53 protein-coding genes, 1 tRNA gene, 2 pseudogenes and 1 riboswitch (1 of these 57 cut by a window edge) are annotated in these 55,864 nt (G+C 69.8%); of the genes and pseudogenes, 23 read left to right on the top strand and 33 right to left on the bottom strand.

Annotated elements, in window-relative coordinates; translation table 11 throughout:
* Together ACWDR3_RS20335 and ACWDR3_RS20330 are read left to right on the top strand one after the other, a co-directional pair.
* On the top strand, positions 1–59 hold the final stretch of the coding sequence (locus tag ACWDR3_RS20335; protein ID WP_450353889.1) for an amidohydrolase family protein. The gene continues 1,237 nt to the left of window position 1, outside the view; 59 of the gene's 1,296 nt are visible here — the last part of the coding sequence; its start codon lies off the left edge, out of view; its stop codon occupies positions 57–59.
* Between the two features lie 120 nt (positions 60–179).
* The gene (locus tag ACWDR3_RS20330; protein WP_450353888.1) at positions 180–836 is read left to right on the top strand and encodes an NAD(P)H-binding protein; all 657 of its coding nucleotides are present in this window, start codon (positions 180–182) and stop codon (positions 834–836) included.
* Between the two features lie 25 nt (positions 837–861).
* On the opposite strand, the gene ACWDR3_RS20325 is transcribed toward ACWDR3_RS20330, so the two are convergent.
* The 3 genes from ACWDR3_RS20325 to ACWDR3_RS20315 all read right to left on the bottom strand — a co-directional run bounded on the left by ACWDR3_RS20325 (position 862) and on the right by ACWDR3_RS20315 (position 1,945).
* Entirely contained in the window at positions 862–1,074 is a 213-nt protein-coding gene (locus ACWDR3_RS20325; RefSeq protein ID WP_450353887.1) for a hypothetical protein, read from the bottom strand.
* A 111-nt stretch (positions 1,075–1,185) separates the two neighbouring features.
* The gene (locus ACWDR3_RS20320; protein ID WP_450353886.1) at positions 1,186–1,401 is read right to left on the bottom strand and encodes a hypothetical protein; all 216 of its coding nucleotides are present in this window, start codon (positions 1,399–1,401) and stop codon (positions 1,186–1,188) included.
* Positions 1,402–1,863: 462 nt separating this feature from the next.
* Positions 1,864–1,945, bottom strand: a tRNA-Tyr gene (locus ACWDR3_RS20315).
* Positions 1,946–2,169: 224 nt separating this feature from the next.
* Here ACWDR3_RS20315 and ACWDR3_RS20310 point away from each other — a divergent pair.
* Positions 2,170–2,658 (top strand): YajQ family cyclic di-GMP-binding protein, encoded by a 489-nt coding sequence (locus tag ACWDR3_RS20310; RefSeq protein WP_123998347.1) that lies wholly within the window; start codon positions 2,170–2,172, stop codon positions 2,656–2,658.
* Between the two features lie 100 nt (positions 2,659–2,758).
* Here the strand turns inward: ACWDR3_RS20310 and ACWDR3_RS20305 are convergent, their stop codons facing one another.
* Positions 2,759–3,025, bottom strand: coding sequence for a GlsB/YeaQ/YmgE family stress response membrane protein (locus tag ACWDR3_RS20305; RefSeq protein WP_450353885.1), 267 nt, complete (start codon positions 3,023–3,025; stop codon positions 2,759–2,761).
* Positions 3,026–3,175: 150 nt separating this feature from the next.
* On the opposite strand from ACWDR3_RS20305, the gene ACWDR3_RS20300 reads away from it, so the two are divergent.
* Positions 3,176–4,459 carry an APC family permease gene (locus ACWDR3_RS20300; RefSeq protein ID WP_450353884.1) on the top strand — a complete coding sequence of 428 codons (1,284 nt, stop codon included), beginning with the start codon at positions 3,176–3,178 and terminating at the stop codon, positions 4,457–4,459.
* Positions 4,460–4,530: 71 nt separating this feature from the next.
* Here the strand turns inward: ACWDR3_RS20300 and ACWDR3_RS20295 are convergent, their stop codons facing one another.
* The 13 genes from ACWDR3_RS20295 to ACWDR3_RS20235 all read right to left on the bottom strand — a co-directional run bounded on the left by ACWDR3_RS20295 (position 4,531) and on the right by ACWDR3_RS20235 (position 17,050).
* On the bottom strand, positions 4,531–5,097 hold the full coding sequence (locus tag ACWDR3_RS20295; RefSeq protein ID WP_450353883.1) for an SMI1/KNR4 family protein: 567 nt from the start codon (positions 5,095–5,097) through the stop codon (positions 4,531–4,533).
* A 133-nt stretch (positions 5,098–5,230) separates the two neighbouring features.
* Positions 5,231–5,623 (bottom strand): YccF domain-containing protein, encoded by a 393-nt coding sequence (locus ACWDR3_RS20290; protein ID WP_450353882.1) that lies wholly within the window; start codon positions 5,621–5,623, stop codon positions 5,231–5,233.
* Positions 5,620–6,483: a zinc metalloprotease HtpX gene (gene htpX, locus ACWDR3_RS20285; RefSeq protein WP_123998364.1), complete on the bottom strand. Its 864-nt coding sequence runs from the start codon at positions 6,481–6,483 to the stop codon at positions 5,620–5,622. The genes ACWDR3_RS20290 and htpX overlap by 4 nt, the downstream gene beginning before the upstream one ends.
* A gap of 228 nt (positions 6,484–6,711) precedes the next feature.
* The gene (locus tag ACWDR3_RS20280) at positions 6,712–8,235 is read right to left on the bottom strand and encodes an NADH-quinone oxidoreductase subunit N (RefSeq protein WP_450353881.1); all 1,524 of its coding nucleotides are present in this window, start codon (positions 8,233–8,235) and stop codon (positions 6,712–6,714) included.
* Positions 8,232–9,806, bottom strand: a complete 1,575-nt coding sequence (locus ACWDR3_RS20275) for a complex I subunit 4 family protein (RefSeq protein WP_450353880.1) — start codon at positions 9,804–9,806, stop codon at positions 8,232–8,234. The genes ACWDR3_RS20280 and ACWDR3_RS20275 overlap by 4 nt, the downstream gene beginning before the upstream one ends.
* Before the next feature lie 6 nt (positions 9,807–9,812).
* Positions 9,813–11,807 (bottom strand): NADH-quinone oxidoreductase subunit 5 family protein, encoded by a 1,995-nt coding sequence (locus ACWDR3_RS20270; protein ID WP_450353879.1) that lies wholly within the window; start codon positions 11,805–11,807, stop codon positions 9,813–9,815.
* A complete protein-coding gene (gene nuoK / locus ACWDR3_RS20265) occupies positions 11,804–12,262 on the bottom strand; it encodes an NADH-quinone oxidoreductase subunit NuoK (RefSeq protein WP_450353878.1) in 459 nt (152 codons plus the stop codon). The genes ACWDR3_RS20270 and nuoK overlap by 4 nt, the downstream gene beginning before the upstream one ends.
* Positions 12,262–13,020, bottom strand: coding sequence for an NADH-quinone oxidoreductase subunit J family protein (locus tag ACWDR3_RS20260; RefSeq protein WP_450353907.1), 759 nt, complete (start codon positions 13,018–13,020; stop codon positions 12,262–12,264). The genes nuoK and ACWDR3_RS20260 overlap by 1 nt, the downstream gene beginning before the upstream one ends.
* Before the next feature lie 41 nt (positions 13,021–13,061).
* Positions 13,062–13,772 (bottom strand): NuoI/complex I 23 kDa subunit family protein, encoded by a 711-nt coding sequence (locus ACWDR3_RS20255; RefSeq protein WP_450353877.1) that lies wholly within the window; start codon positions 13,770–13,772, stop codon positions 13,062–13,064.
* Between the two features lie 2 nt (positions 13,773–13,774).
* Entirely contained in the window at positions 13,775–14,743 is a 969-nt protein-coding gene (locus ACWDR3_RS20250) for a complex I subunit 1/NuoH family protein (RefSeq protein WP_402353428.1), read from the bottom strand.
* Positions 14,740–15,978, bottom strand: a complete 1,239-nt coding sequence (locus tag ACWDR3_RS20245; RefSeq protein WP_450353876.1) for an NADH-quinone oxidoreductase subunit C — start codon at positions 15,976–15,978, stop codon at positions 14,740–14,742. The genes ACWDR3_RS20250 and ACWDR3_RS20245 overlap by 4 nt, the downstream gene beginning before the upstream one ends.
* The gene (locus ACWDR3_RS20240; protein WP_450353875.1) at positions 15,975–16,652 is read right to left on the bottom strand and encodes an NADH-quinone oxidoreductase subunit B; all 678 of its coding nucleotides are present in this window, start codon (positions 16,650–16,652) and stop codon (positions 15,975–15,977) included. The genes ACWDR3_RS20245 and ACWDR3_RS20240 overlap by 4 nt, the downstream gene beginning before the upstream one ends.
* A complete protein-coding gene (locus tag ACWDR3_RS20235; protein ID WP_401714147.1) occupies positions 16,643–17,050 on the bottom strand; it encodes an NADH-quinone oxidoreductase subunit A in 408 nt (135 codons plus the stop codon). Before ACWDR3_RS20235 ends, ACWDR3_RS20240 begins: the two co-directional genes overlap by 10 nt.
* 251 nt (positions 17,051–17,301) lie before the next feature.
* Between ACWDR3_RS20235 and ACWDR3_RS20230 the strand changes: the two genes are divergently transcribed.
* From ACWDR3_RS20230 to ACWDR3_RS20205, 6 genes and pseudogenes are all read left to right on the top strand, one after another.
* The gene (locus ACWDR3_RS20230) at positions 17,302–18,507 is read left to right on the top strand and encodes a sensor histidine kinase (protein WP_450353874.1); all 1,206 of its coding nucleotides are present in this window, start codon (positions 17,302–17,304) and stop codon (positions 18,505–18,507) included.
* 146 nt (positions 18,508–18,653) lie between these two features.
* Entirely contained in the window at positions 18,654–20,015 is a 1,362-nt protein-coding gene (locus ACWDR3_RS20225) for a sensor histidine kinase (RefSeq protein WP_450353873.1), read from the top strand.
* Positions 19,976–20,165 (top strand): annotated as a pseudogene (locus ACWDR3_RS20220) (hypothetical protein); the annotation flags it as partial. The gene ACWDR3_RS20225 and the pseudogene ACWDR3_RS20220, both read left to right, overlap by 40 nt.
* 201 nt (positions 20,166–20,366) lie before the next feature.
* Positions 20,367–21,026, top strand: a complete 660-nt coding sequence (locus ACWDR3_RS20215) for a LuxR C-terminal-related transcriptional regulator (protein ID WP_402354124.1) — start codon at positions 20,367–20,369, stop codon at positions 21,024–21,026.
* 224 nt (positions 21,027–21,250) lie between these two features.
* A complete protein-coding gene (locus tag ACWDR3_RS20210) occupies positions 21,251–23,179 on the top strand; it encodes a 2-oxoacid:acceptor oxidoreductase subunit alpha (protein WP_450353872.1) in 1,929 nt (642 codons plus the stop codon).
* On the top strand, positions 23,172–24,251 hold the full coding sequence (locus tag ACWDR3_RS20205; protein WP_450353871.1) for a 2-oxoacid:ferredoxin oxidoreductase subunit beta: 1,080 nt from the start codon (positions 23,172–23,174) through the stop codon (positions 24,249–24,251). Before ACWDR3_RS20210 ends, ACWDR3_RS20205 begins: the two co-directional genes overlap by 8 nt.
* A 68-nt stretch (positions 24,252–24,319) precedes the next feature.
* On the opposite strand, the gene ACWDR3_RS20200 is transcribed toward ACWDR3_RS20205, so the two are convergent.
* The 3 genes from ACWDR3_RS20200 to ACWDR3_RS20190 form a co-directional block, all read right to left on the bottom strand.
* Entirely contained in the window at positions 24,320–24,577 is a 258-nt protein-coding gene (locus ACWDR3_RS20200) for a hypothetical protein (RefSeq protein ID WP_450353870.1), read from the bottom strand.
* Between the two features lie 225 nt (positions 24,578–24,802).
* Positions 24,803–25,297 (bottom strand): DUF6082 family protein, encoded by a 495-nt coding sequence (locus ACWDR3_RS20195; protein ID WP_450353869.1) that lies wholly within the window; start codon positions 25,295–25,297, stop codon positions 24,803–24,805.
* Positions 25,298–25,593: 296 nt separating this feature from the next.
* Positions 25,594–25,992, bottom strand: a complete 399-nt coding sequence (locus ACWDR3_RS20190) for a winged helix-turn-helix transcriptional regulator (RefSeq protein ID WP_450353868.1) — start codon at positions 25,990–25,992, stop codon at positions 25,594–25,596.
* Positions 25,993–26,081: 89 nt separating this feature from the next.
* Between ACWDR3_RS20190 and ACWDR3_RS20185 the strand changes: the two genes are divergently transcribed.
* From ACWDR3_RS20185 to ACWDR3_RS20170, 4 genes are all read left to right on the top strand, one after another.
* The gene (locus tag ACWDR3_RS20185) at positions 26,082–26,936 is read left to right on the top strand and encodes an SDR family oxidoreductase (RefSeq protein WP_450353867.1); all 855 of its coding nucleotides are present in this window, start codon (positions 26,082–26,084) and stop codon (positions 26,934–26,936) included.
* A 125-nt stretch (positions 26,937–27,061) separates the two neighbouring features.
* Positions 27,062–28,015 carry an EamA family transporter RarD gene (gene rarD, locus ACWDR3_RS20180; protein ID WP_450353866.1) on the top strand — a complete coding sequence of 318 codons (954 nt, stop codon included), beginning with the start codon at positions 27,062–27,064 and terminating at the stop codon, positions 28,013–28,015.
* A 70-nt stretch (positions 28,016–28,085) separates the two neighbouring features.
* Complete coding sequence (locus ACWDR3_RS20175) at positions 28,086–28,586, top strand: VOC family protein (RefSeq protein ID WP_450353865.1); 501 nt, start codon at positions 28,086–28,088, stop codon at positions 28,584–28,586.
* Positions 28,587–28,804: 218 nt separating this feature from the next.
* Positions 28,805–29,761: a M28 family metallopeptidase gene (locus tag ACWDR3_RS20170; protein ID WP_450353864.1), complete on the top strand. Its 957-nt coding sequence runs from the start codon at positions 28,805–28,807 to the stop codon at positions 29,759–29,761.
* 21 nt (positions 29,762–29,782) lie between these two features.
* Here the strand turns inward: ACWDR3_RS20170 and ACWDR3_RS20165 are convergent, their stop codons facing one another.
* A complete protein-coding gene (locus ACWDR3_RS20165) occupies positions 29,783–31,294 on the bottom strand; it encodes a tetratricopeptide repeat protein (protein WP_450353863.1) in 1,512 nt (503 codons plus the stop codon).
* 282 nt (positions 31,295–31,576) lie between these two features.
* Between ACWDR3_RS20165 and ACWDR3_RS20160 the strand changes: the two genes are divergently transcribed.
* A complete protein-coding gene (locus tag ACWDR3_RS20160; protein WP_450353862.1) occupies positions 31,577–32,062 on the top strand; it encodes a DUF6668 family protein in 486 nt (161 codons plus the stop codon).
* Here the strand turns inward: ACWDR3_RS20160 and ACWDR3_RS20155 are convergent.
* The 5 genes from ACWDR3_RS20155 to ACWDR3_RS20135 form a co-directional block, all read right to left on the bottom strand.
* Positions 32,052–32,951, bottom strand: coding sequence for an ABC transporter permease (locus tag ACWDR3_RS20155; RefSeq protein WP_450353861.1), 900 nt, complete (start codon positions 32,949–32,951; stop codon positions 32,052–32,054). The two genes, ACWDR3_RS20160 and ACWDR3_RS20155, sit on opposite strands and share 11 nt — an antisense overlap.
* Positions 32,938–33,912: an ABC transporter ATP-binding protein gene (locus tag ACWDR3_RS20150; RefSeq protein WP_450353860.1), complete on the bottom strand. Its 975-nt coding sequence runs from the start codon at positions 33,910–33,912 to the stop codon at positions 32,938–32,940. Before ACWDR3_RS20150 ends, ACWDR3_RS20155 begins: the two co-directional genes overlap by 14 nt.
* A gap of 37 nt (positions 33,913–33,949) precedes the next feature.
* Complete coding sequence (locus tag ACWDR3_RS20145; protein ID WP_450353859.1) at positions 33,950–35,182, bottom strand: LolA family protein; 1,233 nt, start codon at positions 35,180–35,182, stop codon at positions 33,950–33,952.
* A 258-nt stretch (positions 35,183–35,440) separates the two neighbouring features.
* Positions 35,441–36,478, bottom strand: a complete 1,038-nt coding sequence (locus ACWDR3_RS20140) for a CHRD domain-containing protein (RefSeq protein ID WP_450353858.1) — start codon at positions 36,476–36,478, stop codon at positions 35,441–35,443.
* Between the two features lie 174 nt (positions 36,479–36,652).
* A complete protein-coding gene (locus ACWDR3_RS20135; protein WP_401714180.1) occupies positions 36,653–37,663 on the bottom strand; it encodes a polyprenyl synthetase family protein in 1,011 nt (336 codons plus the stop codon).
* Positions 37,664–37,904: 241 nt separating this feature from the next.
* Between ACWDR3_RS20135 and ACWDR3_RS20130 the strand changes: the two genes are divergently transcribed.
* The 3 genes from ACWDR3_RS20130 to ACWDR3_RS20120 all read left to right on the top strand — a co-directional run bounded on the left by ACWDR3_RS20130 (position 37,905) and on the right by ACWDR3_RS20120 (position 42,381).
* Positions 37,905–39,407 (top strand): peptide MFS transporter, encoded by a 1,503-nt coding sequence (locus ACWDR3_RS20130; RefSeq protein WP_450353857.1) that lies wholly within the window; start codon positions 37,905–37,907, stop codon positions 39,405–39,407.
* Between the two features lie 58 nt (positions 39,408–39,465).
* Positions 39,466–41,460, top strand: coding sequence for a CocE/NonD family hydrolase (locus tag ACWDR3_RS20125; protein WP_450353856.1), 1,995 nt, complete (start codon positions 39,466–39,468; stop codon positions 41,458–41,460).
* A gap of 271 nt (positions 41,461–41,731) precedes the next feature.
* Positions 41,732–41,895: riboswitch (cyclic di-AMP (ydaO/yuaA leader) on the top strand.
* Positions 41,896–41,898: 3 nt separating this feature from the next.
* Positions 41,899–42,381, top strand: coding sequence for a transglycosylase SLT domain-containing protein (locus ACWDR3_RS20120; protein WP_450353855.1), 483 nt, complete (start codon positions 41,899–41,901; stop codon positions 42,379–42,381).
* Between the two features lie 111 nt (positions 42,382–42,492).
* On the opposite strand, the gene ACWDR3_RS20115 is transcribed toward ACWDR3_RS20120, so the two are convergent.
* The 5 genes from ACWDR3_RS20115 to ACWDR3_RS20095 all read right to left on the bottom strand — a co-directional run bounded on the left by ACWDR3_RS20115 (position 42,493) and on the right by ACWDR3_RS20095 (position 47,675).
* Positions 42,493–43,308, bottom strand: coding sequence for an HAD family hydrolase (locus ACWDR3_RS20115; protein ID WP_450353854.1), 816 nt, complete (start codon positions 43,306–43,308; stop codon positions 42,493–42,495).
* An 88-nt stretch (positions 43,309–43,396) separates the two neighbouring features.
* Complete coding sequence (locus ACWDR3_RS20110; RefSeq protein WP_450353853.1) at positions 43,397–44,425, bottom strand: LacI family DNA-binding transcriptional regulator; 1,029 nt, start codon at positions 44,423–44,425, stop codon at positions 43,397–43,399.
* 54 nt (positions 44,426–44,479) lie between these two features.
* Complete coding sequence (locus tag ACWDR3_RS20105) at positions 44,480–45,361, bottom strand: carbohydrate ABC transporter permease (protein WP_450353852.1); 882 nt, start codon at positions 45,359–45,361, stop codon at positions 44,480–44,482.
* A complete protein-coding gene (locus ACWDR3_RS20100; protein WP_450353851.1) occupies positions 45,358–46,344 on the bottom strand; it encodes a carbohydrate ABC transporter permease in 987 nt (328 codons plus the stop codon). The genes ACWDR3_RS20105 and ACWDR3_RS20100 overlap by 4 nt, the downstream gene beginning before the upstream one ends.
* The gene (locus ACWDR3_RS20095; protein ID WP_450353850.1) at positions 46,341–47,675 is read right to left on the bottom strand and encodes an ABC transporter substrate-binding protein; all 1,335 of its coding nucleotides are present in this window, start codon (positions 47,673–47,675) and stop codon (positions 46,341–46,343) included. Before ACWDR3_RS20095 ends, ACWDR3_RS20100 begins: the two co-directional genes overlap by 4 nt.
* Positions 47,676–47,894: 219 nt before the next feature.
* On the opposite strand from ACWDR3_RS20095, the gene ACWDR3_RS20090 reads away from it, so the two are divergent.
* Positions 47,895–49,913 carry a beta-galactosidase gene (locus ACWDR3_RS20090; protein ID WP_450353849.1) on the top strand — a complete coding sequence of 673 codons (2,019 nt, stop codon included), beginning with the start codon at positions 47,895–47,897 and terminating at the stop codon, positions 49,911–49,913.
* Between the two features lie 54 nt (positions 49,914–49,967).
* Complete coding sequence (locus ACWDR3_RS20085; protein ID WP_450353848.1) at positions 49,968–51,125, top strand: glycoside hydrolase family 53 protein; 1,158 nt, start codon at positions 49,968–49,970, stop codon at positions 51,123–51,125.
* Between the two features lie 60 nt (positions 51,126–51,185).
* Here ACWDR3_RS20085 and ACWDR3_RS20080 read toward each other — a convergent pair whose 3' ends face one another.
* Positions 51,186–52,388, bottom strand: a complete 1,203-nt coding sequence (locus ACWDR3_RS20080; protein WP_450353847.1) for an FAD-dependent oxidoreductase — start codon at positions 52,386–52,388, stop codon at positions 51,186–51,188.
* Positions 52,389–52,466: 78 nt separating this feature from the next.
* Complete coding sequence (locus tag ACWDR3_RS20075) at positions 52,467–53,714, bottom strand: carboxylate--amine ligase (RefSeq protein ID WP_450353906.1); 1,248 nt, start codon at positions 53,712–53,714, stop codon at positions 52,467–52,469.
* Between the two features lie 226 nt (positions 53,715–53,940).
* Here ACWDR3_RS20075 and fahA point away from each other — a divergent pair, with 226 nt between their 5' ends.
* The 3 genes and pseudogenes from fahA to ACWDR3_RS20060 form a co-directional block, all read left to right on the top strand.
* Positions 53,941–55,188: a fumarylacetoacetase gene (fahA, locus tag ACWDR3_RS20070; RefSeq protein WP_450353846.1), complete on the top strand. Its 1,248-nt coding sequence runs from the start codon at positions 53,941–53,943 to the stop codon at positions 55,186–55,188.
* 30 nt (positions 55,189–55,218) lie between these two features.
* Positions 55,219–55,416, top strand: coding sequence for a hypothetical protein (locus ACWDR3_RS20065; protein WP_450353845.1), 198 nt, complete (start codon positions 55,219–55,221; stop codon positions 55,414–55,416).
* An 8-nt stretch (positions 55,417–55,424) separates the two neighbouring features.
* Positions 55,425–55,790, top strand: a pseudogene (locus ACWDR3_RS20060) (M56 family peptidase); the annotation flags it as partial.
* Positions 55,791–55,864: the final 74 nt, after the last annotated feature.

Raw genomic sequence — 55,864 nt, 5'->3', positions numbered from 1 at the left:
ACTCGGCGGCGGCAGCGGAACTGGGGTTGCCTCGACAGGGGCGGGGCGAGGTGTCGTGACGGGGGCGGCCGGCGCACGCCTCCGGCGCGCGAGCCGCCCGTATCTGCTCCCGTGTGCGCCTCTGAGGCATGGCTGAAGTCGTGCGGCGGATGCGGTCGTCCGGGCGTACGGTCGAAGGCATGCGCATTGTCATCGCTGGTGGTCATGGTCAGATCGCGTTGCGGCTGGAGCGCCTGCTCACCGCGCGCGGAGATGAGGTCGCGGGGATCATCCGTCACCCCGAACAGGGCGACGACCTGCGGGAGGCCGGTGCCGAACCGGTGCTCCTGGACCTGGAGTCGGCCTCGGTGGAGGAGGTCGCGGAGAAACTGCGGGGCGCCGACGCGGCGGTCTTCGCGGCGGGCGCGGGCCCGGGCAGCGACGCGGCCCGCAAGGACACGGTGGACAAGGGCGCGGCGGTCCTGTTCGCGGACGCGGCGGTCAAGGCGGGCGTACGACGACACGTGGTCGTCTCGTCGATGGGCGCCGATCCCGCGCATCAAGGGGACGGCATCTTCGACGTGTACCTGCGCGCGAAGGGCGAGGCGGACGCGTACGTGCGGGGCCTGAACGCGCTGGACGCGACGATCCTGCGCCCCGGGGCACTCACGAACGACGCCGGCACGGGTCTCGTCCGCCTGGAGGCCCGGACGGGCCGCGGCTCGGTACCGCGCGACGACGTGGCCGCCGTACTGGCGGAGTTGGTCGACAGCGTCGCGACGGCCGGCCTGATTCTGGAGCTGGTCGGCGGTTCGACACCGGTGTCGGTTGCGGTCAAGTCGGTGGCGGGGAACTAAGACGGCTGGCGGCCCGTTGGAACGGTCAGAAGAGCGGGAGCTGCCCGGGAAAGTCAGGGACCGCGTAGCCGTCCAACGCCGGCTGCGCAGCACCGAGTTGCGCCTGCCGACGCGAACCGGGACACGACACCAACTCCCCCACCTCACGCGCACCGGGCGGATCATGCCGCGCGAACCGTCCGGCGACCACAGCGATCTCGCGCCGACATTCGGGACAGCGTCTACGGGGAGTGGACATGCTGTCAGTGTGCCCCGAGCGACTGGGCGTTGCGCGTGCGCACGGCCGAGGCGGGGTGGACGTCAGCCGGGCCGGGCGCAAACCGTCCGCGGGAGTCGACCCAGGTACTGATCAGCCGACCTTCTGCCACGTCTTGCATCCTGTGGTCGTGAACGCCTTGTCGGTGGACGCGATGGTCACGGTCGTCTGCCCCTCAGTGCTCCCGTTGGCGATGATGTCCTTGAATTCGCCGGAGGTGCTGCTGAGTCGAGCCCAATAGCAGCTGGTGATCAGACCGCCCTGCGGCCCGTCCGTGCGATAGGTACCGGGCTTGATCTCCTCGCTCACCACGTACGTGCCATCACCGGGAATCTCCCCGGAACGCGGACGCCTGGTGTTGCCGGGATCGTTGGCAGCCGAAGCCCGTGTCGCCGTGGAGGTTGCTGTCACGGTTACCGTCGCTTCCCCCGGACCACCTGCCGAGTCGCCCGCTCCCGCGTAGCCGGCTACGGCTCCAACTGCGAACGCCAGCACAGCGACCCCCGTATGCGTCAGGACCCCTCTGCCCAACCGCGACCGTCTCGGTGGAGGAGAGGTGTCGCCGGACCCGTCGCCCCTCCCCAGGGGGCCTTCCGGAGGCCCTGATGGCTCGCCGGCTTTCATGACTTCAGCGTGCGCCCAGCCGTCAGCGGCCGCATCTCGTCCACGTCCGCGAACCCATTCGGGACGAGGACGAGGAGTGTGGGTGGATCACGCAAAGACCCCCTCCGTCCTGCTCTTACGCAGGTCAGAGGGGGTCTTTTTCCCGTGTGGCGGCGCCAGGATTCGAACCTGGGAAGGCTGAGCCGGCAGATTTACAGTCTGCTCCCTTTGGCCGCTCGGGCACACCGCCGGGGGTTGCTGCCGTTCGAACCGCTTTTCGGCGGCGCTCGCTGGCAACGACGTAAACAATACCCGATACGGAGGGGTGCTTCGCCACCCGATTGATCTGCGCTCGGGGGACATGGGGTGGCTAGGCTTGTGCGGATGCGGCCCGGGTCGATGCCGGGCTCGGCAGCCTCCCCCGCGTCTGCCGATACGCACTGACACGCACCCCGATACAAGGAGCCACAGGACATGGCCGACTCCAGTTTCGACATCGTCTCGAAGGTCGAGCGGCAGGAGGTCGACAACGCCCTCAACCAGACCGCCAAGGAGATCTCGCAGCGCTACGACTTCAAGGGTGTGGGTGCCTCGATCTCGTGGTCCGGCGACAAGATCCTGATGGAGGCGAACTCCGAGGACCGGGTCAAGGCCATCCTCGACGTCTTCCAGTCCAAGCTGATCAAGCGTGGCATCTCGCTGAAGTCCCTGGACGCGGGTGAGCCCCAACTCTCGGGCAAGGAGTACAAGATCTTCGCGTCGATCGAGGAGGGCATCTCCCAGGACAACGCGAAGAAGGTGGCGAAGATCATTCGCGACGAGGGCCCCAAGGGCATCAAGGCCCAGGTGCAGGGCGACGAACTGCGCGTCAGCTCCAAGAGCCGTGACGACCTGCAGACCGTGATCGCCCTGCTGAAGGGCAAGGACTTCGACTTCGCCGTGCAGTTCGTGAACTACCGGTAGATGGCTGCCCGGCTGCTCGGCCGTTGTACGAGGAAGGGTGGGCACCGTCGGTGCCCACCCTTCTCGCCTGCTGGCCGCAGTCCAGGGGTGTGCGGTGTACTCAGTCGCGCGAGTTGCCGAACAGCAGACGGAAGGCGATCAGCAGGACCAGCGAGCCGCCGATCGCCGCGGTCCATGTCGCGCCGTCGTAGAAGTCCTTGGAGATCGGGTGGTCCAGCCAACGGGCCGATATCCAGCCACCGATGAACGCGCCCGCGATCCCGATCAGCGTCGTGCCGATGAAACCGCCCGGGTCGCGGCCCGGCAGCAGGAACTTGGCGATGGCTCCGGCCAACAGCCCCAGAATGATCCAGCTGATGATGGTCATGCCGTGAACCTGCCCTTCCGCGCTGTGCCCGCACTGTCCGGGCACTGTGATTTCGGGCGCGTTTGGTCGTACTTGGTGCTCATGCTCTGTTGATGGATGGGACGTCTTGACGGCGCTTCTCGGTTGCAACTGATCGGTATGGTTTCGGCCATGACACCGCCCGGTTCGGATCCGTCCGGTTCGAGTCCGCCCAGTTCTCATTCGCCCGAGCTGCGGCGCACCTTGGGGGTCGGGGACGCCGTGGTCATCGGCCTCGGTTCGATGGTCGGGGCCGGCATCTTCGCCGCCCTCGGGCCCGCGGCACGCGCCGCCGGTTCCGGGCTGTTGCCCGGCCTCGCGGTCGCCGCCGTCGTCGCGTACTGCAACGCCACGTCGTCGGCTCGGCTGGCCGCCCTGTATCCGGCATCGGGCGGCACGTACGTGTACGGACGCGAGCGGCTCGGGGCGTTCTGGGGCTATCTCGCGGGCTGGTCGTTCGTGGTCGGGAAGACGGCCTCCTGCGCGGCGATGGCGATCACGGTCGGGGCGTACGTCTGGCCGGGGCAGGCGCATGCCGTGGCGGTCGCGGCCGTGGTGGCGCTGACCGCGGTGAACTACGGCGGTGTCCAGAAGTCCGCCTGGCTGACCCGGGCAATCGTGGCGGTCGTCCTCGCTGTCCTCGCTTCCGTGGTGGTCGTGTGTCTGGGGTCCGGCGCGTCCGACACGGGGCGCCTGGACATCGGGGTCTCGGGTGGCGTGGGCGGGGTGTTGCAGGCGGGCGGGCTGCTGTTCTTCGCGTTCGCCGGGTACGCGCGCATCGCGACCCTCGGTGAGGAGGTGCGGGATCCGGCGCGCACCATCCCACGCGCGATCCCGCTGGCCCTGGGCATCGCGCTGGCGGTCTACGTGTGTGTCTCGGTGGCCGTCCTTTCCGTGCTGGGGGCTGACGATCTCGGTCTGGCGGCCGCTCCGCTGGCCGACGCGGTGCGGGCCGCCGGCATGCCGGGGCTGGTGCCCGTGGTGCGGGTGGGTGCCGCGGTGGCCGCACTGGGGTCGTTGCTCGCGCTGATTCTGGGCGTCTCACGGACGACACTGGCCATGGCCCGGGACCGGCATCTGCCGAGCGCGCTGGCGGCGGTGCACCCGCGCTTTCAGGTCCCGCACCGGGCCGAGCTGGCCGTGGGCGCGGTGGTCGCCGTCCTGGCCGCCACAGTGGACGTGCGAGGCGCGATCGGGTTCTCCTCCTTCGGTGTGCTGGCCTACTACGCCGTCGCCAACGCCTCGGCCTGGACGCTCGATTCGGCTCCGGCGGCCCGTGCGCTGCCGGCTCTGGGGCTTGTCGGGTGTGTGGTCCTGGCCTTCTCGCTGCCGGGGGTGTCGGTGGTCGTGGGCGCGGGTGTGCTGGTCGTGGGGGTGCTGGCGTACGGCGTGCGGCGGCGGTTGGCCTCGCAATAACGGTCGGAGGTGAGGGCCGGGAGCCTGCCGATCAGGGCGCCCGTGCAGTCGGCGGACGTTCGCGCTACCGGTCAGGACGCCCGCTCGGCCGTCGTACGTATGCGGAAGTCGGCCCAAGGAGCCATCTCCAGCTCCTCGTTCATCTCCTCGTACCAGCCGGTCCCGTCGACCCAGGCGCGCAGCCAGTCCGTGAGCTCGGGGGCGTCGATGAACCAGGCGTGGTCGGCCTCGGCGGCGTTCGGCTCGAAGAAGAGGACCGTGGCCTGTGGTGTGTGGCAGTCCACGCAGGCGTACATCGCGCAGCCCCAGTGGGATATCGGCAGGACGCCCTCGGGCCAGGGCCACTCCGGGTCCTTGCGGCCGTCCTTGCGGTTGGCGAGGTACTGCACGACGGCGGCGGGCTCGCCGGCGGGCGGGCTGTCGAGCAGGGGCAACAGGCCGTACTCCGGGCCGAATCCGCCGTCCCCTATCCGCAGGTAGAGGTCGGCGAGCAGCGGCGGCAGCGAGAAACCGAGCGTGGCCTCGGCGCGGGCCAGGGTGGCGGCGTCGACGGGCTCGGGGAGGGAAGTCCAGCCCCACGGATGGGTGTTGCGCGCCTTGGCGGCCACCCGTGCCAGCAACTGCTCGTTCTCGGTCATGGGTTCATGATGCAAGGCGGCACTGACAATCGAACCGGCCTGTGGACAACTGCCGGGTTGTGGAAAACGCCACGGCCTGGGCGAAGGGGCGACCGATCGTCACTCCCCTGCCCGGGCCGTGAGTTGTACGTGCTCAGCGGGCCGCGAACGGCTGGTCCGTCGGCACGATCTCGCGGCCGAGCGGCAGCAGCGAGACCGGGATGAGCTTGAAGTTGGCGATGCCGAACGGGATTCCGATGATCGTGATGCACAGGAGCACGCCGGTGAAGATGTGCGCGAGGGCCAGCCACCATCCGGCGAGGATCAGCCACAGCACGTTGCCGATGCAGGAGGGTGCCCCGGCGTCACGGCGCTCGACCGTCGTGTACCCGAAGGGCCAAAGAGCGTAGATGCCGATACGGAAAGCCGCGATGCCGAACGGGATGCCAATGATCGTGATGCAGAGGAGGAGGCCCGCGAGCAGGTATCCGAGGAAGAGCCAGAAGCCGCTCAGGACGAGCCAAATGACGTTCAGGATGGTTTTCACTGGGGTCGACCTGCCATCTTCTCGAGACGGGCGATGCGCTCCGCCATCGGCGGATGTGTCGAGAACATCTTGGAGAGTCCCTGGCCCGGGCGGAAGGGGTTCGCGATCATCATGTGGCTCGCCGTCTCGATCCGGGGCTCGGGCGGCAACGGCAGTTGCTTGGTGCCGGTTTCGAGCTTGCGCAGCGCGCTGGCCAGCGCGAGGGGGTCGCCGGTGAGCTGGGCCCCCGACGCGTCGGCCTCGTACTCTCTGGAACGGCTGATGGCGAGTTGGATGACGGTGGCCGCGAGCGGGCCCAGGATCATGATCATCAGCATGCCCAGGATGCCGGGACCGTCGTCGTCGTTCGAGCGGCCGATCGGGATCAGCCAGGCGAAGTTGACCAGGAACATGATCACGGAGGCGAGTGCGCCGGCGACCGACGAGATGAGGATGTCGCGGTTGTAGACGTGGCTCAGCTCGTGGCCGATGACTCCGCGCAGCTCGCGCTCGTCGAGAAGGCGCAAGATGCCGTCCGTGCAGCACACGGCGGCGTTGCGCGGATTGCGGCCGGTCGCGAAGGCGTTCGGTGCTTCCGTCGGCGAGATGTACAGGCGCGGCATGGGCTGGCGGGCCTGGGTGGAGAGCTCGCGGACCATGCGGTACAGGGCGGGGGCCTCGAACTCGCTGACCGGGCGGGCGCGCATCGCGCGTAGCGCCAGCTTGTCGCTGTTCCAGTACGCGTACGCGTTCGTGCCCAGTGCCACCACGACCGCTACGACGAGCCCCATGCGGCCGAAGAAGCTGCCGATGACGATGATGAGGGCGGACAGTCCCCCGAGGAGTACTGCGGTCCTTAGCCCGTTGTGCCGGCGGTGCACGGTACGCCCTCCAAATCGCGCAGCAGGGGAACCCTTTGCTTGCTGATCCTGTGTCTTGTCTCCGATGCCACCGGTGCCGTGGTGTCACGTCCAGTGGACCCTCCCTTACTGGTCAACGCCAGGCGGGGGCCTCTAGTTCCCTTGTGCGCGCGGCGCCGGGCATGGGCCGACCGGGTGACGGCGGCCTCTGCTGCCGCCTTCTGCCCGGAAGAGCGCGCCGCGTCGGTTCTAGAAGAGGGCCGTGTCGGCGAAGCGCAGCACCAGTTGTGGAGCGCCGGACAGGGCGACGGCGAGGGCGCCGGTGAGCGTGATGGCCGCCGTGAGCGGGGCGGGCAGGCGGTGCTTGACGGGCTCGCCCTCGGGGGCGCGGAAGAGCAGTGCCGTCCACTCGAGGTAGTAGAAGAGGGCGATCACCACGTTGACGGCCATGACCACGGCCAGCCAGCCCAGGCCCGCGTCCACGGCCGCCGCGAACACGGTGACCTTGGCGAAGAGTCCGATGATGCCCGGCGGCAGCCCGGCCAGGCAGAGCAGGAAGAAGGCCAGGAGCAGGGCGGCGAGGGGGTTCTTGGCGTACAGGCCGCGGTAGTCCGTGATGCGGTTGAGGGCACTTGTACGGCCCACCAGGGCGGCGACCGCGAAGGCTCCTAGGTTCACGGCGGCGTACATGAGGGCGTACGCGACCGTGGAGCCGATGGAGTGCTCGGCGTCGTCGGAGTAGGCGGCCGCGGCGATCGGTACGAGGAGGTAGCCGGCCTGCCCCACCGACGACCAGGCGAGCAGGCGTACCGCGCTGTACGCGCGCGTGGCCTGTTGGCGCAGGGCGCCGACGTTGCCGACGGTCATGGTGAGCGCGGCCAGGGCCGCCAGCGCGGGGCCCCAGACATCGGCGTACGAGGGGAAGGCGACGACGGTGACGAGGATCAGGCCGGAGAAGCCGACCGCCTTGCCGACGACAGACAGGTAGGCGGCGATCGGCAGGGGCGCTCCCACGTAGGTGTCGGGCACCCAGAAGTGGAAGGGGACGGCCGCGACCTTGAAGGCGAAGCCGACGAGGGTGAGGACGACGCCGGTCTGGGCGAGGGTGTGGAGCTGTCCGTCGACGTGCTGGATGCGGTCGGCGACCTGGGTGAGGTAGAGGGTGCCGGTGGAGGCGTACACGAAGCTGATGCCCATGAGGCTGACCGCGGTCGCGGTGACCGACGACAGGAAGAACTTGAGGGCGGCTTCGGAGGACTTCCGGTCGCCCTGCCGGAGGCCCACGAGGGCGAAGGCGGGCAGGGAGGCGACCTCCAGGGCGACGATCAGGGTCGCGAGGTCGCGGGAGGCGGGCAGGAGGGCGGCGCCTGCGGCGGAGGACAGCAGCAGGAACCAGTACTCCCCTTCGGGGAGTTGCTTGTCGTCGTCCTTGAGGGTGGTGACCGACAGCAGGGCGGCCAGGAGGGCGCCGCCGAGGACCAGGAACTGGATGACCAGGGTGAAGCGGTCCGCGGTGTAGCTGCAGACGTCGGCGTTGCCGTTCAGGCAGAAGGTGGAGCGGTCGCCGTCCAGGAGAGGCAGCAGGAGCAGTGCGGAGGCGGCGAGGCCTGCCACCGAGAACCAGCCGAGGAGCGCCTTCTTTTGTTCGCGGACGAACAGGTCGGCGACAAGGACGACGAGTGCGACGACCGCCGCGAGGGTGGGCGGTGCGATGGCGAGCCAGTCGACGGACTGGACGAGGTTCGCGGCCAGCGGCTGGACCGGGCTGCTCATCGGGTGCCTCCTGCGAGGAGCTGCTGCACGGCCGGGTCGGTGAGGCCGAGGAGGGCCTTGGGCCACAGCCCGGCGACGACGGTGAGGGCGACGAGCGGCGTCCAGGCCGCGAACTCGTAGGACTGCACGTCGGCGAGTTGCGGGGCTTCCTGCGGCACGGCGCCCATGCAGACGCGGCGGACCACGATGAGCATGTACGCGGCGGTGAGGAGCGTGCCGAAGGCCGCGATCGCCATGAAGGTGAGGAACGCCGGGCGGCTGAGGCCGGCGGCGGGCTTGAACGCGCCGAACAGTGCCAGCATCTCGCCCCAGAATCCGGCCAGTCCGGGCAGGCCGAGCGAGGCGACCGCGCCGAAGGCGAGCAGGCCGCCGAGGCGCGGGGCCTTGCCGTACAGCGCGGCGCCGGTCTCCTTGGCGAGGGTGTCGAGGTCGGTGCTGCCGGTCCGGTCCTTGAGCGCGCCGACCAGGAAGAACAGGAGCCCGGTGATGAGGCCGTGGGCGATGTTGGCGAACAGGGCGCCGTTCACGCCGGTCGGGGTCATGGTCGAGATGCCGAGCAGGACGAAGCCCATGTGGCCGACGGAGGAGTAGGCGATCAGGCGCTTGAGGTCGCCCTTGGCGCCCTGTCTGGCGAGGGCCAGGCAGGCCAGGGATCCGTAGATGATCCCGACGACGGCGAGGGCGGCGAGGTAGGGCGCGAAGGTGCGGAAGCCGTCGGGGGCGATCGGCAACAGAATCCGGACGAACCCGTACGTACCCATCTTCAGCATCACGCCGGCCAGCAGGACCGAGCCGACGGTCGGCGCCGCGGTGTGGGCGTCGGGCAGCCAGCTGTGCAGCGGCCACATCGGCGTCTTGACCGCGAGCCCGATCCCGATCGCCAAAACCGCGATGACCTGCACGGATGTACTCAGCGACCGGCCGTTGTCAGTGGCGAGTGCCACCATGTCGAATGTGCCCGCCTTGATCCCGATCAGGAGCAGGCCGAGCAGCATGACGACCGAACCGAGCAGTGTGTAGAGGATGAACCGCCAGGCGGCCCGGGTCCTGCCCTCGCCGCCCCAGCGGGCGATGAGGAAGTACATCGGGACGAGGACCATCTCGAACGCGAGGAAGAACAGCAGCAGATCGAGGACGGCGAAGCTCGCGAGGGTGCCGGACTCCAGGACGAGCAGCAGTGCGACGAATGCCTTCGGGGTCGGGCCCGCGGGCATCTTGAAGTACGAGTAGAGCGCGCAGAGGAAGGTCAGCAGCGCGGTCAGGACCAGAAGGGGGAGGGAGATGCCGTCGATGCCGAGGTGGATCCGCACGTCGAGTGCGGGGATCCAGCTGATGTCGGTCGTGGCCTGCATCTTCGACGGGTGGTCGTGGTCGAAGCCGAGCGCGAGGACGATCGCGGCGATGAGCACCGCGCCGGTCACGGTCACGCCGTGCCGCAGCACGGCCTGTTCGGGCGACTTCCCCTTCAGCCCGGGCGGGGCGGGCAGCAGAGCGGCGACGGCGCCGAGGAGCGGCACGACGACGATGAACGCCAGAACGAACTGCATCACGGACTCGCTGATATCGATCACGCCTGCTCACGCTCCCGTGGCGACGAGGAGGGCGGCGACCGCCAGGACGACGGTGCCGGCGAGCAGCGCGCTCACATAGGTCTGCGTGTTGCCGGTCTGGGCACGCCGTACGGCGGACCCGAGCAGGCGGGGCAGGGCGCCCGCACCGCGTACGTAGGTCTCGACGACCTCGCGGTCGAGGAACCGGACGAGACTCGCGCCGGCCAGAACCGGGCGGACGAAGAGGGCCGCGTACACGGCGTCGAGGTGGAAGCCGACGGCCGCGTGCCGGTGCAGCGGGCCGAGCAGCACTCGCCCGGGGTCCGCCGGGTCGGGCGCGGAGGCGACGTCTCCGTACGCGGGCGCGTGGCTGGCGATCGCCTCGGCCTCCACGAGTCCGGCGTCACCGTCCGGGTGGGCGGCGACGGCGCCCAGCGGGACACGGGCCGCGAGTGCGGTCGTGTGCCGCCAGGCGGCGTAGGTGACGATGCCGCCGACCAGGGCCACGCCCGTGCCGAGCACGGAGGTGGTGAGGGTCGGGGTGAGGTCTCGGCCGTCGAACCAGCCGGGCAGCGAGCGGTAGGCGAGGCCGCCGAGGGCGAGGGACGGCACGGCGAGCACCCACAGCACCACGGTCATGGTGCGGGGCTGACGCCCGTGGTCAGGGGCCTCGGCGCCGTGTCCGCGGAAGGCGAGCAGCCACAGGCGGGTGGCGTACGCCGCGGTGAGCAAGGCCGTGAGCAGGCCGGCGACGAGCACGGTCCAGCCCGCCGCGCCGGGGGCGTGCTCGGTGTGGCCGGTGGCGACGTGCTCGGCGGCGCCGAGGACGGACTCCTTGGAGAAGAAGCCGCTGAAGGGCGGGATCGCGGCGAGCGCGAGGAGCGCCACGGTCATCGTCCAGAAGGCGTCGGGGACGCGGTCGCGCAGGTTGCCCATACGGGACATGGCGGCCAGCGAGTTGGTGCCGGCGGCGTGGATGATCACGCCGGCCGCGAGGAACAGCAGCGCCTTGAAGGCGCCGTGGGACAGGAGGTGGAAGACGGCGGCACCGCGGTCGCCGACGGCCAGGGCGCCGGTCATGTAGCCGAGTTGGCCGATCGTCGAGTAGGCGAGGACGCGCTTGATGTCGTCCTGGGCGAGCGCGGCGAGACCCGAGCCGACCATCGTGACGGAGGCCATCGCGGCGAGGACGACCATCGCGGCCTGCGAGGCCTCGAACACCGGGAGGAGACGGGCGACGAAGTAGACACCGGCGGCGACCATCGTCGCGGCGTGGATCAGCGCGGAGACGGGGGTCGGGCCGGCCATGGCGTCGGGGAGCCAGGTGTGCAGCGGGAACTGTGCCGACTTGCCCGCGACGCCGGCCAGGAGCAGCAGGGCGATCAGGGTCGGGTGGTCGAGTCCGCCGCTCGCGACCGTGCCGAGGACCTTCGTGATCCGGAAGGAGCCGGCGTCGGTGGCGAGGGCGAACAGGCCGATGAGGAAGGGGACGTCACCGAGCTTGGTCACCAGGAAGGCCTTGATGGAGGCGGCGCGGGCCTCCGGGGTCTCCCAGTAGTGGCCGACCAGGAAGTACGAGCAGATGCCCATGATCTCCCAGCCGACCAGCAGCACGATCAGGTCGCCGGAGTAGACGACGAGCAGCATCGCGGAGGTGAAGAGGGAGACGAGGGCGGCGTAGGAGGGGTAGCGCGGATCGTCGCGCAGGTAGCCGGTCGAGTAGATCTGCACGCAGGTCGCGACGAAGGCGACCAGTACGGCGACGAGGGCGGCGAAGCCGTCGATGTGCAGGGCGAGTTCGATCGGGACCGAGCCGGTGGGCGTGAGCTCCGTGGCGGCGTCGACGGCCCGGTCGCCGCCCTGGCGCACGGCGACCAGTACGGCGAGCACGAGGGAGGCGAGGGGTGGCAGGACCGCGAGCGGGCGGACGAAGCCGGGGGCCGTGCGGCCCAGGAGCAGGCCCGCCGCCGCACCCAGGAACGGCAGGAGGGGGACGAGGACGGCGAGGGTGGTCGTGGTCACGCGGTGGCCTCAGCCTTCCCGGCCCGGCCGGCCGATCCGGCGGTGCGGGCGTCACTGTCGGGTTCGTCGGACGCCCAGCCGTCGGACCCGGAACCCTCGGACTCCGACCCATCGGACTCCGGCCCGTCGGACTCGTGGCCCTCGGCGGTGTCGCGGAGCCGGTCGATGTCCGAGGTGCCGCGGTTGCGGTAGACGGCGAGGACGATCGCCAGGCCGATGCCGATCTCCGCGGCGGCGATGGCGATGGTGAACAGGGTCAGGGCCTGTCCGGAGTGCAGGGTGTCCCGGGCGGTCCTGCTGAGCCAGACGTCGAAGGCGACGAGGTTCAGATTGACGGCGTTGAGCATCAGCTCGACCGACATCAGGACGAGGATCGCGTTGCGGCGGGCGAGTACGCCGTAGACGCCGGTGCAGAAGAGAAGAGCGGCGAGGACAGCTGGATAGGCGAGGTGCATCAGCGGCCGCCTTCCTGCTTGGCAGAGCTGGTGCCCTCAACCGAGCCGGTTTCCTCAACCGGGCTGGTTCCCCCAACCGGACTGGTTCCCGATTCCGGGCCATTTCCCTCGATCGGGTTATTCCGGGAATCCGGGACAGATGGGGAACTCTGCGTGATCGCCCGGGAGTTCACAGGGGGAGAACTCGACTCCGCCTTCGCCTTGCGGGACAGGACGATCGCGCCGACCAGGGCCGCGAGGAGAAGGACGGAGAGGGCCTCGAAGGGGAGCACCCAGTTCTGGAACAGGCTCGCTCCGGTGACGGCGGTGGTGCCGGCGGCCGGGCCGTCCAGATCGATCCAGGTCGAGCGGAAAGCGTCGACGACGACCCAGACCAGGGCGGCCGCGGCGGCGACGGCCACGGTGAGGGCGGCCCAGCGGTTGCCGGAATCGGCGTCCGGGGAGCGGCCGATGGGGGCCTTGGTGAGCATCAGACCGAACAGAAGGAGGACGACGACGGAACCGACATAGATGAGGACCTGCACCCAGGCGATGAACTCGGCGGTGAGCAGGAGGTATTCGACGGCGAGACCACCGAGGGTCACCACCAGCCACAGGGCGGCGTGCACCAGCTGCCTGGTGGTGACGGTGACGAGGGCGGCGCCGAAGGTGACCAGGCCGACGAGAAGAAACGCGACCTCGACGCCGGTCGGGGAGAGGAAGCCGTGGGTTTCGGCGGCGGTCGTGGTCACCGTGGAGTGCACGGAGGTGGCGGGCACAGCCAGGGCGTGCGCCGCGCTGACGGCGGCTGCGGCGAGGGTCACGATGCGCCTCCCTCGGCTTCGGGCGACTTGGGCGGCACGGGCGGGTCGGGCTGCGCGGACGGGTCGGGCTGCGCGGACGGGTCGGGCTGCGCAACCTCCGTGACCTGCCCGGCCTGAGCGACCTCTCCGGCCTGCGCAGCCCCTGCCGCCTGTGCTGCCTGTGCCGCCGCCAGTTTCTCGGCGGATTTGTGGGCCGCGGCGATTTCCTTCGGTTCCTCTGCGGCGGGGTCGAGGGCGGGTGGGGCCGGGACGGTCCACATCCACTCGCGGAGCTTGTCCCGCTCGTGGGTGAGGTCGCGGATGTCGGTCTCGGCGTACTCGAACTCAGGGGACCAGAACAGCGCGTCGAAAGGACACACCTCAATGCAGATACCGCAGTACATGCACAGGGAGAAGTCGATGGCGAAGCGGTCGAGGACGTTGCGGCTGCGCTCGCGGCCGCCGGGGGTCGCCGCCGGGACCGTCTCCTTGTGGGAGTCAATGTAGATGCACCAGTCGGGGCACTCACGGGCGCAGAGCATGCAGACCGTGCAGTTCTCCTCGAACAGGCCGATCACACCGCGGGTGCGGGGCGGGAGGTCGGGCTGAACGTCCGGGTACTGCTCGGTGACGGTCCTCTTCGTCATCGTGCGGAGGGTGACGGCCAGACCTTTGGCCAGGCCGGAGCCGGGAAAGCGGGGCCGGGTGGGCGGGAGGGGCTCGGCCATGGTTAGGAGATCACCACCTTGACGATGCCGGTGAGGGCGATCTGGGCGAGGGAGAGGGGGACCAGGAGGGTCCAGGAGAGTTTCTGCAGCTGGTCCTCGCGCAGGCGGGGGTAGGTGACGCGGAGCCAGATGACGACGAAGGCCAGGACCGCCGTCTTCAGCAGGGTCCAGACCCAGCCGAGGCCGTCGGCACCCCAGGGGCCGTGCCAACCGCCCAGGAAAAGGACGGTGGTCAGGCCGCACAGAACGATGATTCCGGCGTACTCGGCGAGGAGGAACAGGGCGAAGCGCAGACCGGTGTACTCGGTGTAGGCGCCGAAGATGATCTCCGAGTCGGCGACGGGCATGTCGAAGGGCGGGCGCTGGAGTTCGGCGAGACCGGCGACGAAGAAGACGATCGCGCCGACGATCTGCCAGGGCAGCCACCACCACTCGAAGGCGTCGAGGATGCCGGGAAGGGAGACGGTGCCGGCCGCCATGGCCACCGAGGCGGCGGTGAGCAGCATCGGGAGTTCGTAGGCGAGGAGTTGGGCGGCGGTGCGCAGGCCGCCCAGGAGGGAGAACTTGTTGGCGGAGGCCCAACCGGCCATGAGCGAGCCGAGGACGCCCACGCCCATCACCGCGAGCACGAAGAAGATGCCGGCGTCGAGGACCTGGCCGACCGCGCCCTCGCCGGGGCCGATCGGGATGGCCAGCAGGACGATCAGGTACGGGAGGAGGGCTACGGCGGGGGCGAGTTGGAAGATACGGCGGTCCGCGCCCGCCGGGACCACGTCTTCCTTCTGCGCGAACTTGACGCCGTCCGCGACGAGTTGGGCCCAGCCGTGGAAGCCGCCGGCGTACATCGGGCCGAGGCGGCCCTGCATGTGGGCCATGACCTTGTGCTCGGTCTGACCGACGATGAGGGGGAAGGTGAGGAAGACGACGAAGACGATCAGGAGTCGCAGGGCGACGTCGAGAGCGTCGTTCACTGCGGGCCTCCTGCGGGGTCTTCGGGGCTTGGGGCTTCCGGGGCTTCAGAGGTTTCGGGTGCCTTCGAGACCTCGTCGGCCTCGCCTGCTTCAGGAGCGTCGGACTCCGTGGATTCCGAGGTGGCTTTCGGACTGGATTCCGGGGCGTCGAAGGCCGGCCGGGCGTGGTGCCACGGGGCGTCCGGGCTGCGCGGGGCCGTGGGTGCCTTCGGCAGTGCGGCGGTCTCGCCCTCGCTCCGGTCGTCGGACGACGGTTCCGGTTCCAGTTGCGGCTCCGATTCCGGTTCCGATCCCGGAGTGGTCGCCGCCTGTTGGCTCGCGGAGCCCTGGGACGCGGTGCGGTTGCGCCGTGGCGACCGGGGCGGGGCAGCAGCCGAACCAGTCGCCGGCGTCTCCCCCGGCGTACCGACTGCCGGTGCCGCGCCCGACGAATCACCCTCAGACACCGGACCCGACGAACCCTCCGCCGGACCGGTCCCCGCCTGGCTGGCGGAGCCCTCCGCGGATGTGCGGGTGCGACGAGGCGGACGGTCGCCTGCGGCTCGTACCGGGCGGTCGGCAGTGGCTCGGGTCGGGCGGTCGGAGGTCGCTCCGGCGGGGCGTTCGGCCGCCGCGCGGCCCGGTGCTCGGCCGGCCGCTCGGGCGGGACGGGCCGGGGCGGGAGGGAGCTGGCCCTTCTGGGGGCCCCACTCGTTCGGGTCGGGGACGCCTGGGGGGAGGGTCTGGCGGCGTTTGGGGCCGCCGTGGTCGGACTCGCCCGGTTCCTTGGCGCCGGGCCAGGCCTTGGCGACGCGGGCCGCCAGGACGAAGTCCTTGCGCAGGGGGTGGCCTTCGAAGGTCTCCGGGAGGAGGAGGTGGTCCAGGGCGGGGTGGCCGTCGAAGACGACGCCGAACATCTCGTGGGTCTCGCGCTCGTGCCAAGCGGCGCCCGCGTAGATGTCCACGGCCGAGGCCAGGGTCGGCGACTCGTGCGGGACCGTGGTGCGCACCAGGAGGCGGCGGACCGGGGCCAGGGCCACGACGTGGGCGGAGACGCGGAAGCCGGTGCCCGGTTCGTCGACGGCGCTGAGCCAGTCGAAGTAGGTGCAGCCCAGTTCGTCGCGGGCCACCCGCAGTGCGGTGAGCCACGTGGTGGGCGGGACGTCGACCGTGAGGACCTCGTAGGACTCCTCGGCGGTGGCCTCCGTACCGAAGAGTTCTTCGGCGGGGGCGGGGAGCCAGCCGATCGCCGTCATCGGGCGTCCCCTTCGGGCGACCCGACAGAAGGAGCCGATCCGTTCGAGGGAGTCGCCGGGGGCTTCACCAAGTCGCTCTGTAGGGCTGCCGTCGACGGGCGGGCCGGGGTGGTGCCGTAGCGCTCGGCCAGGGACTCTCGGGCGATCTTCTCCTGGAGTTTGAGGATTCCCTGGAGGAGGGCCTCGGGGCGGGGCGGGCAACCGGGGACGTAGACGTCGACCGGGATGATCTGGTCGACGCCCTTGGTGACGGAGTAGGAGTCCCAGTAGGGGCCTCCGCAGTTGGAGCAGGCGCCGAAGGAGATGACGTATTTGGGTTCCGGCATCTGTTCGTAGAGGCGTTTCACGGCGGGGGCCATCTTGTCCGTGACCGTGCCGGAGACGACCATCAGGTCGGCCTGGCGCGGGCCGGGTGCGAAGGGGATCACGCCGAGGCGGATGAAGTCGTGGCGGGCCATGGACGCGGCGATGAACTCGATGGCGCAGCAGGCGAGGCCGAAGTTGAAGACCCAGAGGGAGTATCGGCGGCCCCAGTTGAGGACGACCTTCATCGGCTCGGGGGCGAGGCGGGCGAGGGCGCCGAGGCGTTTCGGCTCGGGCAGGTAGACCGGCTCCGCCTCCGGAATCGGCTGCGGCGAGGACGAAGGCGAGGTCACTTCTGGCGTCACGTCCATTCCAGGACGCCCTTCTTGTAGGCGTACAGCAGGCCGACGGCGAGGAAGCCGAGGAAGATGAACATCTCGACGAGGGTCGTCGCACCGTAGCCGGGGGCGGCGAAGACCGTGGCCCAGGGGAACAGGAAGATCGAGTCGACGGCGAAGATGACGTAGAGGAAGGCGTAGACGTAGTAGCGGACCTGGGTGTGGGCCCAGCCCTCGCCGACGGGGTCGACTCCGCACTCGTAGGTCAGGAGCTTCTCGGGGGTGGGGACCACCGGGCGCAGCAGGCGGCCGGCGCCGAACGCGACGGCGACGAAGAGCACGCCGACGACGGCGAGCAGTCCGACGACCGAGTACGACTCGAAGTAGTCCGCCGCGACGACGGTCGGATCGAGGACAGTCGGTTCCCGCACGTCCGCGTCCGTCCCTTCGCTGGCTGCTCGATGATCGCCGCCGTTCCGCAATCCGTGTTCAGCGATCTGCGATCTGTACGGACGGGAGTCTAGGCCCTGTTAAAGAGACGGTAAGCAGCCCGTCGGGCTTGAGATCTGGTCGATATGCGGGGGTCGCGGCGACGAGCGTGCCGGGGGGTGGGGTTTTCCCCAGGGGATCCTGGCGGTCCTCCTCATGGCGCGGGGGCGCGGGGCGCGGCACGCTAGCCCATATGACCGAACGCCTCTCGTTCCCGACGCCTGATCGGGAAGCCGCGCAGCCGGAAGACGACGACCGTCTGCCGCCCGCCCGTTTCGCCTACGACCGGCACACCTGGAAGGAGATCGCGCATCTGCTGGCGAACCTTCCGGTGGCGCTGGTCGGTTTCACCTACACCGTGGCGGTGCTGTTCTCCGGGGGCATGCTCGCCCTCACGGTGATCGGGTTCCCGCTGCTGACGCTCGGGCTGCTGGGCGCACGGCAGTTGGGCCGGTTCGAGCGGGCCCGGGCCAGGAAGCTGCTCGGGATGCGGATCGAGGAGCCGAGCCGGCTGCCCAAGCGCCGTAGGGGCTATCTGCCGTGGCTGTGGATGACCCTGAAGGACCCGGTGGGCTGGCGCACGATCCTGTACGACTTCATGCGGCTGCCCTGGGGCATCCTCACCTTCACCATCACGCTGACCTCGTTGTTCGTGCTGTGGCCGGTGCTGCCGTTCATCGCGCGGGGGCTGGCCAACGCCGACCGGGCGATGGTGCGCGGTCTGCTGTCGCCGTCCGACGAGCTGGAGCAGCGGATCGCCGAGCTGGAGTCGGACCGCGGGGTCGTGGTCGACACGGCCAACGCCGATCTGCGGCGCATCGAGCGCGATCTGCACGACGGGGCGCAGGCCCGCCTGGTCAATCTGGCGATGGGGCTCGGGCTCGCCAAGGAGAAGCTCCTGGAGGACCCGGACACGGCCGCGGAGATGGTCGCGGAGGCGCACGGCGAGGTGAAACTGGCGTTGCAGGAGCTCAGAGATCTGGCCCGGGGCATCCATCCGGCGGTGCTGACGGACCGCGGCCTGGACGCCGCGCTGTCGTCGGTGGCCTCGCGCTGCACGGTGCCGGTGAAGGTGACGGTGGATCTCGTCGCCCGGCCGGCCGCGGCGATCGAGGGCATCGCCTACTTCACCGTCTCCGAGCTGCTGCAGAACATCAGCAAGCACAGCGCCGCGCGGACGGCCTCGGTGGAGGTGTGGCGGTCGGCGGACCGGCTGCTGATCCAGGTCGAGGACGACGGCCGAGGGGGCGCGCGGCTGGACGGCGGTACGGGGATGCGGGGGCTCGCGGACCGGCTGGGCGCGGTCGACGGGCTGTTCGTCCTCGACTCGCCGGCGGGCGGCCCGACCACGGTCACGGCGGAACTGCCCTGGCGCGACCGCACACCGGGACAGGCCTAGCGGGCCGGGGTCGACAGGGCTCCCCCGGAGGTAGGGAAAACCCCCCGTCCAAGAGGCCGACGGACTCCATGGTTCGCGGAGCTGCGACGCAGGAGGGTGGAGGTACGGCGGGACAGCCGCAGGACGAGTAGAACGGGACGACGTCGATGGCCACGGAGTACGGACAGGGCTACGGGGACGGGCACGGTTACGACAGCGGTCTCTCTCTCGCCGGTGAGCGCCGGCACCGGCTGCCCGCCGGGCTGCGGGCGCCGTTCGAGGCCCGCACCTGGCGGGCCTTCGGCTACGTGCTGCTGAGCCTGCCGATCAGCATCTTCCTCTTCACGTACGCGGTCACGATGGTGTCACTCGGGGCGGGTCTGCTGGTGACCTTCCTCGGCGTTCCGGTGCTGGCGGCGGGGCTGGCCGGCTGCCGCGGGTTCGGGGCGATGGAGCGGGCGCGGGCGCGGAGCCTGCTGGGCGTGGAGGTGGCCGACCCCGAGCCGCTGCGGATGAAGAAGTCCGGCGTGCTGGCGTGGGTGGGTGCCGTGCTGAAGAGCGGCACGTCGTGGCGGTCGCTGCTGTACGCGGTGCTGCAGTTCCCGTGGTCGGTGTTCTCGTTCGTCGTCGCGCTGAACTTCTGGGCGTACGGGTGGGCGTTGCTGACGTATCCGCTGTGGTTCTGGGTTTTTCCGGTGTACGTCGGTCAGGGCGGGGTTCAGCTGTTCAGCGACGGGAACCACAGCGTCTACCTCGACAACCCGTTCGAGATCACCGTGACTGCGTTGGTGGGGCTGTTGTTCACGTTGGCCACGCCGTGGATCGTGCGGGCGCTGACGACGGTGGACCAGGTGATGGTGCAGGGGTTGCTCGGGCCGACGCGGTTGTCGGCGCGGGTGGTGGAGCTGGAGTCGGACCGGGGGGTCGTGGTCGACACGGCGGCGGCGGATCTGCGGCGGATCGAGCGGGATCTGCATGACGGGGCGCAGGCGCGGTTGGTGGCGCTGGCGATGGATCTGGGGCTGGCGAAGGAGAAGCTGACGGAGGATCCGGAGGCGGCGGCTCGGATGGTGGGTGAGGCGCACGGTGAGGTGAAGACGGCGCTTCAGGAACTGCGGGATCTGGCTCGGGGGATTCATCCGGCGGTGTTGACGGATCGGGGGCTGGATGCGGCGTTGTCTTCGGTGGCGTCGCGGTGCACTGTGCCGGTGCAGGTGGAGGTGGATCTGCCGGCGCGGCCGGCGCCGGCCATCGAGGGGATCGCGTACTTCACCGTGTCGGAGCTGCTGCAGAACATCAGTAAGCACTCGCGGGCGAACTGGGCTGCCGTGGATGTGTGGCGGGTGGAGAACCGGTTGATGGTGCAGGTTGTGGATGACGGGGTGGGTGGGGCGGATGCGTCTTCGGGGTCGGGGCTCGGGGGGTTGGCTGAGCGGTTGGACGCGGTGGATGGGATCTTGGTGGTGGATTCGCCGGTGGGCGGGCCCACGCGGGTGACGGCGGAACTGCCCTGGCGGGCGGTGGGCTGACTGGGCTTTTCTCGCCCCCGCCGCCCCTACCCGTCCCATCCCAGGGGCGCTGCCCCTTCGACCCCACCGGGGCTCCGCCCCGGACCCCGATCGGCCCTGAACGGGCCTCGTCCTCAAACGCCGGACGGGCTGAACGACGCTCGCCGGCGTTGAGGCATGTGTCTGGCCCCGGCCTGAAATGAACCCCCGAAACCCCTCCTACCATGCCCCTTTTCCCGTTGATTCGTGTTCGTCGGGCGCAGTGGGATGGGATTGCTGGAATGCTGGACCACCGGAGCTGCCGTGGGGGCCGACTTGGTCGGTGCGGCGGGCGGAAGCGGGCTCGGGGGGCCGGAGATCGTGGAGGACAGGGTGCGGGTCGTCATCGCCGAGGATTCAGTGCTGCTTCGGGAGGGCCTGACCCGGTTGTTGACCGACCGCGGGCACGAGGTCGTCGCCGGGGTCGGGGACGGGGACGCGTTGGTCAAGACCATTACGGAGCTGGACGGGCAGGGCGAGCTGCCGGACGTGGTGGTCGCCGATGTGCGGATGCCGCCGACACACACCGACGAGGGGGTCCGGGCCGCCGTACAGCTGCGGAAGGCCCATCCGGGACTCGGTGTGCTCGTGCTGTCACAGTATGTGGAGGAGCGGTACGCCACCGAACTTTTGGCCGGTTCCAGCCATGGGGTGGGCTATCTGCTGAAGGACCGGGTCGCCGAGGTACGCGAATTCGTGGATGCCGTGGTGCGGGTCGCCCAGGGAGGCACCGCGCTGGATCCCGAAGTGGTCGCGCAGTTGCTCGGGCGTAGCCGCAAGCAGGATGTGCTTGCCGGGCTCACTCCGCGAGAGCGGGAGGTGCTGGGACTGATGGCCGAGGGTCGGACCAACTCGGCGATCGCCCGGCAGCTCGTGGTGAGTGATGGCGCCGTCGAGAAGCACGTCAGCAATATCTTTCTGAAGCTCGGACTGTCTCCGAGTGACGGGGATCACCGGCGCGTTCTCGCGGTGCTCACCTATCTGAACTCCTGACGGGCTGACACTTAGTCAGAAACCGCGGAGACATCCGGGGCGTCTCCACAAGGGGACGTCGGGGGGCGAGAAATCATGACAAGTCAGGGCGGCACACCGTCTCAAAACCGCGTCCATCATGCGAATGGCCCAGGGAAGGCGACCCTGACGGACGTAGGGTTGATCCTGGGAAGGCCTGCGGGAAGGCCGGTCCCAGACAGCCGCCTCGAAGGAGGTCCAGTTCAGTGACCAGCCAGGTCAGCAGGACAGCGGAACAGGCCGACGAAGCCGTCTTGGGAGAGCAGCGCAAACCGACGGGCGAGAAGGACGTACGCAGGCTGGACCGGGTGATCATCCGGTTCGCGGGAGACTCCGGTGACGGAATGCAGCTCACCGGCGACCGCTTCACCTCGGAAACGGCGTCCTTCGGAAACGACCTTTCGACACTGCCGAACTTCCCCGCCGAGATCCGCGCCCCTGCCGGCACCCTGCCGGGGGTCTCCTCCTTCCAGCTCCATTTCGCGGACCACGACATCCTCACCCCCGGCGACGCGCCCAACGTGCTCGTCGCCATGAACCCCGCCGCGCTCAAGGCGAACATCGCCGACGTGCCGCGCGGCGCGGAGATCATCGTCAACACGGACGAGTTCACCAAGCGGGCGCTGCAGAAGGTCGGGTACGCGGCCTCGCCCCTGGAGGACGGTTCGCTCGACGGGTACAGCCTGCACGAGGTGCCGCTGACCACGCTGACGGTCGAGGCGCTCAAGGAGTTCGACCTCAGCCGCAAGGAGGCCGAGCGCAGCAAGAACATGTTCGCGCTGGGCCTGCTGTCGTGGATGTACCACCGGCCGACCGAGGGGACCGAGAGGTTCCTGCGGACCAAATTCGCCAAGAAACCCGAGATCGCCGAGGCGAACCTGGCCGCGTTCCGCGCGGGCTGGAACTTCGGCGAGACCACCGAGGACTTCGCGGTCTCCTACGAGGTCGCCCCGGCCGCGACCGCGTTCCCGCCCGGCCTCTACCGCAACATCTCCGGCAACCTCGCCCTGGCCTACGGCCTGATCGCCGCCGCCCGCCAGGCCGACCTGCCCCTCTTCCTCGGCTCCTACCCCATCACCCCCGCCTCCGACATCCTGCACGAGCTGAGCAGGCACAAGAACTTCGGCGTACGGACCTTCCAGGCCGAGGACGAGATCGCGGGCATCGGCGCGGCGCTGGGCGCGGCCTTCGGCGGTTCGCTGGGCGTGACGACGACGAGTGGTCCCGGGGTGGCGCTGAAGTCGGAGACCATCGGCCTCGCCGTCTCCCTTGAGCTCCCGCTGCTCGTCATCGACATCCAGCGCGGTGGGCCCTCCACCGGTCTGCCCACCAAGACCGAGCAGGCCGATCTGCTCCAGGCCATGTTCGGGCGCAACGGCGAGGCGCCGGTTCCGGTGATCGCGCCGCAGACGCCGGCCGACTGTTTCGAGGCGGCTCTGGAGGCGGCGCGTATCGCGCTGACGTACCGCACTCCTGTCTTTCTTCTCTCCGACGGGTATCTGGCCAACGGCTCGGAGCCCTGGCGGATCCCGGAGGCGGACGAACTCCCGGACCTGACCGTGCAGTTCGCGCAGGGGCCGAACCACACCCTGGACGACGGCACCGAGGTCTTCTGGCCGTACAAGCGGGACCCGCAGACGCTCGCGCGCCCCTGGGCGATCCCCGGCACGCCCGGTCTCGAACACCGCATCGGCGGTATCGAGAAGGAGGACGGGACCGGGAACATCTCGTACTCCCCCGCCAACCACGACTTCATGGTCCGCACCCGGCAGGCCAAGATCGACGGCATCGACGTGCCCGATCTGGAGGTCGACGACCCGCACGGGGCGAGCACGCTGGTGCTGGGCTGGGGATCGACGTACGGGCCGATCACAGCGGCGGTGCGGCGGCTGCGTGGGGCCGGGGAGGCCATCGCGCAGGCGCATCTGCGGCACCTCAACCCGTTCCCGAAGAATCTCGGCGCGGTGTTGAAGCGGTACGACAAGGTCGTGATCCCCGAGATGAACCTCGGTCAGCTCGCCACGCTGATCCGGGCGAAGTACCTGGTCGACGCGCACTCGTACAACCAGGTCAATGGCATGCCGTTCAAGGCTGAGCAGCTCGCCACGGCTCTCAAGGAGGCCATCGATGGCTGAGACGTCCACGGAAGGTTCGGACACGATCGAGGCGCTTTCTCTCGTCCCCAAGGCCGAGGGCAGGCAGTCCATGAAGGACTTCAAGTCCGATCAGGAAGTGCGCTGGTGCCCCGGCTGCGGTGACTACGCGATCCTGGCGGCCGTCCAGGGCTTCATGCCGGAGCTGGGCCTGGCCAAGGAGAACATCGTCTTCGTCTCGGGCATCGGCTGCTCGTCCCGGTTCCCGTACTACATGAACACGTACGGGATGCACTCGATCCACGGCCGCGCGCCCGCGATCGCGACCGGACTGGCGTCCTCCCGGCGGGACTTGAGCGTGTGGGTGGTGACCGGTGACGGTGACGCGCTGTCGATCGGCGGCAACCACCTCATCCACGCCCTGCGCCGGAACGTCAACCTCAAGATCCTGCTCTTCAACAACCGGATCTACGGTCTGACGAAGGGGCAGTACTCCCCCACCTCCGAGGTCGGCAAGATCACGAAGTCGACGCCGATGGGGTCGCTGGACGCGCCGTTCAATCCGGTGTCGCTGGCGATCGGCGCGGAGGCGTCCTTCGTGGCGCGGACGATCGACTCGGACCGCAAGCACCTGACGGAGGTGCTGCGCCAGGCGGCGGCCCACCCCGGCACGGCGCTGATCGAGATCTACCAGAACTGCAACATCTTCAACGACGGGGCGTTCGAGGCGCTGAAGGACCGCCAGCAGGCGGAGGAAGCGGTGATCCGCCTCGAACACGGGCAGCCGATCCGCTTCGGGGCGGACGGTTCGCGGGGCGTGGTGCGGGATGTGACGACGGGTGACCTGAAGGTCGTAACAGTCACCCCTGAGAACGAGTCCCAGATCCTGATCCACGACGCGCACGCGGCTTCGCCGACCACGGCGTTCGCGCTGTCCCGCCTGGCCGACCCGGACACCCTCCACCACACCCCGATCGGCATCCTGCGATCGGTGGATCGGCCTGTCTACGACACGCAGATGAGCGACCAGCTGGACACGGCGATCGAACAGAACGGCAAGGGGGATCTGGGGGCGCTGTTGGCGGGCGGGGATACGTGGACGGTTGTGGGCTGACGACTGAGCTACGGTCGGCAGTCGACATACGTGGGCCCGGATGCGGATGGCGTCCGGGCCCTTTGACGTCACGCGTCGGGGATGTCTCTTTTCGCGCGAAGCAAGGTCTCGCGAGTGATGACGACGATGCGTTCGTAGTCGGCGCGGGCGGCATCGGAAGGCAGTTGGGAATCGAGGTCCTCAGTGGCCTCAGTGCCGATGACAGCAAAGCTGCCATCGCTCAACTCGAAGATGTCGGGGCACGTCTCACCCGAGAGGCTCCCTCGTTGCCGCGGTGAATCACCAAGTCGACGGAGAATGGTGGGGGCAGACAGTTCGCTGTGCACGCAGGAGCCCTCTTCTACGGCCGGATGCAGGACCCGGTCACTGACTGAACGCAAAGTTGTCCGGCGAACCGGCCTACCCGGGGACTTGAAACGGGGTATCCGCCAATTGCATCCGCATGGGTGAGGACGCTGGGCCGCTTCGCCGACTTCGAGATCATTTTTCGCCGTGATCGAGATCAACCGGTTATACGATTCCTGGCGCCCGCGCGTTCAGCGGTCAGGGCTTCAAGCCGGCGGCCCCTCCGTGGGCCCGACCACCCACCACTCGTCCGGATCGTCTGCCAGTTCGGACATGATCACATCGACAACCTTGCCCACCCGGGCCTCCAGCGACTCGCCCGGCAGGCTCATGCGATGCTCACCCGTCAACTCCCAGTACTCCTGGAAGACGCGATTTACACACCACACCCGCAGATGACCGATCAGTTCGTCCCAGCCGATTGCGCCCAGACGATGGTTCAGAACGATGGTGCTGTACTGCGCATTGACGAACAGTATTTGTCGGCGCTTGCTCTCCGACAAACCATGCAGTGTGCTCATGGCCTCCGCCAGGACGGGGTCGGCGATGGCACGCCCCGCCTGCTCCGCCGTGGTCCGATGCAACTGGATCAGGTTGGCGTTGCGGATCTCCTCAGTGAGATGGGTGACTTGCTGCAGAAGAGACTCCAGGAGCTCCTCCTGACGCCGGCGCCAAGCCTGGCGGGGAAAGGGGGTGCGCACTCGGCCGCTCCTCGCTCGCACTGCAGAACCGATCCTTCGCGCATCCGGATTCTGTCTGGCCATGCGACCCCCGAGTAGGCGTCCGCACGCCGGTCGATGTCCTCGTGGGCGGCACGAGGGCCGGTGCGCGGTTGGGCACTGCGCCCCGCCCCCAGGATGCCGGGCGACTCAAGTCGGCGCGGGAGGCGGAGAGGGGGCGCACGGGTGGACGTGGCGCTCGTGTCATTCGACGCCCTGACATGTGTGTGCCCAGCGAGCGCCTCCCGCATTCGTTCGGTGGAGCCGCTACGCGCGCGTCATCCCTGCTCAGCGGCCGCTTTCCGAGTGTCGTACATCTCCCGCGCCTCCTGCACCTCGGGCATCCGGCGTTCGGTCCACAGGGCCAGTGTGCGTACCTGTTCCGCCGCCTCGCGGCCCAGGTCCGTGAGGGAGTAGTCGACCCTCGGCGGGATCACCGGCTGGGCGTCTCGGTGGACCAGGCCGTCGCGTTCCAGGGTCTGGAGGGTCTGGGTCAGCATCTTCTCGCTGACCGTGCCGATCGCCCGGCGGAGTTCGCTGAATCGGTAGGGGCGGTCGAGGAGTTCGATGAGGACCAGGACGCCCCAGCGGGACGTCACGTGCTCCAGGACCAGGCGGTACGGGCACATCACCGCATCCACGGTGTACTTGCTCGTCGCCTCGCTGCTTACTGCCATGTGGGTACCTTACTTCAAAGTGGGTACTTTCAGAAGGTTAGTGCAGCCCCTAGGGTTAGTGCCATCGCACCCCACAAGGAGTTGTCATCATGAGCATCGTCGTCACCGGAGCCACCGGACACCTCGGCCGCCTCGTCGTGGAGCAGTTGCTGGAGAAGGTTCCGGCCGATCAGGTCACGGCTGTCGTGCGCACCCCGGAGAAGGCCGCCGACTTCGCCGAGCGCGGGGTGAAGATCGCGGTCGCCGACTACAACACCCCTGAGACCTTCGACTCCGTCTTCGCCGCCGGCGACAAGGTGCTGCTGATCTCCGGCAACGAGTTCGACAAGGGCCGCGTCGGGCAGCACAAGGTCGTCATCGAGGCCGCCAAGGCCGCCGGTGTGGCACTGCTCGCGTACACCAGCGCCCCCGGCACCCTCACCGCCGCCCTGGCCGACGACCATCACGGCACCGAGGAGGCACTGCTCGCCTCCGGTCTGCCGTACACCCTGCTGCGCAACGGCTGGTACAACGAGAACTACACCGAGCAGCTCGCCCCGGTCCTGGAGCACAGCGCCGTCGTGAACGCCGCCGGTGACGGCCGCGTCTCCTCCGCCTCCCGCGCCGACTACGCCGCCGCTGCCGCCGCCGTGCTGACCGGCGAGGGCCACGAGAACCAGACGTACGAACTCGGCGGCGACGAGGCCTGGGGCTTCGCCGAGTACGCGGCCGAGCTGAGCCGGCAGACCGGCAAGGAGATCGCCCACAACAACGTCCCCGGCGAGGTCCTCATCGGCATCCTCACCGGCGCCGGGCTGCCCGAGCCCTTCGCCGCGATCCTCGCCGGTGTCGACGCCTCCATCCAGAAGGGCGAGCTGGTCGTCGCCACCGGTGACCTGTCCCGCCTCGCCGGCCGTCCGACCACGCCGATCGCCGAGTCGATCGCGCTCGCGCTCAAGGGCTGACGCCCAGGTCAGGGACGTAGACCCGGCCTGTCATGACCGTATGGCGATACGGGCATGACAGGTGCGGGCTCTCGGCGTTACCTTCGTGCCTGCGCGCGTGTGCGACCAGGTGAGGGGGAGGGCCCGTGAGCGGGAAGCCGAAGGGTGAGCGGCACATAGGACTGCTGAACGGCTTCGCGGCGTACGGGATGTGGGGGCTCGTTCCCCTTTTCTGGCCACTGCTCAAGCCCGCGGGCGCGATCGAGATCCTCGCCCATCGCATGGTCTGGTCGCTCGTCTTCGTCGCGGTCGCGCTTCTTTTCGTACGGCGCTGGGCCTGGGCCGGCGAGTTGCTGCGGCAGCCGCGCCGGCTGGCGCTGGTCGCGGTGGCCGCGGCCGTCATCACCGTCAACTGGGGCGTCTACATCTGGTCCGTCAACAGCGGCCATGTCGTCGAGGCGTCCCTCGGGTACTTCATCAATCCCCTGGTCACCATCGCCATGGGCGTGCTCCTGCTGAAGGAGCGGCTGCGGCCCCTGCAGTGGGCGGCGGTCGGGGTCGGGTTCTCGGCCGTGGTGGTGCTCACGGTCGGGTACGGGCAGCCGCCCTGGATCTCGTTGACGCTCGCGTTCTCCTTCGCCACCTACGGGCTGGTGAAGAAGAAGGTCAATCTGGGCGGTGTCGAGTCGCTTGCCGCGGAGACCGCGATTCAGTTCGTGCCCGCCGTGGGGTATCTGGTGTGGCTGGGGGCGCGGGGGGATTCCACCTTCGTCAGCGAAGGTGCCGGGCATGCCGCGCTGCTCGCCTCTACCGGGATCGTGACCGCGCTGCCTCTCGTCTGTTTCGGGGCGGCGGCGATACGGGTGCCCCTGTCGACGCTCGGGTTGTTGCAGTACCTGGCGCCCGTCTTCCAGTTCCTGCTCGGGGTGCTGTATTTCCACGAGGAGATGCCGGTGGAGCGGTGGGCCGGGTTCTCCTTGGTGTGGCTGGCCCTGTGTCTGCTCACCTTCGATGTGTGGCGGACCGCTGCGGCGGGGCGGCGGCGGTTGGAGTCCGCCCGGGTGGCGGATGTGCCGGCGACCGCTCCGGTGGATGTCTGACCTGGGGTTTGACCTGGGGATTCGTCCGCGCGGGCGGTGATTGTCAGACCCGCGTTGGATAGTGGGTGTCATGACTCAGACGCCCGCACCCACGCCCGCTCCCGACCCCGCGGCCACCCCGGCCCCCATCCACTGGAAGCTCGTCGTCGACGCCGGTGACCCGCACGCCCAGGCCGACTTCTGGGCCGCCGCCCTGCACTACTCGGTCGAGGACAACAGCGCCCTCGTCGAGCGGTTGCTGGGGCTCGGCGCGCTGCCGAAGGAGGCGACCGTCGAGCATCACGGGCGGTCCGCGTTCCGGGACCTGATCGCCGTGCGGCATCCGGCGGACCCGTACGACGAGGGCAGCGGTACCGGGCTGGGGCGGCGGCTGCTGTTCCAGCGGGTGCCGGAGGCGAAGAGCGTCAAGAACCGGCTGCATCTGGACCTGCATCCCGGCCCGGAGCTGCGGGACGGGGAGGTCGAGCGGCTGGAGGGGCTCGGGGCGAGCGTGCTGCGGCGGGTGAAGGAGAACGGCGGGGAGTGGGTGGTGATGGCCGATCCGGAGGGGAACGAGTTCTGTGTGCAGTAGGGGTTCTGCGTGCAGTAGGGGCTCTGCGTGCAGGGGGAGTTCTGTGTGCGGGAGGAGTCCCGTGGGCAGTAAGAGTTCGGAGTTCACCTCGGATATCCGGTATGTGAACTCGCTGTCCTGATACCGCTCTTGACGGGGAAATGGTCAAGGCTTCACCATCCTGGGACCCCATCCACTGTGGAGTCCCTGTGACTCCCGACGAAGCCGGAGCCCCCCACATGGCCCCCGTCTCGGCCCCTCGCATCAAGCTCGCCGCCGGTGCTTCTGTTGTCATGCTCCTGACTGGCGGATCCATAGTCGGCGCGGCACCCGCGCCCGCACCCGCCCCGGCCCTTGCCGCCGCGCCCGACATCCCCGTGGCGAACGTCAAGGCGCACCTGGCCCAGCTCCAGTCCATCGCCACCGCCAACGGCGGCAACCGCGCGCACGGCCGCACCGGCTACAAGGCCTCGCTCGACTATGTGAAGGCCAAGCTGGACGCGGCCGGATTCACCACGACCATCCAGCAGTTCACGTCCTCCGGCCGCACCGGCTACAACCTCATCGCCGACTGGCCCGGCGGGAACACCAACACGGTCGTGCTGTCCGGCTCCCACCTCGACAGCGTCACCGCCGGAGCCGGCATCAACGACAACGGCTCGGGTTCCGCGGCCATTCTGGAGACCGCGCTCGCCGTCTCGCGGACCAACTTCCAGCCCACCAAGCACCTGCGGTTCGCCTGGTGGGGCGCGGAGGAGCTCGGGATGGTGGGCTCGCGGTACTACGTCAACAGCCTCACCACCGCCAACCGCCAGAAGATCAGCGGCTATCTGAACTTCGACATGATCGGCTCGCCCAACCCCGGCTACTACGTCTACGACGACGACCCGGCCATCGAGAAGACCTTCAAGGACTACTTCACCGGCATCGGCGTCCCCACCGAGATCGAGACCGAGGGCGACGGGCGCTCCGACCACGCGCCCTTCAAGAACGTCGGCATCCCCGTGGGCGGGCTGTTCAGCGGCGCGGACTACATCAAGACGACCGCGCAGGCGGCCAAGTGGGGCGGGACCGCGGGGCTCGCCTTCGACCGGTGCTACCACGCGTCCTGCGACACGACGGCCAACATCAACGACACGGCCCTGGACCGCAACAGCGATGCGATCGCGTACGCGGTGTGGTCGCTGTCCCAGTAGGTCCGGGTCCGAGGCTGAGGCTCAGCCGCGGCGGGCTCGTTCGGTGAGGCGGCCCATGCGGGCGCGGGCCGCCTCCAGCTGTTCGATGTCCTCGGCGGCCGGGCCGTCCTCCGCCGTCAACTCCGTCCACAGGCCGATCAGTTCGCGGCCGAGGGACAGGCCCTCCTCGGGGTCGCGCACGGCGCGCCAGGCGGAGGCCGCGCTCTGGATGTTGCCGTACGCCGCTTCCGCGTCCCGCGTGTGGCGGCGGATCCGGGCGAGGTCGAGGGAGAGGTGGAAGGAGCGGACCGGGTCGCCGGCCAAGTAGGCGATGTACGCGGTGAGTTCGCGCAGCCGGAGTACTTCCGGGTGCTCCGGCCCGAGCGACCGTGCCCCCTCCCCCACGGTGCGCTCCGCCAGTTCGGCCGCCGCGTCGATCCGGCCGTCCTTCACGGCCTCGTTGATACGTGCCATCGGCTCCGCGAGGATCGGCGGAACCGTCGAGGGGGCGTCGTCGAACACGGCTTCCGCCACCGCGTCGAATCCCCGGGCGGGGGTCTGCCGGGAGTCGGGGTCCGGCTCCGGCTCGGGCGGCAGCGCGGGGATCGGGATCGCGTCCATCTGCGGCGGCGGCCCGAACTCGCCCAACGGCGGGACGACCGTCCCGGGGGCACGGTCCTCGACCCACTCGGGCACGGACCGCAGCGGGAAGGTGGGCACGTTCTCGCCGAGCGGCAACGGTTCCGAGACGGCCTTCATACGGAAGGTCGGCGGGGAGTCCGCGAGCGGCTCGGCGCCGGGCTCCGCGACGGGAGGGAAGACGTGCGTGGGCTTGTCGGCCGGAGAGTCACTCCGGGGCCGCTGCGCCTGCGGTTGCGGCTGCGGCTGCGGCTGCGGCTGCGGCGACTCCGGGGCGACGGGGAGCGCGGGGGCAGGGGCGGGTCCGCCGGGTGCGGGAGGGAACGCTGACGCGGACGCGGGCGTCGACCGGACCCCGGATGCGGGGGCGGACGGCAGCGCGGGCGGGAGTGCGGGGGCGTGCGAAGGGGCGGCGGCGGACGCGGGCGGACGCGTTGACGCAGGGCTGGGCGCAACGGCGGTCGGAGAGGCGGGCGGGAGCGCCGGCGTGGCTGCCCCGGGCCTCTCCTGCGAGTCGTCCGGCACGCCGGGCCACTCCTGCTGCGGCCCTTCGGGTGCCCGGAACGCGTCCGGCGCCTCCGGCTGCGCCCCCTGCTGAACCGGCGGAGCCAGTGCTACCGGCTCGGTCGTGAAGTCGCTGGAGCCGTCCGGGGACACCTGGACCTGGACGACGTAGCCGATTCGTTCGTCGCGGATCGTGGCGTGGACGGGGTGGCCGGTGGTGAGGGCGATGTGGTGGAGGTGGTTCAGGACCGTCTGCTGGAGTTCCTCGCCGGGGGCCGCCATGACCGGTGTACCGCCGACCGTCGCGGGTCCGGTGCCGGGGACGTGGACGTCGATCGGCGCCGCCATGAGGGCCGCCGACCGCTCGGCGCGCTGCTGTTCTCGCTTCTTCTCACGGCTGAGTCGAGACATCGGTTCCCTCACTCGGATGCGTCGGGGTCGGGCGGGTGAGGCCTTCGGGTTCCATGGTGCTCCCTCCCGGCCTCGGGTTCGCTCCCCCGGCGGCAAGATCCGGTCCTGCTGCGGTCCGGTCGTACACGTACTGTTGAGTCTCTCCGGTCGCTCCTGTTCTCCAGGTCACCGGGACGTCACAGACTCGTCCCAGGAGCCCGCGTCCCGTCGCGGAACCGTCCGTTCCCGGAACTGTCCCGGAGCCGTGCGTACCGGCAGGCGTGGTGAAGGAGGAGCGCGGGCATGCGGACCGATGTGCAGCAGGGACCGGAGATCTGGATCCGCGGACCGGTCGCCGTACCGGAGGAGCAGGGCTCTGCCGGCGCACGGCGCTACTCCTGGGTCGGCACCCACGGCGGCGCCGGTGTCTCCACCCTCTCCACGGTGTACGGCGGTCACGACTGCGGACGCGACTGGCCCGGCCCCGACGCCCCCCGGTCGGTGCTGCTGGTCGGCCGTACGCATGCGTCGGGGCTGGCCTCGCTGCTCGCCACGCTGGAGATGTTCCGGCGCGGGGAGGTGCCGCCTGAGCTGTACCTCGACGGTGTCGTGCTGGTCGCGGACGCGCCGGGGCGCCTGCCCAAGCCGCTCGACCGGGATGTGCGGCTGCTGGAGTCGATCATCGACGTGTACCGGGTGCCGTGGGTGCCCGCCTGGCGGCTCGGTGACTTCGGTGGGGCGCCTCCGAAGGAGACGGCGGTGCTCGCGCGGCTCACGGCTACGCCGTGACGTCCTTCGTCGTGAAGCGCGCCCAGGCCGCCGAGCCGAACACCACCGCGTACAGGCCTTGCAGGCCCAGGTTCTTCGTCAGGTCGTCCCAGTAGATCGGGTCGCGCATGAGGTCGGCGAAGGACAGCCAGTAGTGGGAGAAGAAGTACGGCTGGATCATGTGCAGTTGGGGGATCTGGTCGAGGATCTGGATGGTGATCAGCAGGCCCACGGTGGTCGCCATCGCCGCGATGCCGCTGTTGGTGAGCGTCGACACGAACAGGCCCAGGGCCGCCATGCCGATCAGGGACGCGGCGACGACCAGGGCGATCAGCAGGGCCCGGCCCAGGCCCTCGGTGAAGCTGATCTGCGTGCCGGAGATCGTCGTCAGGCCGCCGAGTGGGAAGAGGATCGCGCCCACCGCCAGGGCTGACACGGCTACCACGAGGGTGGCGACCAGGCAGAAGGTCAGTACCGTCGCGTACTTGGTGAGCAGCAGGCGGGTGCGGCCCGCGGGGGCGACCAGGAGGTAGCGCAGGGTGCCGGCGTTGGCCTCGCCGGCGATCGCGTCACCGGCGATGACCCCGATCGCCATCGGCAGGAAGAACGGGAGGGTCGCGGCGAGGGCGGTGAAGACCAGGAAGAGGCCGTTGTTGGTGATCTGCGAGATGAAGGCGGGGCCCCCTCCTTCGCCACCTGGGCCGGTGCCGCCGCCGTCGCTCGTCTCGATCTTCACCGCGATGCCTACGAGGATCGGTACGGCCGCGAGTACGCCCAGGAGGGCCAGGGTGCGCCAGCGGCGGAAGGTGGTGAGCAGTTCGTTGCGGAAGAGGCCGAATGTCCACAACAGCCGAGGGGCGCGCGGGACTTCGACGTGAGGGGCGTGAGGAACGTGATCAACCTGCGACATCGAAGCCCTCCCCCGTCAGCGCCACGAACGCGTCCTCCAGCGAAGCCCGTTCCACTCCGAAGCCCCGCACCCTCACCCCCGCCTTCACCAACGCGGCGTTGATGTCGGCCAGTTCGCGATCCGGTGGCTCCGCCGTCACCCGGTCCTCCGCGAGGACGACATCCGTCGCCCCCTGCTCCTTCAGCACCCTGGCCGCATCCCCCGTGTCCGGTGTCGTCACGACCAGGCGGCCCCTCGCGCCCGCCGCCAGGTCGGCCACCGGGCCCTGGGTGAGCAGGCGGCCCTGGGCCATGACGGCCGCGTGGGTGCAGACCTGCTCGATCTCGTCGAGGAGGTGGGAGGAGAGGAAGACGGTCGTGCCCTCGGAGGCCAACTCCCGGACCAGGGAGCGGATTTCGCGCATGCCCTGTGGGTCGAGGCCGTTGGTGGGCTCGTCGAGGACGAGGAGTTTGCGGGGTTGGAGGAGCGCCGCCGCCAGGCCGAGGCGCTGCTTCATGCCGAGTGAGTACGCCTTCGCCTTCTTGCCGGACGCGGCTGTCAGGCCCACCCGGTGCAGCGCCGTGTCGACGCGGGCGCGCCGGGTGCGCGGGTCGGCGGTCGGGTCGGCGGCGTCGTAGCGCAGGAGGTTGTCGCGGCCGGAGAGGAAGCCGTACAGGGCGGGGCCCTCGATCAGGGCGCCGACGTGCGGGAGGACGGCGCGGGTCGCGCGCGGCATGGGCCGCCCGAGGACGCGCGCCGTCCCGGAGGTGGGCTCGATGAGGCCCATCAGCATGCGGATGGTGGTGGTCTTGCCGGAGCCGTTGGGGCCGAGGAAGCCGAAGACGCTGCCCGCCGGGACGGTCAGGTCGAGACCGTCCACGGCGAGCTGTCCGCCGCGGTAGCGCTTGGTGAGGCCGCGGGTGGCGATGACGCTGTCACCCGGGTCCTCCTGCTCCGGCTCGGCGGCGGACGCTTCGCCCATCGGCTCCCTCATTCGTCGTGCTGCTGATTCCTACGTGCTACTGCGCGGCGTTGGCCGCCTTCACCAGCGCGTCCTTGGTGACCGCGCCGACGTAGACCTTGCCGTCGTCGGTGATCAGGGCGTTGATCAGGCGGGTCTTGAAGACCGTGCCCGAGCCGAACTTGCCGGTCGCCTTGTCGCCGAGCGAGTCCAGGAAGCCGCCGAAGGCGCCGGCCTCGGAGCCGGACGGGACGCCCTGGCCGCCGGTGTCGAAGGTGGCGATGGAGTCCCAGCCGTCACCGATGACGTTCAGGCCCTCGGGGCCACCGCCCTTGCCGAGGTCCCCGCCGAGGTCCTCACGGGTGGTGCCGTCGGTCTTCTTGTCCTCGCTCGCCTTGCCGCCGTCGATCTGTCCGTCCTCCGTGACCTTCGCGCCCTTGGGCGGCGTGAAGTCGAAGGTGGACCCGGCGGGCTTGGCGTAGCTGATCTTGGTGAAGCCGGCGTCGACGACGGCCGCGCCGCCGCTCGCCGGAGTGAGCGTGAACTTCAGCGGCAGGCCCGTCTTGGCGTCGACGGCCACCGTGATCTGACCGACCGTCGAGCCGTCGTCCTTGGGCTTGATGACCAGGCGGTAGGCGTCCCGGCCGGCCACCTGGGCGGTGCCCTGGACGGTCACCGAGGTCGTGTCGTCGACCGCGGCGAGGGCGTCCTTGGCGAGCTGCTGGGGAGTCGCGGGCGTCTCCTCCTGCTTCTCCTTGGCGCTCGCGCTGTCGTCGGCGGTGGCGTGGTAGACCTCGTTGGTCCCGCTGTCGTAGCCCCAGACGTCCTTGCCGTCGTGGATCAGGCTGTACTCGGCGGCGCTCTCCAGGAGCGACACCTTCTGCCGGTCCGGACCGTCGGTGGCGACGCGCAGGGTGTGCGTGCCGGTGGCGAGTTCGGTGAGCTTGGCGGACGGGTCGGCGGACGAGCCGTCGCCCGAGGCGGTGGCGCCCTGCGTCAGGCTGCTCTCCAGACCGCCGAGGTTCGGCAGCCCCAGATCCGTGGTGATCTTCACCGTGCCGGACATCTGCTGTACGTCCGACTGCGCGATCTTCTCGATGAGCTGCTGCGCGGTGATCTTCGGCAGGTCGGGGTCGCCGGAGTCGGCGAGCGCGGGGACGAGCCCGATGGTCGCCGCCGCCACCCCCAACACCGCGACCGGGACGACGTAACGCGCGGCCTTGCGGCGGCCGGCGCGCAGGTCGTCTGCCTCCGCGGCGGACGTGCTGTCGTCGGATTCGTACGGTGCCATGTGTGCCTTACCTCCGTCGTCGGCGGCGGCTGTCCAGCTGCACTCGCTTTCCACCCCGTGCCGCCATTCTCACCCGAATCGGTGAGGAGTGGTGTTTTCCGTGGTTTCCATCTGACCAAATCGGCGGGAGGTAAGCGTCAGACCCCGGACTCAACTCCATGTACACCTGCGGGATGACATGAGGAGGCGACGCCTCCCCCGACCCGTAGGGGTCGTGTCGGGGAGGCGCCGCCGGGAGCTCTCGCGTCAACTGGTGTGTCAGCGCTGGAGGAAGACGTAGTCCGCCTGGTAGGGCACACCCACGATGGCGCCCGGCCTGCAGGAGCCGGCCGGGGCGACTCCGCCCACGGTGTTCAGGCGCAGGATCTCGGTGGTGTGGGCGAGCAGGCCGCGGTGCTTGCCGGACTGGGTGGCCTTGAGGTCGAGTTCGGGAATGTTGGTGGCGCCGTTCGCGGTCTTGCTGATGAGGGCTCCGGTGACCGCGCTGCGGTCGGGCGCGATCCACTGCGGCGTACCGGAGTTGGGCTTGACGAAGGTGTGCTTGATGCTGCCGCCGAGCAGGGCGCTGACGTCCCGCTGGGCGAAGGCGTACCCGCCGCCCTCGGCCGGCTTGCACTCGTAGATCTGCTTGCCCTTGACCACGGAGGCCTGGAAGTTGTGCAGGGCGTCGCGGAAGTCGAAGCCGGCGACCGTGACCTTGTGGAGCTGGCCGCGGACGGCGCCGCCCGGGAACTGGGCGGTGTGCAGGTTGGCGTAGAAGGCGCTCGGGTCGGACTTCAGGGTGTCGAGCAGGGCCGTGTCCTTGACCTTGACGGTGCCGGTGACGCTGTGGCCCTTGATCTTGTCGAGCAGCTTGGTGAAGTCGACCTTGACGCCGCCGTTGGTGCCCTTGGCGCCCTGGTGGATGTGGAGCATGGTCGGCCTGCCGGTGCCGCGCCAGGTCACGGCGACGGAGACCTTGTCGCCCTTGACCTTGATGAACTCGACGGCGGCGCCGTCCTTGTCGCCGACGGCGGGACCGCCGGCCACGGGTACCTCGTTGGCGCCGCGCAGGCTGGTGGCGAGCAGGGTTCCCCCGGTGCCGCCGGAGACGGTGCCGCTCTGCGTGACGATGTCCTGGTCCGTGGCGGACGAGTCGTTCATGCCGCCCATGTCGACGGAGTGGCCCGCGTGGTCGGCGTGGGCTCCTCCGGCGGCGAAGGCGGGAATCACCGCGGCGGAGATCCCGCCGGCGGCTGCCACCGCGACCGCGGTGACGATGAGGCTCTTACGGCGCTTGGAGAACGTCGCGTTCATGCCCATGATTCTTTTTTCTCCCCGTATCCAAGCCGACGCCCCCTGCGTCAGCTTCTGGGAATGAATACGGAGCGGATCCGATTCTGGATTTAGTCCAAGGATGTGACGTGTATCACCTAGGTCCTGGCCCAGCTTAGGTCCTGGCCCAGCTATGGACACCGTGCCGGGCGGACCTCAGCCCGCCCGGTGCACCACCGCGTCGCACAGCTCCACCAGCGCCGACTTCGCGTCGCACTCCCGCAGCGGCGCCAGCGCGGCCCGCGCGTCCTCGGCGTACCGGACCGTGTCCCGCCGCGCCTGCTCCAGCGCGGGGTGCTCCCGCAGTCCCGCCAGCGCCTCGGCGTGCCGGGCGTCGTCGGTCAGGTCGGAGTCCAGCAGCTCGCACAGGGCGATGTCCTCGGCGAGGCCGAGCCGCGCCACCCGCTCGCGCAGCCGCAGCACGGGCATGGTCGGGATGCCCTCGCGCAGATCGGTGCCCGGCGTCTTGCCGGACTCGTGCGAGTCGGAGGCGATGTCCAGGACGTCGTCCGCGAGTTGGAAGGCGACGCCGAGCCGCTCGCCGTACTGCGTGAGCACGTCGACGACCGTCTCGTCGGCGCCGGACATCAGCGCGCCGAAGCGGCACGAGACCGCGACCAGGGAGCCCGTCTTGCCGGCCAGCACGTCCAGGTAGTGGTCGATCGGGTCCCGGCCGTCCTGCGGACCCGCGGTCTCCAGGATCTGGCCGGTCACCAGGCGTTCGAACGCCTCGGCCTGCACCCGGACCGCCTCGGGGCCGAGGTCGGCCAGTATGTGCGAGGCGCGGGCGAACAGGAAGTCGCCCGTGAGGACGGCCACCGAGTTGCCCCAGCGGGTGTTGGCGCTGTCGACCCCGCGACGCACGGTCGCCTCGTCCATGACGTCGTCGTGGTACAGCGTCGCGAGGTGGGTCAGCTCCACCACCACGGCGGACGGCACGATCCCCGGCGCGTAACGGTCCCCGAACTGCGCGGCGAGCATGACCAGCAGTGGCCGGAACCGCTTGCCGCCGGCCCGCACGAGGTGCTGCGCGGCCTCCGTGATGAAGGGGACCTCACTCTTGGTGGCTTCGAGCAGTCCCTCCTCGACAGCGGCCATCCCCGCCTGGACATCGGCTTCCAGAGCCTGGTCCCGCACGCTCAGCCCGAACGGCCCGACGACGGTCACGAGGGATCTCCTGTCTGCTGGTGTCCACGGGTGGTTACACGGTTTGTCGATAGGTCGCTGCCATCACTCAAGTCAGCGTATCCGGTCAAGTTTCGATCACCGATGCCGCCCACGCGTGCTGCCCTGGCGGGCACCTATGCCACCCACCTGTGCAGCCCGGGCGATATCCGATCACGACGGGTATGTTTTTGATCACTTGATAAGGATGGACATGTAGCGACTTACCAGGAAGCAGTGGAGCGTGTCCCGAACCGAGGCAGACGTCGAACCCGAGGACCGGCCGCCGCCCGAGGACGACCACGCCTTCTTCGGCCAGCCCAAAGGCCTGCTCACCCTCTCCGGTCTGGAGGTCTGGGAACGCTTCTCGTTCCTCGGCATGCAGGCCATCCTCGTCCTCTACTTCGCGGACTCCGTCGCCCACGGCGGCATGGGCATGTCGGACGGCACCGCCGCCTCCGTCTCCGCCGCCTACGGCACCCTCGTCTACCTGGTCTCGGTCGCCGGCGGCTGGCTCGCCGACCGCATCCTCGGCTCGTACCGCTCGGTCCTGTGGGGCGGCATCCTGATCGCCTGCGGCCACTACGCGATGGCCGTGCCGACGCCGACCATGACCTGGGTGGGCCTCGGGCTGATCAGCGGAGGCACCGGGCTGCTCAAGCCGAACGTGGCCACCATGGTCGGCAAGCTGTACCGCACCGACGACGAGCGCCGGGACGCAGGTTTCGCGCTCTACTACATGGCGATCAACGTGGGCGCCTTCGCGGGCCCGCTGATCACCGGCTGGCTCGGCGACCACAAAGGCTGGCACTGGGGCTTCTCGGCGGCGGCCGTCGGCATGACCTTCGGACTGATCCAGTACGTCGCCGGGCGCCGTCACCTGGCCGGGCGCAGCAACACGGCGGAGTTCGCGCTCGCGCCGGAGGGGATGCGCCGGGCGGTCCGGCTGATCGTCGCCGGGATCCTGGTCGCCGCCGCCCTCGCGGTACTGCTCGCCGGCATCGGCTGGCTGACCATGGACCGCTTCGTCGACCTGCTCACGGTGGTCTCCGTGATCGCCCCGGTCGTCTACTTCGCGGTGATGTTCATGAGCCCGCGCGTGACTGCGGACGAACGCGGCCGGCTGCGCCCGTACATCGTGCTGTTCCTCGCCTCCACGGTCTTCAACTTCATCCTCTTCCAGGCGTACTCGACGATGATGCTGCTGGCCTCGACCAACGCCGAGACGTCCATCCTTGGCTTCGACTTCCCGGCCAGCTGGTACGCCTCCGCGCTCGGCGCCTTCGAGGTCGGGCTCGCGCCCGTGGTCGCCGCGCTGTGGGTGCGGATGGGTCCGCGCCAGCCGCACGCCTCCAACAAGATCGCGATCGGGGTCGTGCTGGGCGGCCTGTCCTTCCTGCTGATGGTCCTGCCGACCAGCGGACACAGCGGCGACGACTACCTGATGTCGGTCTGGTGGATCGTCGGCTCCTACCTGCTGCTCGGCCTCGGCGACATCCTCCTGGAGACCTCCGGCATGTCCGCGACCACCAAGCTCGCCCCGGCCGCCTTCTCCAGCCAGACCATGTCCCTCTGGTTCCTGTCCCTCGCGCTCGCCAACGGCATCCAGGCCCAGACGGTGAAGCTCTACGACGACGTCTCCAAGCCGGCCTACTTCGGCGTCAACGGCGCGATCGCGGTGGCCGCGGGCCTCGCGGTGATCGCCGCGGCGCCCTGGCTGCGCCGCACGATGCACCCGGTCCACTGAAGCCGAGTCCATTACAGCCGAGTCCACTGAAGCCCACGCAGCCACTGGGGTCACGCTCATGCACATCAGAACGTCCTTCCCGTACGAGACGACTCACGAGGACCTCCGTGTCCGGCTGCCCGACGGAACGCGGTTGTACGCCCGCGTATGGCGCCCGCTCACCGAGGAGCCCGTACCGGCGCTCCTCGAATACCTGCCGTACCGCCTGACCGACTGGACCGCGCCCCGCGACGCCCAGCGCCACCCCTGGTACGCCGGGCACGGCTACGCCTCCGTCCGGGTCGACGTGCGCGGGCACGGCAACAGCGAGGGCATGCCGGGTGACGAGTACTCGGCGACCGAGCTGGCCGACGGGGTGGAAGTGGTCAACTGGCTTGCCGCGCAGCCCTGGTGCGACGGCAAGGTGGGCATGTTCGGCATCTCCTGGGGCGGCTTCAACTCCCTCCAGCTGGCGGCCCTCGCACCCGAGCCGCTCAAGGCGGTCGTCACCGTCTGCTCCACGGACGACCGTTATGACAACGACGTGCACTACATGGGTGGTTCCGCCCTCGCCGTCGACATGCACGCGTGGGCGGCGACCATGCTCGCCTTCGTCTCCCGCCCGCCGGACCCGCTCCATGTGGGCGAGGAATGGCGGGACATGTGGCTCAAACGCCTGGAGGCCGTCGACCCCTTCATCCACACCTGGCTCGCCCACCAGACCCGGGACGACTACTGGCGGCACGGCAGCGTCTGCGAGGACTACGGCGCGATCGACGCGGCCGTCCTGGCGGTGGGCGGCTGGCACGACCCGTACCGCGACACCGTGCTGCGGCTCGTCGAGCACCTTCCGGCGGACCGGGTACGGGGGCTGATCGGCCCCTGGTCCCACCAGTACCCGGACCGCGGCCTGCCGCCGGGCCCGGCGATCGGCTTCCTCCAGGAGACCCTGCGCTGGTGGGACCACTGGCTGAAGGGCAAGGACACCGGCGTCATGGCCGACCCCCTGCTGCGCTCCTACGTCAGCGACGCGCACCCGCCGGCCACGGTCTACGAGACCCTGCCCGGCCGCTGGGTCGGCGAGCCGGCCTGGCCCTCGCCGCACGTCAAGACGACGACGTACGGGCTGCGTGGCGCACCCGCGATCGTGCGGTCGCCCATGCACACGGGGGTGGACGCGGGCCGGTTCTTCCCCTTCGGGAACGACGCCGATCTGCCGCCGGACCAGCGGGACGAGGACGCGCGCTCGGCGTGCTTCGAGTTCGAGGTGCCGGCGGAGACCTGGGTGCTGGGGCGGCCGAGGGTGCGGTTGCGGCTGACCTCGGAGGTGGCGCGGGGGCAGGTGATCGCCCGGCTGTGCGATGTGGCGCCGGACGGAGCGTCGACGCTGATCACGCGCGGGGTGCTGAATCTGTCGGCGCGGTTCGGCCGGGAGCGGGCGGTGCCCTGGACGCCGGGCGCGGTGGAGGACGTGACCTTCGAGCTGAACGGCATCGGGTACGCCGTCCCGGCCGGGCATCGCATCCGGCTCGCGGTGTCCTCGGCGTACTGGCCGTGGATCTGGCCCCAGCCGGAGTCGGCGGCCGGCTTCACGATGGACCCGGAGGGCAGCGCGCTCGAACTCCCGGTGCGGGAACGGGAATCGACGGACGGCATTCGCTTCGAGGGGCCCGAGGAGGCCGAGCCGCTCGGGGTCAACTACCCGGCCACGTTGGACGAGCCGCGGCCCGAGCGGGTGGTCGTGCGGGATGTCGCGAAGGGTGAGTGGCGGCTGGAGGTGGACCCGCGGTACGGCGGGACCCGGGTGTATCCGGACGGGTTGGAGTTCACCGAGGACGCGCTGGAGACGTACACGATCGACGAGTCGGATCCGTTGTCGGCGCGTACGCGGTCCGACTGGTCGATCCGGCTGCATCGGCCGGAGCAGGCCTGGGACACCACCGTGCGCACCCGGTCGGAGATTACGTGCGACGAAACGGAATTTATTACCTCGAATGAGGTGATCTGCACCGAAGGCGGTGAGGTGATCTTTCATCGGACCTGGGAGAAGAGGATTCCGAGAACTGCCAGTTGAGGATGAATGCCCGTTTTGCCGTTCTTAATCCTGCCGTGACTTGGGTCACGCGTTTCTGTGTATGCCCTGTGCCCCGACATGTCGGCGTTTCTCCTTCCGCCGCTTGCCAGTTGACTCTTGGCAGGCGCAAAGGATCAAGCGCCCCATAGGCCTCAGACCAAGGTCAATAGGGTCGATGTGTGAATCCGGTACTTGTTCCGGACATGTGCTCTCGCATACGTTCCCGCCCTGTCGGGTGGAACGCCGAATCCTGCCGCCGCCCGGCATCCCAGTCACGAACTCACCGCACGGCAGGAGCGGGGGACCCAGGTAAGTCGCCGGACCGGTCAGCGCGACCGGGACGGCTTGGGGTTAAGTCGCGTCCGCAAGGGCGTGGCCGGGCACCTCCCAGCCCGAACCCGACAGCTCACCTCGCAGGCGACGGAGAGGAACCTCGTCATGCCTGCATCCGCTCAGCACCGTCGCAGCCGCAACTCCCGCCTCGCCCGCAAGCTCGCCGTGCTCGGCACGGGGGCCGCGGTGCTCGCCCTCCCCGTCATCGGCGCGACCACCGCGTCCGCGGCTCCCTCGTCGACGGTGACCGCCGCGTCGCTGGGGTACTCCAACACCCTCGACGGCTGGATCCGCGCCTCGCTCCAGGTCATGGCGCAGAACGGGATCCCGGGCACGTACGACGGCATCTACCGCAACGTGATCCGTGAGTCGTCCGGCAATCAGTACGCCATCAACAACTGGGACTCCAACGCGGTGGCCGGCACCCCGTCCAAGGGCCTGCTCCAGGTGATCGACCCGACCTTCGCCGCGTACCACGTGGCCGGCACGTCCTTCGACCCGTACGACCCGGTCGCGAACATCACGGCGGCCTGCAACTACGCGGCGGCGGTTTACGGCTCGATCGACAACGTCTACGGGGCGTACTGACTCCGTCGGATCGGCCGCGATGGGAAGTGCCGCGATGTGTTCGTTTGCGGCTGCGGCGCCGTCGTGGCTGGTCGCGCAGTTCCCCGCGCCCCTGAAGGCCCTTCGGGCCTATCAGGGGCGCTGTGGGAATAGTCGTTCCAGGACTACGGCGATGCCGTCGTCCTCGTTCGACGTCGTCACCTCGTCTGCCACCGCCTTGAGTTCGGGGTGGGCGTTGGCCATGGCCACTCCGTGGGCGGCCCAGTCGAACATGGGGATGTCGTTGGGCATGTCGCCGAAGGCGATCGTCTCGTGCGGGCCCAGGCCCAGGTGGCGGGCGGCCAGGGCGAGGCCGGTCGCCTTGGTGACGCCGCATGGCTGGAGTTCGACGGTGCCGGGTCCCGACATGGTGACGGTGGCCAGTGAACCCACCACTGTGCGGGCCGTCGTGGCCAACTCGTCGTCGGACAGGTCGGGATGGCGCAGCAGCACCTTGCTGATCGGTTCGTGCCACAGGTCGTCGCGGCGGCCGACCTGGACGGCGGGCAGGGTGGGGTGCGGCATGAGGTAGCCGGGTTCGATGAGCGTGAGTCCGTCGACGCCGTCCTGGTCCACGGCCGCGTACACCTGCCCGACCTCCGCCTCGATCTTGCCGAGCGCGGTCTCGGCCAACTCCCGGTCCAGGGTGACCGACCAGAGCAGCCGGTCCGCGCCGGCGTCGTACACCTGCGCGCCCTGCCCGCACACCGCGAGCCCCCTGCTCCCCAGGTCGTCGAGGAGCGGTCGCACTCTCGGGGCCGGCCGTCCGGTCACGACGAGATGGCGGGCCCCGGCGCCGACCGCCCGCGCGAGCGCGGCGAGAGACCGGTCGGAGAGGGTGTCGTCGCCCCGGAGCAGGGTGCCGTCCAGATCCGTGGCGATGAGTGAATATGCGAGGGGTGCGGCCATGATCAGAGAATACGGATGGAAAGCCCGGCTAACTCGACGCGAACCGGACGGTTGCTGACTACATGTGCGTGGACAACCGGAGTTCGGGTCACGCCGACTCCCTGATCACCAACTCCGTCGGCAGCAGCACCCCCGCCGTGTCCTCGCCGGCGATCTGCGCGAGCAGCATGCGGACCATCTCGGCGCTGATGCGGTCGTAGGGCTGGCGCATGGTGGTGAGCGCCGGGGTGCCCGCGGTGGCCGCGGCCGAGTCGTCGAAGCCGCCGACAGCGATGTCATCGGGGACCGAACGGCCGGACTGCTGAAGGGTGTTGACGACGCCGAGGGCCATGAGGTCGGAGGCCACGAACACCGCGTCGATGTCCGGGGTCCGGTCCAGGAGTGCGCGGGCGGCCCGCTCGCCGCCGGTGCGGCGGTAGTCGCCCTCGACGACGAGTGCCGGGTCGTAGGGCAGGCCTGCCTCGGTGAGGACGTCGCGGTAGCCGGCCAACCGGTCGGGACCGCCAGCGGTGTCGAGCGGTCCGGTGACCATGCCGATACGGCGTCGGCCGCGGGAGATGAGATGGCGCACCATCTCCTGGGCGCCCTCGCGGTCGGCCGCCGCCACGTAGCTGACCTTGGAGCCGAGGCCGACCGGTTTGCCGCAGGCCACCAACGGGATGCCGGCGTCGCGGAGTTCGGCCGCGACCGGGTCGCCGCTGTGGTTGGAGACGAGCAGGACGCCGTCGACGTGACCCGAAGTGATGTACCGGGTGAGACGGCGCCGGTCGTCCTCGGACGAGGCCAGCATCAGCAGCAGCGGGATGTCGTGCCGGGCCAGGTGCTCGGTGCAACCCCGCAGCAGCACATTGAAGTTGGGGTCCTCGAAGAACTTCTCCTGCGGCTCGGTGAGGAGGAACGCCACCGAGTCCGACCGTCCCGTACTCAGGCTGCGGGCATGCCGGTTGACGACGTACCCCGTCTTCCTGATCGCCGACTCCACGGCGGTGCGGGCGGCCGGTGAGACGTAGTGGCCCCCGTTCAGGAACCGGGAGACGGTCCCCCGGGAGACCCCTGCCTCCCGGGCCACGTCGTGGATGGTGGGCGGTTTACGGCGTCCGTTCGGACTGGTGGCCATGTTCCTCGTTCTGCCGGTTCAGTGCGGTGGGGGGAGGTACTCGCTACATACTTCTCACGCCTTGACCGAGCCGCTGAGCAGATCCAGGGACCAGAAACGCTGGATCACCAGGAAGAGTCCGATCAGCGGCAGGATCGCGAGGAAGCAGCCCATGATGACCAGGGTGTAGAGGGCGGGTTGGGAGGCGCCCTGGTTGAGCAGGGTGTAAAGGCCCAGCGTGATCGGGAACTTGGTGTCGTCCGCGAGCATCACGTACGGCAGCAGGAAGTTGTTCCAGATGCCGACGAACTGGAACAGGAACACCGTGATGAGGCCCGGCATCATCATCGGCACCGCGATCCGCGAGAAGATCCGCCACTCGCTCGCGCCGTCCATGCGGGCCGCTTCGAGGAGTTCGGCGGGCACGGAGGCGGCCGCGTAGATGCGGACGAGGTAGACGCCGTACGGGGAGAGGATCGACGGCAGGAGCATCGACCAGTACGAGTCGGCCAGGCCCAGCTTCGAGAGGAGCAGGTACTGCGGGACCGTCAGCACGATGCTCGGGACCAGGACGCCGGCCAGCATCAGCTTGAAGACGAACTCCCGTCCCCGGAAGGCGAATCGGCCCAGCGCGTAGCCGCCGGCGGCCGAGACCGCGGCGGAGAGCAGGGCGCCGCCGCCCGCGTACAGAAGGGAGTTGGCCATCCACTCCCAGTAGATGCCGTCCCGGTAGGAGCTCAGCTCCTTGAAGTTGTCGAGGAAGCCGGTGCCGGGGGCGAAGGTGAAGGTGGAGAAGAGTTCGCCCTGGCCCTTGCTCGCCGCGATGACCACCCAGACCACGGGGATCAGGCAGTACAGCGAGCCGATGATCAGCACCACGGTGGGCACCCAGGCGGTGCGCCTCGGCTTGCTGAGGCCCGGGCGGGCGTCGGTGGCGGTGAGGGTGAGGAGGGTCATGCCCGGTCCTCCCGGGTGTAGCGGTCGGAGACGCGCAGCAGCGTGAAGGAGAGCGCGAAGGTCGCCAGGGCCAGCACCACGGCGGTGGCGGAGGCGCCGTAGATGTCCGACCTGAGGAAGGCGGCGTCGTAGATGGCCATCAGCGGACTCCAGGAACTGGAGAGGCCGTTGGTCAGCGGCTTGAGCGCCATGGGCTCGGTGAAGACCTGGAGCGTGGCGATGACCGAGAAGAAGAACGTGAGCACCAGGGACGGCATCACGATCGGGATCTTGATCCGCAGGGCGATCTTCAGGTCGGACGCGCCGTCGATGCGGGCGGCCTCGTAGATCTCCTGCGGGATCGAGCGCAGGGCCGTGTAGATCACGATCATGTTGAAGCCGGTGCCGCCCCACACCGCGATGTTCGCGAAGGACAGGTACAGGTTGCCGCCGTCGAACAGGTCCGGCTGCGGGAGGTCGAACTCGCGCAGGAGGTAGTAGAAGGGGCTGACCGTCGGCAGGTAGAGGAAGCCCCACATCAGGGCCGCGATGATGCCGGGGACGGCGTACGGCAGGAAGATCGCGAGGCGGGCGAACTTGGCGCTGCGCGCCTGCGGGGTGTCCAGCATCAGCGCGAAAACCAGCGCCAGACCGAGCATCGTGGGGATGACGATCAGGCCGTAGCCGAAGGCGCGCAGGACGCTGTGGCCGAACTCGGAGTCCTCGAAGACGGCGGTGTAGTTCCCGATGCCGTTCCACACCTGCTCGCGGGCGCCCTTGCCGAGGCCGATGCCCTTGACCTGGACCTTGTGGAGACTGAGCCACACCGCGTACCCGATCGGCACGACGGTGAAGGCGGCGAACAGGAGCACGGCCGGTACGAGGAACCAGTACGGCGCGCTGCGGCCACGACGGAGGCGGCGGGGGCGGACGGAGGTGGCGGTGCCGTCCGCCAAGGGCCCGGCCGTCAGCCGGTCGGTGCCCTTGAGCGGAGTGCTGGTCATGCCTCGGTCACCTTGAAGCCCTGCTTCTTCATGTCGGTGAAGGTCGCCGACTGCATGGTGGCGAGCGCGGTGTCGAACTGGGCGGCCTTCTTCGCCTTGGTGGCCTTGCCGAACGCGTCGCTGAAGGTGTCGTAGGCGACCTGGACGTTCGGGCCCCAGGCGGACGCGGCCGTGGTGGCGGCGATCTTGGCGGCCGTGTCGTAGAAGTCGGTCTGGTTCGGGAAGAACGCGGGCGGGGTGAGCACCGCGCCGGACTGGCCCTTGGTGGCCGCCGGGTAGATGCCGGCCTCCTTGACCAGGGCGGCCAGCGCCTCCGGGTCGGTGTTCAGCCAGTTCGCGAACTTGGCCGCGGCCTCGGCGTGCTTGGAGTCGGTGGAGATGCCGGTGGAGGAGCCGCCCCAGCTGCCGGTGACGTCCTCGCCCGCGCTCCACTGCGGCAGCGGCGCCATCCGCCACTTGCCCTTGGTGTCGGGGGCCGAGCCGACCAGCACCCCGGGCGCCCACACGGCGGAGACCCAGGCGAGGTGGGTGCCCTTGTTCAGGGCGTTGTTCCAAGCCGGCGTGTACATGGGCTGGTTGTCGATCGCGCCCTCCTGGACGAGACCGCCCCAGAAGTCGGCGACCTTCTTGGTGGCCGCGTCGTCGATGCCGACGGTCCACTTGCCGCCGTCGCCCACGGTCCACCACTTGGCGCCGGCCTGCTGGGACAACCCCGCGAACAGACCGGGGTCGTTGGAGGAGAACGTCGTCAAGTAGGCGTCCGGGACGGCCTTCTTGGCGGCGCGGGCGGTCTTGGCGAAGTCGTCCCAGGTCGCCGGGACGGTCAGGTCGTGCTGCTTGAACAGGTCCTCGCGGTAGAAGAACATCAGCGGGCCGGAGTCCTGCGGTATCGCGTAGACCGCGTCGGTGCCGAGCGTGACCATGCCCCAAAGGCCCTCGGCGAACTGGGACTTGGCGGACTTCGCGTACTTCGAGATGTCCGCGAGCACGTCGTTGGAGACCAGCGTCGGCAGCGACTGGTACTCGACCTGGATCAGGTCGGGGGCGTTGCCCGCCTTCTTCGCGGTGATCAGCTTGGAGACGATGTCCTTGCCGGCGGCCTGCTTGGACACGGTGACCGTGATGTCCGGGTTCTTCTTGTTCCAGATCGCGGCGACCTTGTCCATGTTCGGCGCCCAGGCCCAGTAGGTCAGCTTGACCGGCCCGCTGCTCTCGCCGGAGTCGTCGTCGGAACCGCCACAGGCGGCGAGGGTGCCGGTGAGGCCGACAGCTGCTGCCCCGGCGAGGATGCTGCGCCTGCTGAGTTGATGGCGGTGGATCGACATCTTCATCTCCCCTGACTGAACGGCTCTGGTTGAACGGCTCTGGCTGAACGGGCCTGACCGAACGGGCTCGACCGAACGGCTCTGTGATCGTGCACAGTAGAGAAGTGTTTCGGACCCTTGTCAATGGATGAAGCCTGGGGTTACCTACCTGTTGTCGACGAACAGACCGACGAATGGCACCCTCGGTTGGCTATGTGCACGATCACAGAAACAGGAGCGAACTCCATGCCGTCCCCCGCCCCGCACGACCGCCCGCCGCTCGCCTTCGGGGGTGACTACAACCCCGAGCAGTGGCCACCGGAGGTGTGGGCCGAGGACGTCCGGCTGATGCGCGAGGCCGGGGTCACGACGGTCTCCCTCGGCGTCTTCTCCTGGGCCCGCATGGAGCCCCGACCCGGCGAGTACGACTGGGAGTGGCTGGACACGGTCATCGCCCTGCTGCACGAGGCCGGCATCGCGGTGAACCTCGGCACGCCGACCGTCGTACCGCCGGCGTGGTTCTACCGGGCGCACCCCGACGCCCTGCCCGTGACCCGCGAGGGCGTCCGTCTGTCCTTCGGGTCGCGCGGCGCGATCTGCCACTCCAACCCGGAGTACCGGGCGGCGGCGGCCACGATCACGCGGGCCCTGGCCGAGCGCTACGGCAGCCACCCCGCGGTGGTCCTGTGGCACGTCCACAACGAGTACGGCGCACCCGTCCTCGCCTGCTACTGCGACACCTGCGCGGCCGCCTTCCGGGTCTGGCTCCAGGACCGGCACGGCACGCTCGACGCCCTCAACGAGGCCTGGGGGACGGCCTTTTGGGGCCAGCAGTACGGCGACTGGGAGGAGATCACCCCACCCCGGGCGACCCCGTCCGTCTGCAATCCGACCCAGCAACTGGACTACCGGCGCTTCGCCGACGCCCAGGCCCGCGCCAACTTCGTCGCCGAGCGGGACATCCTGCACCGGCTCTCCCCCGGCGTCCCCGTCACCACCAACTTCATGGTCGCCCCGAGCCAGGGCCAGACCGTCGACTACTGGGCCTGGGCGAAGGAGGTCGACCTCGTCACCAACGACCACTACCTGATGACGGACGGCCGCCGCACGCACGTGAACCTGGCGCTGGCCGCGGACTTGACGCGCTCGGTGGCGGGCGGTGGCCCGTGGCTGCTCCTTGAACACGCCACGTCGGGGGTCAACTGGCAGCCGTACAACCCGGCGAAGCGCCCCGGCGAGATGGCGCGGAACTCACTCGGGCACGTGGCCCGGGGTTCCGAGGGCGCGATGTTCTTCCAGTGGCGGCAGTCGCGGTCGGGCGCGGAGAAGTTCCACACGGCGATGCTGGCGCACGCCGGCAGGGACAACCGGGGCTGGCGCGAGGTCACCGAACTCGGCCGCCGTGTCGCGGACTTGGGCCGGGCCGGCCTGCAGGGCACGCGGACGCGGGGTGACGTGGCGATGGTGTGGTCGTGGGACTCCTGGTGGGCGCAGGGCCTGGAGTGGCGCCCGAGCCAGGACCTGGACGCGCGGGAACGGCTGGATTCCTTCTACGAGGCGCTGTACGACCGCCACTTGACGGTGGACTTCCTGCCGCCGACGGGGTTGGGGGACCTGGACCCGGCACGGTATCCGCTGCTGGTGGTACCGCAGTTGTACGCGGCGCCGGTCGGGGTGGGGGCCGATCTGAAGCGGTACGTGTCACGGGGCGGGACGCTGCTGGTGTCGTTCTTCTCGGGGATCGTCGATGAGAACGACACGCTGCATCCCGGGGCGTATCCGGGGGCGCTGCGGGACGTACTCGGCCTGACGGTCGAGGAGTTCGACCCGTTGCTGCCGGGCGAGACGGTGGGTGTGCGGCGGGTCGGGGGCGGCGGTGAATCCGAGTCGTACGAGGCCGATCTGTGGTCCGAGGTGGTGGTGCCTGGCGACGGATGCGAGGTCGTCGCGGTCTTCGCCGAGGGGCGTACGGCGGGCGGGGCGGCGCTGACGCGGCATGCGGTGGGGTCGGGGGCGGCGTGGTACCTGGCGACCCGGCTGACCGGCGCCGACCTCGCCTCCGTCGTCGACCTCGCCCTCGCGGACGCCGGGATCGCCCCCGGTGACCTGCCTCGCGATGTCGAACTCGTCGTACGGGAGGGCGAGTCGGGGACGTTCCGGTTCTACGTGAACCACACCGGGGGCGAGGTGAAGGTGGTGCTGCCGGACGGGGGTCGGGCGGCGGTGCCGGCGGGCGGGGTGGAGGTGTTCCGGGACCCGCGCTGAACCTCTGCTCAACTCGCTTGTTTCTTCGGTTACTTGGTGAAAGGAAGCTTCGTGATGCGCAGACGCAGTGTTCTTACGGCGGCCGGTGCGGTCGGCGCCGCCGCGCTCGCGGTGCCGGTGCTGGGCGCGGCACCCGCATTCGCCGGTGAGCGGCGCCGGTTGGAGATCCGGGGGATGGACATCTCGTCGTTGCCGAAGGACGAGGCGTTCGGCGCCGTGTACCGCCGGGCGGACGGCCGCCGGGACGATCCGATCCGCATCCTGGCGGACGCCGGTGTCACGCACGCCCGCCTCAAGGTCTGGGTGAACCCGGCCGACGGCTACAACAACAAGAAGCGGATCCTGCCGCTGGCCAAGCGGCTCCGCCGGGCGGGCATCGGCATCTGGGTCGACTTCCACTACTCCGACACCTGGGCCGACCCGGCGCACCAGACCAAACCGGCGGCCTGGGCGGACCTGGATATGGCGGGCCTGACGAGGGCGGTCTACGACCACACCGCCGACGTGCTGGGCGCGTTGCGCCGCCAGGGCACTCCGGCGGACCTGGTCCAGATCGGCAACGAGATCAACGGCGGCCTGCTCTGGCCCACCGGCAAGAACTGGGGTGACGACGCCGGGGGTTGGGGCAACCTGACGACGTTCCTCAAGGCCGGCCTCAGCGCGGCCCGCGACACCACGCCCCGCATCCGCACGATGCTTCACATCGCCTCGGGCGGCGACAACGGCACGTCCCGTTGGTGGTACGACAACGTGGTGGCCGACGAGGTGGACTTCGACATCATCGCCCAGTCGTACTACCCGTTCTGGCACGGCACCCCGGAAGCGGCGGCGGCCAACCTGGCGGATCTGGCGGCGCGTTACGGCAAGCCGGTGGTGATCGCGGAGACGGCGTACCCGTTCACGCTGGAGAGCGAGGACGCAACGAACGACATCCTGTACGACCCGTCACAGCTCACACCGGGGTACCCGGCCACGCCGGCGGGGCAGGCGGCGTGGCTGCGCACGGTCGCCGACCTGATGGCGGGCGTGCCGGGCGGCAAGGGGCTGGGCTACTGCTATTGGGAGGGCGTCTGGACCTACCGGGCCGGCGACGGCTGGGACCCGACCGACCCGACGTCCGGCAACGCGTGGGAGAACCTGGCGCTGTTCGACTTCCAGGACAGGGCGCTGCCGGGACTGAGGACGCTGGGCCGGTACCGGGGGGATTCGTAGTGCGATCGCCGGCCGGGTGAGCGGACCTGTCGGACCGTCCTCACCCGGCCGGGCTCGCGACTACCCGTGCGCCGCCGCCAGATGCTTCGCCAGTCGCGGGGACGCGAACTCCGTGCCGCACACGAACCGCATCACCGGGCCGTACGAGGACGCGGCCGGCAGGCCCGTGAAGTACAGGCCGGGGATGGACGAGACGTATCCCGCGCCCAGCTTGGGCGCGCCGCGGCTCACCGCGAGGTGGGTGCGCAGTTCGTGGCCGAGGAAGTCCATGGCCGCTATGTCGACGCGGTATCCGGTGGCCGCGATGACGTGGTCCGCGGTGAGCCGGTCGGTGCCGCCGGCGTGGGTGCGGACCGTGAGGGTGGGGGCGCCGTCGGCCGCGTCGGCGCCGACGATCCGGTCGACCTCGCTGACCTGGACCTTGCCCTCGAAGCGCTCGCGCAGCCACCAGGCGCCGAGCGGGCCGAGGACGCGGCGGACCAGGTAGTGGCGGGTCTGGGCCGGGAGGTAGCGGTAGGGCTGCGGGTAGTAGCTGAGCGCCCACAGCGACCAGGCGCGGCCGAACGGCGACTCGGGGCGCAGTTTCGGCTGCTGCCAGGGCGGTGCCCCGAAGGCGACCCGGCCGCGGCCGCGGGAGACCACCCGCACCTGCGCGCCCGCCTCCGCCGCCAGCGCCGCCGTCTCCAGCGCGGACTGGCCCGCGCCGATGACGATCAGCTCCTTACCGGCGTAGCGCGTGAGGTCGTGCTGCTGGGAGCTGTGCGAGACCGGGCCCACGGGGGTCGGTCCGTCCGGCGCGGCGGCCGCGAGCTCCGGGGGCAGTTGCTCCAGGCCGGACAGGCCGGTGGCCACGACGACCGCGCGGGCGGTGAAGGACTCGCCGGAGTCCAGCTTCAGGTCGAAGCCGCCGCCGTCGCGCCGGTCGACGGAGACCACCCGCACCTGCTCCAGCTCGGGCACCAGCTTCTGCCGGAACCACTCGCCGTAGGCGATGAAGGTCTCGACCGGGATGATGTCCTCGTCGGTGACCAGGCGGGGTATGCCCGCCGCGTCGCAGTAGTCGACGAGGTTGTGCCCGGGCTGCGGGGCATCGAAGTTGGAGGCGACCGGGGTCGACTTCAGCAGCATGCCGACGGGCATGTGGTCGCGCCAGCTGACCATGGGGTCGCCGAAGACGCGCACCGGAATGCCGCGTGCTCGCAGGTGGGCGGCGGTCGACAGGCCGAACGGCCCGGCGCCGATGACAGCTACCGGTTGCATCACGAAGTCCCTCCCCAGGACGTTCAATTCGCCACTTCGTGGCCGGCTCGGGCGGCCGGTACTGCTGACTGAGCTGGCTGGCTAGCTGCCCGAACCGGTCGTGCTGCCGCGGCGGTTGGTGCGCCACAGCTGATACAGGTGCTTCGCGCCAGGTCGCACGAAGCGGGTGAGCATCGTGAGGAACGGCAGCGGGTCGTCACCCGCGAGCCAGGCCAGCTCCGTCCCGCTCGCGCGCGCCGGTGCGTGCGGCGTCGTATAGCCGCTGCGGCGGTAGGCGAGGAGGGCGGGCAGGTCGATGTTCTCCACGATGTACCGGTGGCCGGCGCGCTGTTCCCCCTCCGGGACGGAGCGGCCGGTCAGATCCAGGTGCATGGCGCGGACCACGTCCACTCCCGACTCGCTCTCGAAGAGCCGGAACTGGGCGCCCATGCGGGGGTTGAAGTCGAGCAGTTTGTACTGTCCGTCGCGTCGGTCGAAGCGCAGGTCGAGGTCGATGATGCCGGTGAAGCCGATCTGCTTGATGAAACGCGCGGCGAGATCCGCGAGTTCCGGATTGTCGACGACATACGCGTTCGCGGTCATCCCGGCGTGCGGCGGCCAGGAGCGGACCTTCACTCCTGTGAACATCGCCAGCGGGGTCGCGTCCCGGTCGAAATAGGCGTGCACGATCCAGTCCTCGGCCTCCTCCCGCGGCAGGTACTCCTGCAGGATCACGCCAGGATGCTCGCCCCAGTCACGGGCGAGCGTGAGCAGGCCCTCGCGGGTGGCGATCCTCGTCGTGCCGTTCACCGCGGGCTGCCTGCGGCGCAGGAACGCCTCGCGGTTCTTGGCGACCACCGGGAAGGAGGCCTTCTCGGCGAAGTCCACGATCTCGTCGTACGACTGCGGAAAGGCGGCCGTCGGGCTCGGGATGCCGTGCTCCACGCACAGTTCGTGCAGGCCCTGCTTGCTGGCCAGCCGGCGGGGCAGCGCGTGCTCCACCCGCGGGAAGAGGAAGCGGCCGGCGAGTTCGTCCTGGTGCTCGGCGATCAGGACGGCGGCCTCCTCGTCCGTCGGAATCAGCACGGTGGGGCGGCCGATGCGGCGCCCGATGCGCAGCAGGCCCTCCACCAGGTGATCGGGGTCCTCCGTGCCGGTGGTCGGCCAGACGAAGGCCTTCTTGAGATAGCGGCTTGCGGCGGCGGGCGTGTAGGCGTCCTCCGTGATCGCGTACATCGGCACGCCGAGGCGGCCGAGGCTGCGTATCGCCCCCACGCCGCCGTGGTGCAGCGGATAGTCGCCGAACTTCACGATCAGGCCCGGCACTTCACGATCAGCCTCAAAAGGCACACTGGCAGCGCTTTTGGCCACGGGTCCCCCCACGCGTCCCCCCTACGGACCGGACCCACCCCGTCCGTGTCCCCCAAAGGACGCTAAGCCGGAATTGGGCCGTCCGACAAGGCCAATTCGGACATTGCAAACTCTTTAGACACTGTCAGGACAGGCAACTCAGCCGTAACGTGTGGCACGGCCGCATGTCAGAACGCGACACATGGTGAGAGTGAGGCAGCACCCCATGCCCCCCTTCGACGTCCCCGAGGGCGACCCTTTCGGTGTCCACAACCTTCCGTACGGCGTGTTCTCGCGCGCGGGATCGGAGGCCGAGCCCGCTGACGGGTCCGACGGGCGGACTGTCGGCGTCCGGCTCGGCGACCACGTCCTCGACGCGGGCGCGGCGGCCCGGGCGCTCGGTTCGCCGTACGCCGCCCTGCTCGCCCGTCCCTCGCTGAACCCGCTGCTCGCGGCCGGCCCCACGGCCTGGTCGGACGTACGGCGCGCGCTGACGGCCTGGGTGACGGTCCCGGCGCACCAGGAGACGATCGCGCCCTTCCTCCACCCGCTGTCGTCGGTCACGCTCCACCTCCCCTTCGAGGTCGCGGACTACGTCGACTTCTACGCGTCCGAGAACCACGCACGGAACGTCGGACAGATCTTCCGCCCGGACGCCCCCGACCCGCTGACCCCCAACTGGAAGCACCTCCCGATCGGTTACCACGGCCGGTCGGGCACAGTGGTCGTCTCGGGCACGGATGTCGTACGACCGTCAGGGCAGCGCAAGGCCCCCACCGACCCGGCACCCGTCTTCGGCCCCTCCGTCCGCCTGGACATCGAGGCGGAGGTCGGCTTCGTGGTCGGCGCGCCCTCCCCGATGGGCGAGTCGGTGGCGCTCGGCGACTTCCGCGACCACGTCTTCGGCCTCTGCCTCCTCAACGACTGGTCCGCACGCGACCTCCAGGCCTGGGAGTACGTCCCCCTCGGCCCGTTCCTCGGCAAGTCCTTCGCCACCTCGGTGTCGGCGTGGATCACCCCGCTGGACGCGCTGGAGGAGGCCGCGGTGGCGCCGCCGGAGCGCACGCACGCGTTGCTGCCGTATCTGGACGACGGCGCGACCGGTATCGACCCGGGCGGCTACGACATCCGGATCTCCGTCGCGATCAACGGCCATGTCGTCTCCGAGCCGCCCTTCTCCACCATGTACTGGACGGCCGCCCAGCAGTTGACCCACATGACCGTCAACGGCGCCTCCCTGCGCACCGGGGACTTCTACGGCTCCGGCACGGTCAGCGGGCCCGAGCGGTCGCAGCGCGGGTCCCTGCTGGAGCTGACCTGGAACGGCACCGAACCCCTGGAACTCCCCGACGGCAAGCGGACGTTCCTGGAGGACGGGGACGTCGTCACCCTCTCGGCATGGGCACCGGGACCGGGCGGGGTCCGGGTGGGGCTGGGCGAGGTGACCGGGCGGATCGTGGCGGGAGCGCTGTAGGGGAGGGCCGGGGGTGAAGGGGCGTCCGGTGTGACGGGGGGTGATGGGGAGTTGGGTGTGACGGGGGTCGTACGGGGCGTAGTGGGTCTTTCTCATGTCCTGACGTTCGGCTCCGGCACCGGCATACTGGCGGCGGGCGGACCGGCCGCGGGCGGAACGCGCGCCGAGCCCTTCGCCCCGTACCGCACCTCTCCTTCCTCCGACCAGGATCCGGAGCCCATGGCATGACCGATGGCATGACCGTCTGCCTGCTCCTGCTGAGCGTCGTCGCCCTCACGGCCGCCGTGCCGGTGCCGCGTGCCCTGGTGCGGGCCGGGTGGCCCGACCGGGAACCCGTGGTCGCGCTGTGGGTGTGGCAGTGCCTGGTGGCGACCGTCCTGCTGTGCTGTCTGACGGCGCTGGTGCTGGGCGCGGCCGCCGTCTTCCACACCGTCCGCGACCACGTCTTCGCACCGGCGCCGCCGGCCGTGACCGCGGCCTACGACCTGTCCGCCGCGCCGGTCTGGGCCGCCGCCCTCACCCTGCTGCTGGCCTGCGGCGCGGCCTGGACGACGGCGATGCTCGCCCGCGAGCTGGTCGAGGCGCGCCGGCACCGCGGCCAAGATCACTCAGGGGCCGGAGGGGGTCGGGGAGAACGGGACGGACGGTGAATCGACGGATCGCCTTCACATTCCAC

Source organism: Streptomyces sp. NPDC001002 (genome assembly GCF_053599215.1).
The sequence above is the reverse complement of the archived record's forward strand: the minus strand, read 5'-3'. Positions and strand labels throughout refer to the sequence as shown.

What these genes read in the sequence shown, in the direction of transcription:
- ACWDR3_RS20330 (WP_450353888.1), top strand. Translation starts at nt 180, where the DNA reads ATGCGCATTGTCATCGCTGGTGGTCATGGTCAGATCGCGTTGCGGCTG.
- ACWDR3_RS20325 (WP_450353887.1), bottom strand. Translation starts at nt 1,074, where the DNA reads ATGTCCACTCCCCGTAGACGCTGTCCCGAATGTCGGCGCGAGATCGCT.
- ACWDR3_RS20310 (WP_123998347.1), top strand. Translation starts at nt 2,170, where the DNA reads ATGGCCGACTCCAGTTTCGACATCGTCTCGAAGGTCGAGCGGCAGGAG.
- ACWDR3_RS20305 (WP_450353885.1), bottom strand. Translation starts at nt 3,025, where the DNA reads ATGACCATCATCAGCTGGATCATTCTGGGGCTGTTGGCCGGAGCCATC.
- ACWDR3_RS20300 (WP_450353884.1), top strand. Translation starts at nt 3,176, where the DNA reads ATGACACCGCCCGGTTCGGATCCGTCCGGTTCGAGTCCGCCCAGTTCT.
- ACWDR3_RS20295 (WP_450353883.1), bottom strand. Translation starts at nt 5,097, where the DNA reads ATGACCGAGAACGAGCAGTTGCTGGCACGGGTGGCCGCCAAGGCGCGC.
- ACWDR3_RS20280 (WP_450353881.1), bottom strand. Translation starts at nt 8,235, where the DNA reads ATGAGCAGCCCGGTCCAGCCGCTGGCCGCGAACCTCGTCCAGTCCGTC.
- nuoK (WP_450353878.1), bottom strand. Translation starts at nt 12,262, where the DNA reads ATGCACCTCGCCTATCCAGCTGTCCTCGCCGCTCTTCTCTTCTGCACC.
- ACWDR3_RS20255 (WP_450353877.1), bottom strand. Translation starts at nt 13,772, where the DNA reads ATGGCCGAGCCCCTCCCGCCCACCCGGCCCCGCTTTCCCGGCTCCGGC.
- ACWDR3_RS20245 (WP_450353876.1), bottom strand. Translation starts at nt 15,978, where the DNA reads ATGACGGCGATCGGCTGGCTCCCCGCCCCCGCCGAAGAACTCTTCGGT.
- ACWDR3_RS20240 (WP_450353875.1), bottom strand. Translation starts at nt 16,652, where the DNA reads ATGGACGTGACGCCAGAAGTGACCTCGCCTTCGTCCTCGCCGCAGCCG.
- ACWDR3_RS20230 (WP_450353874.1), top strand. Translation starts at nt 17,302, where the DNA reads ATGACCGAACGCCTCTCGTTCCCGACGCCTGATCGGGAAGCCGCGCAG.
- ACWDR3_RS20225 (WP_450353873.1), top strand. Translation starts at nt 18,654, where the DNA reads ATGGCCACGGAGTACGGACAGGGCTACGGGGACGGGCACGGTTACGAC.
- ACWDR3_RS20205 (WP_450353871.1), top strand. Translation starts at nt 23,172, where the DNA reads ATGGCTGAGACGTCCACGGAAGGTTCGGACACGATCGAGGCGCTTTCT.
- ACWDR3_RS20190 (WP_450353868.1), bottom strand. Translation starts at nt 25,992, where the DNA reads ATGGCAGTAAGCAGCGAGGCGACGAGCAAGTACACCGTGGATGCGGTG.
- ACWDR3_RS20185 (WP_450353867.1), top strand. Translation starts at nt 26,082, where the DNA reads ATGAGCATCGTCGTCACCGGAGCCACCGGACACCTCGGCCGCCTCGTC.
- ACWDR3_RS20175 (WP_450353865.1), top strand. Translation starts at nt 28,086, where the DNA reads ATGACTCAGACGCCCGCACCCACGCCCGCTCCCGACCCCGCGGCCACC.
- ACWDR3_RS20170 (WP_450353864.1), top strand. Translation starts at nt 28,805, where the DNA reads ATGGCCCCCGTCTCGGCCCCTCGCATCAAGCTCGCCGCCGGTGCTTCT.
- ACWDR3_RS20165 (WP_450353863.1), bottom strand. Translation starts at nt 31,294, where the DNA reads ATGTCTCGACTCAGCCGTGAGAAGAAGCGAGAACAGCAGCGCGCCGAG.
- ACWDR3_RS20160 (WP_450353862.1), top strand. Translation starts at nt 31,577, where the DNA reads ATGCGGACCGATGTGCAGCAGGGACCGGAGATCTGGATCCGCGGACCG.
- ACWDR3_RS20155 (WP_450353861.1), bottom strand. Translation starts at nt 32,951, where the DNA reads ATGTCGCAGGTTGATCACGTTCCTCACGCCCCTCACGTCGAAGTCCCG.
- ACWDR3_RS20150 (WP_450353860.1), bottom strand. Translation starts at nt 33,912, where the DNA reads ATGGGCGAAGCGTCCGCCGCCGAGCCGGAGCAGGAGGACCCGGGTGAC.
- ACWDR3_RS20145 (WP_450353859.1), bottom strand. Translation starts at nt 35,182, where the DNA reads ATGGCACCGTACGAATCCGACGACAGCACGTCCGCCGCGGAGGCAGAC.
- ACWDR3_RS20140 (WP_450353858.1), bottom strand. Translation starts at nt 36,478, where the DNA reads ATGAACGCGACGTTCTCCAAGCGCCGTAAGAGCCTCATCGTCACCGCG.
- ACWDR3_RS20125 (WP_450353856.1), top strand. Translation starts at nt 39,466, where the DNA reads ATGCACATCAGAACGTCCTTCCCGTACGAGACGACTCACGAGGACCTC.
- ACWDR3_RS20120 (WP_450353855.1), top strand. Translation starts at nt 41,899, where the DNA reads ATGCCTGCATCCGCTCAGCACCGTCGCAGCCGCAACTCCCGCCTCGCC.
- ACWDR3_RS20115 (WP_450353854.1), bottom strand. Translation starts at nt 43,308, where the DNA reads ATGGCCGCACCCCTCGCATATTCACTCATCGCCACGGATCTGGACGGC.
- ACWDR3_RS20110 (WP_450353853.1), bottom strand. Translation starts at nt 44,425, where the DNA reads ATGGCCACCAGTCCGAACGGACGCCGTAAACCGCCCACCATCCACGAC.
- ACWDR3_RS20105 (WP_450353852.1), bottom strand. Translation starts at nt 45,361, where the DNA reads ATGACCCTCCTCACCCTCACCGCCACCGACGCCCGCCCGGGCCTCAGC.
- ACWDR3_RS20100 (WP_450353851.1), bottom strand. Translation starts at nt 46,344, where the DNA reads ATGACCAGCACTCCGCTCAAGGGCACCGACCGGCTGACGGCCGGGCCC.
- ACWDR3_RS20095 (WP_450353850.1), bottom strand. Translation starts at nt 47,675, where the DNA reads ATGAAGATGTCGATCCACCGCCATCAACTCAGCAGGCGCAGCATCCTC.
- ACWDR3_RS20090 (WP_450353849.1), top strand. Translation starts at nt 47,895, where the DNA reads ATGCCGTCCCCCGCCCCGCACGACCGCCCGCCGCTCGCCTTCGGGGGT.
- ACWDR3_RS20085 (WP_450353848.1), top strand. Translation starts at nt 49,968, where the DNA reads ATGCGCAGACGCAGTGTTCTTACGGCGGCCGGTGCGGTCGGCGCCGCC.
- fahA (WP_450353846.1), top strand. Translation starts at nt 53,941, where the DNA reads ATGCCCCCCTTCGACGTCCCCGAGGGCGACCCTTTCGGTGTCCACAAC.